Origin of the sequence: Vibrio sp. Isolate23 (assembly GCF_022398095.1) — a bacterium.
Lineage (GTDB): Bacteria > Pseudomonadota > Gammaproteobacteria > Enterobacterales > Vibrionaceae > Vibrio > Vibrio coralliilyticus_A.
The window spans coordinates 1-51,572 of sequence record NZ_JAKEUV010000015.1; the positions used below are offsets into that span (position 1 = coordinate 1).

Consider the following 51,572-nt stretch of genomic DNA (forward strand, 5'->3'; position numbering starts at 1 on the left):
TCTAACCAGTGCGGAGCGGTAGTTCAGTTGGTTAGAATACCGGCCTGTCACGCCGGGGGTCGCGGGTTCGAGTCCCGTCCGCTCCGCCACTTATTCCAGACCTCAGCAGCAATGCTGGGGTCTTTTTGTATCTGCCGTATTATTGTTGGTCTTGAGGCCAACGACTCCCAGATGCCCATAACCTTTAACTAACTCTCTCCACTACTGTTAACCACTTATTGATAAACCCAGCCCGCAGGCTGGGTTTTTGTTGTTTAGAGACAATGGTGTCGATTATTCGAAAAGTGGCAGAGGCTCCCACAATAAATCTCCGGCCTTTGAGTCTTAATACTTTGTCATTCTAAGGCGAATAACCTTAGTGATGAAGCCTTTGTTTATCATGGTTTGTCGTGAGGAACAAACTTAGTTTGATGACTAGGTGTAGCCACGAATATTACTTATACGCACAAAAAAGCCGACCATCAGGTCGGCTGAAGATGATATCGCTAGGGTGCTAAGCTTGGACTAACGTCAATGCTTTCTTTGATACTTCATGAGCAGCCTTCGTCATGTTTTGTTTTTCTAACGCATCAGCTAAAGATGAATAATCCGCTACGCTTGAGCGAACAGAAAGCGCTTTTTCTAAATGCTGTTGTGCCTCAGACCAGTTTTGATTTCTTAAATGGAACTGAGCAAGGGCACTGTGTGCGTGGGCGTTGTTACCATCTTTTTTGAGAGCCTCTTCTAGGAAGACTATAGCTGGATGTTCATCGGCCAAATTCATATCGGGTAATAAAGTGTATAGGTTGGAAGCTGGGTGTTTCTTAAGACTCTCTTTTATCAACGTGAAGGCCTCATTGTCTGCTTTACGAGCCATTAGCTGTTTTGCAAAACATTCGACTAAATGAGTATCGTTTTTTTGTTTACGGGCAAGACTGTTCCAATGGGTGATCAGCCCTTCACTGCCTTTTTGTTCAGCGACTTGCTCTAACAGACCGCACTGAGCACGTTTGTTCAATTGCTCCTGCTCATCTTTCGCAATGATTTTATTTTTTGCTAGGCTAGGCAAAGTGTCCAGCAGTGGCTGCCACATTTTTAGCTCGACATAGACACTCTTAAGTAGGTTAAGAACAATGCGGTTTTCTGGGTAGTCGGATTTTAGTTTGGTTAGGGTGTCTAAGGCATGTGTGTATTGCGCTTCTCTTACCTGCTGTTTTGCTCTGGTCAATTCAACGGCCAGTTGAGCATTTTCCTGCTCAGATGCCAGTTTAAGGTAGTGGTCACGTTTTTTCTTATCGCCCATTCCTTGCGCTGCTTCTGAAGCGACTAGGTAACACAGCAGCGGCATGTCGTGATGGTTAGCCCAGCGAGTGGCTTTCTTCTCTGCCGACTTGAAGTCACCTTCAAGTAATTTGATGATCCCTTCATTGGTATAGCGGCGAGAACGGCGCATCTTACGCACACTGAAATAGTTCCAAGTTGCTGAGCTGGCCGAGAACGTTTTCTTGATTAAAAATTCCAAGCCAAAAAGTGAGGCTAAAGTTGCAATAATGAAAATTACTAGCGTTGTGACACTCATCTCGATGGTTTTATCGGCCATCGAGATCAGTACATAGCCCTGCTGACCCGCATATTGGGTTCCGGCAAACAGCCCAGCCCCTAAGACAACGAAGAGAAAAATGATTCTGAACATTATTTTTCCTCCGTAACCAGAGTGGTGACTTCACGGCGCAGGCGATCACGAATCACGTCGGACAGAATTTGCTGTGTTTCAAGTTTCACCGGGTAGTCGACTTGTACATTCTGCTTGCTTAGCATTTCCAGAGTTTTATTGAACTCGATAACGGTGTTGGCGTCTTGGTTGAAGAATGCACTCGACCATTTGTCGGCAGTGGTTAATGCTGCTTGATAAATATCTTGCTGCTCAACGTACACCGCTTTAATCGCTGTTTCTAATTTGGCCTTAATGTTTTCTTTAAGATAGAAATGTTGTTCAGGCGATAACAGAGGAATGACATTGCCATCTCGAGTGCGGAAGGTAATGAAATTCTCCGAGAAGTCTTTGAGTGAAGTCATCAGGTTATCTTTCCAATCATAGATGTCTTCTGAGACCTGTTGCTCTTTCTGCTCTTGTGCTTCAGGAAGAATGGCATTGGCTAACGGCAGGCTGTCAACTTGCTGTTGTAGTGCTGTTAATCTGAGAACAAGGCCCTCGCGGTCGATAATGGGCACAGACTTAAGCTTCGTAATGTCATTGGCCATTGATTTACGTAACGGCACCAAGCTTGGGTCATTCAGTGCTGCGATACGCTGATCGGCATTTTCCATCAATTTAGTGGCACTGACTGCATCATGTTCTAGAAATAACTTACGGCCTGCCAGTTTGACTAGGTAGTCTGCCTCGGCAAGTAGCCAATCGTTGGGGCGACGGCCTTTGACATCAGCAATTGCAAGTTGCAAGCTTTCAATACTTTTCTGCTGTTGCGATAAAGCGGTTTCGGTTTTATGAGTGATTTCCGTTGCTTTTTCTAAGGTTACTTTCTGAGTAGCAACGAGGTCTTGCTTAACGGAGGCTGTGGTTTGCTCTAGTTGTGTTTTAAGTGATTCAATTTGGGATTGATATTGAGCGCTTTGTTGCTCCATCTGAATGGTTAAGCCGCCACCAAATATCAGTGAAATCACGATGGCGACAGCACCGAGTTTGATCCCGCGCTTTGCATTTTTTTCTTGTTTGGTAGTGTCTGTTGACGCTGTAGGCTCAGACTTTTTATCGGAAGACGTAGAGGGAGATTCAGACGCATTGGAAGTATCATTGGAAGACTGTTGAGTCTCAGCAGGTGACGCTGTTTCTTGGTCTTTCTCAGGTTCAATGTGGTCGTTTTTATTTTTACTTGTCATTGGTCTTGTCCTGTTCACTTTGGCCGGAGAGTAGCCAGTAAATCTTTATTGGAAGCGCTGCCGGTATTATTTACATGGAGAAACCCCAGCTGTTGCGCTTCATTTGCGATACGTTCACTCGGTACATAGAGTTGCAACCCGAATGCCCAGTTCAATTGCGCTGGTGTCAGCTGAGATACAAAGTAACTTAGCTGACCTGAACTGGTGATGACTAATTGTTGAATGTCTTTATCCTGCCATAGAGGTACCAACAAATCTGAGTCAAAAGCGAGGTTTTCTCGTTTGTATACCTCAAAGTAGCGGATTTGAGCTCCTCTGGATTTGAGCGATTCATAGATGAGTTCTCGACCACCATTGCCTCGTAGGATAACCACCTTTTTGTCTTTGACGTTTTTAAGTATGTCCAGCTTGAGTAGGTGCTCGCTGTCACCAACGTCAGGGTAGTGTACTTTTTGCTGGCTAAGTTTGCTTAAAACATGTGCGGTTTTTTGACCGACGGCAATGTAGGACGCTGCTTTCGGCCATTTTTGTTGAGGTAGGAAAGCCTTTTGTGTGAGCGTTACCGCATGTTGACTGACAGCAATAATGAGGTCGAATTGTGCGAGCTGAGATGAAATGCCGGGGAGATCTTCCCCAGGTCGAATTTCAATAAGACAATGGTGTAACGCGCAGACTCCTGCGCGATTGAGTTGATGGCAGAGTGCGCGGCCTTGTTCACCGGGCCGAGTGACCAACACTGCCATCGGCTTACTCGTGATCCGCGTACAGTCTGGTCAATATATCACGCGCCCCATCGTCAAGTAATTGATTAGCTAAAGTGACACCCAGCTTTTCGGCTTCGGTACGTGGACCTTTGATCTCACCACGCACAATCTTTGAACCATCGGGCTCACCGACTAGAGCTCGAAGCCAAATATAATCACCATCTAGAAGAGAATAACTACCAATAGGCACCTGACAGCCACCTTCTAGTGTGAGGTTCATGGCGCGTTCGCACAGAACGCGATCGGCGGTATCTTTGTGGTTGAGTGGCTCAAGTAGTTTAATCAGACGCTCGTCATTAAGGCGACATTCAATGCCAACAGCCCCTTGTCCTACAGCAGGCAGAGATTGCTCCGGTTCGATAAAGCTGCGGATTCGTTCTTCAAGTTCGAGGCGTTTTAGGCCTGCTGCGGCAAGGATGATGGCATCATATTCTCCGGCATCAAGTTTACCCAAACGCGTTCCAACGTTGCCGCGAAGCTCTTTGATCACTAGGTCAGGACGGTATTCCTTAATCTGGCATTGACGACGCAGGCTGCAAGTACCCACTACAGCACCTTGTGGTAATTCATCAATGTTGTTGTAGGTATTGGATACGAAAGCATCACGCGGGTCTTCACGTTCGCAAATCGTGACCAGCCCTAAGCCCTCTGGAAAATCAACGGGCACGTCTTTCATTGAGTGGACCGCCAAATCTGCGAGTCCTTCTAACATGGCGACTTCAAGCTCTTTTACGAATAAACCTTTACCTCCAACTTTCGCCAGAGGAGTGTCGAGAATAACGTCACCTTTGGTGACCATGGTGACAAGTTCAACTTGTAAGCCGGGGTGTGCAGCTTGAAGTGCATCTCGTACATAATAGGCTTGCCAAAGGGCGAGAGGGCTTTTGCGTGTGGCAATTCGAATTGGAGTCGATTGTGTCATGATGGTCTTTGGATAACAGTTTAGATGGGCTAATCCTACCATTCTCTAAGAAAAAGTCTTCCTGCTAGATCGTCTCGTTGAAAGTGAGTTATTGGGCTAGCAGAAAATATTCAAAATAGTGTGATGAGTATCTCGTTTGCAAAATGGGCTATTATTACAAAAGGTAGATACGTACCACACTATGTCGCGTGAATATTGATGAACAAAACAGTGTCGAACCGATCGTACATTTCTTTACCAAACGAAATAAAAGTGTTAAATTGATCACGTTTTGTTAGTGCTTTAGAGCAATTTATCGCCAGAGCACAGTTAGGAATTAACCAAGGAATCACCCTTGCAGGCTTATACAAAGACGCTTATTCAAAGACTTGATAATCTAAACCAGCAGCGTATTGAGCGCGCGCTGGCTCTTATGGATATGCAAAGTCAGCGTGTATTCCATCTTATTCCTACTCTTCTTCATTTCAATCATCCAGTCATCCCAGGTTATTACGACTCCCAAGTCCCTTTTGGTGTATACGGTCTCGAATTTAATGAGGTGCAACAGCAGTTTGTTGAAGACACAGAATTGACGATTGGTCAGTCACTTCGAACCAGCGTTGAGCCCGCTATTCTTGGCTTGTATACCATGGGAAGTACTTCTTCCATTGGGCAGAGCACTTCAAGCGATCTCGATATCTGGGTATGTGTATCTCCCTCAATGAGCTGTGAAGAAAGAGAATGCCTGACCAACAAATGTTTGCTGATCACCGATTGGGCTCAGAGCCAAGGGGTTGAGGCGAACTTCTTCCTGATGGATGAAGAACGTTTTCGCACCAATCGTTCTGAAGAAATGACAGGGGACAACTGTGGCTCATCCCAGCACCTACTATTGTTGGATGAATTCTATCGTTCCGCGGTTCGTCTTGCGGGCCAGCGTTTATTGTGGCAAATCGTGCCACCAGAGATGGAAGAGTGCTACGACGAATACGTGCGTGATCTGTGCAGCCAAGGTTACATTGATTGCTCACAGTGGATTGATTTTGGTCAGTTGAACCGCATTCCGGCTGAAGAGTATTTTGGCTCGAACTTATGGCAGTTGTATAAGAGCATCGACTCTCCATATAAGTCCGTGCTAAAAGCCATCCTGCTTGAAGCGTATTCATGGGAATACCCTCATACGCAACTTCTCAGTCTTGATACCAAACGTCGCTTCTTTGCTCATGAGCCAGATCTCTACGGTATGGATGCTTACTACTTGATGCTTGAAAAGGTGACCCGCTATCTTGAACGCATTGGGGACTACAATCGTCTTGATCTAGTACGTCGCTGTTTTTATCTCAAAACGCACGAGAAGTTGTCTCGCGAACCTGGAATGGGTTCCGTTGCTTGGCGCCGTGAAGCGATGAGCGACATGATCAAAACATGGAATTGGGACCACTCCGTACTTGTTGAGTTGGACGATCGCCGTAACTGGAAAGTAGAGCAAGTTAAAGTGGTTCACCATGCTTTGCTTGATGCTTTGATGTTGAGCTACCGCAACCTGATTCAATTTGCTCGTCGTAATGACATCACTTCTGCCATCAGTCCACAAGATATCAGTATCCTGGCGCGTAAGCTCTATGCGGCGTTTGAGGTTTTACCGGGTAAGGTAACTTTGCTGAACCCGCAAATTTCCCCTGACTTACACGAGCCAGACTTGAGCTTTATTGAAGTCAGACCGGGTCGTACAAACCGAGCGGGTTGGTATCTCTATAAGCAACCCCTTCAGCCCGATCGTATCCTTGGTCAACCATTCCTTGAGCACAATGAATATCTCAGTAAGTTGGTTGCTTGGTCATTCTTTAATGGTTTGATTACAGAATCGACGCGTCTGCACTCAGTGGTTCGCGATGCTCATCTGGATATTGATAAGTTTTATCAGATGGTCAGTGACTTGCGTAATACCTTCTCATTACGTAAACGCCGCCCAACGATGCAGGCCTTGGCGAGTCCTTGTGAAATTAGCCAACTGGCGATGTTCATCAACTTTGAGGATGACCCAACAGCGGAGCTGAGTGGCCGTGCTCTGAAGGTAGATCTGAAAACGACCGATATTTTTAGCTTCGGCTCAAAGCAGACTTGTCTGGTCGGTAGTGTCGATCTGGTGTATCGCAACTCTTGGCATGAAGTCCGTACGCTGCATTTCAAAGGTGAAACGGCCATGCTCGATGCGCTGAAAACCATTCTGGGTAAAATGCACCAAGATGCGTTGCCTCCTGAGTCAGTTGATGTGTTCTGCTACAGTAAAAATCTACGTGGGGTGATGCGCAACATGGTGTATCAACTACTGGCGGAGTGTATAGATTTGCGTCTCAAGCCGATTGAACAAGAGAAGCGTCGCCGCTTTAAAGCGCTGCGTATTGCTCAGCAAACCTATGGTTTGTTTTTTGAGCGTCGGGGCGTGTCTGTGCAGATGTTGGAAAACTCTATTGATTTCTATCGCAGCATCTCGACCAGCAAGTTAAAAGGACCACCGTTGCTGGTCTTGGATAAAGAGCAGGACTACCAGTTGCCGGAGATCGTTGACAGTTTTGCCAGTGAGGGGCTGATTCAGTTCTTCTTTGAAGATTCTGAACAGGGCTTCAATATTTACGTGCTGGATGAAGCGAATCGCGTTGAGGTATACCATCAGTTCAGCGGTATGAAAGATGAGATGATTGCCAGTGTGAATAGTTTTTACACGTCAGTCAAAGATGACAATCAGTTGTCGACCCAGTTTATTAACTTTAATTTACCGCAGTACTATCAAATTGTTCACCCTGAAGAAGGGGATTCTTATATCGTGCCATATCGTAATGATGGCGCGAACTATTCCAAGCCAAGTCGGGCGGTGAATGCGTAATTCGAATCGATGAAAAAGAGCACGTTATGTGCTCTTTTTTGTATCGGAGTTTTACAGGGAATTAAACCCACTCGATCTCTTCATCTGAATGCTTTTCACATTCCTGCTTAACCATCGCAATCAGCTCTAGGCCTGTTTTGGAACAAACCCATTGCTCGTTGACCATCGCGAAGTGGAAGCCACCAGATTTGGATGCCAGCCAGATTTCTTTCATTGGTTCTTGGCGATTAATAATGATTTGGCTGCGATCCTCAAACTCTAGAGTCATTACATTGCCAGACGTTTCGTAATCAATGTCCGCGCCTGAATCATCAATCATTTCTTCGATGATTTGCATTTGAACATCTGCCTGCTGATGAAATTCAGTCTCGTTCATCTTTTTATCCTATTGCTTTTCCTGAGTGTGGTGCGATTATAGGGGGCATTGAAAGATTAATCACGACACAACCCATGAAAAAATCACTCATCGCTCTGTTTCTTTTATCTGTTCTGGGTTTGGCCGGCTGTGGTCAGACAGGTCCTCTTTATATGCCCGAAGATGCCTCCCAGAATAAGCAGCCTTCACAACAATAAATAACAACATAAGGGATAGCATTTTGGATTACTTCAACTATCAGGATGATGGCCAACTTTGGGCCGAAGATGTTCCACTGACAGACTTAGCAGAGCAATTTGGAACGCCACTATACGTATATTCCCGCGCGACGTTTGAGCGTCACTGGAATGCATTTGATAAATCCGTGGGTGAGCACCCACACCTAGTGTGTTATGCGGTCAAAGCGAATTCGAATTTAGGTGTGCTCAATACGCTGGCTCGTCTAGGTTCCGGTTTTGATATCGTTTCAGGTGGTGAACTGGAACGTGTTATTGCTGCAGGTGGTCAAGCAAGTAAAGTGGTTTTCTCCGGTGTGGGTAAGACGGCGGCTGAAATGAAACGCGCCCTAGAATTGGGTATCAAATGTTTCAATGTTGAATCTGAACCGGAACTAGAGCGCCTTAACAAGGTGGCGGGTGAACTAGGGGTGAAAGCGCCCATTTCACTACGCATTAACCCAGATGTTGATGCCAATACGCACCCTTATATTTCAACGGGTCTGCGTGATAATAAGTTTGGCATTGCCTTTGATCGCGCGCCTGCGGTATATCAGTTTGCACAAAGTCTCGAGAATTTGGAAATCAAAGGTATCGACTGCCACATTGGTTCTCAGCTTACAGATATTGAACCGTTTATTGATGCCACTGATCGCTTGTTGGCGCTTATTGATGATTTAAAAGCGCAAGGTGTGAATATTGAACACCTTGATGTGGGTGGCGGTCTAGGTGTGATTTATCGCGATGAATTACCACCTGAGCCTTCTGAGTATGCCAAAGCACTTCTAGGCAGACTGAAGAATCACCAAGATCTAGAACTTATTTTTGAACCGGGCCGTGCTATCGCTGCTAACGCTGGGGTGTTGCTGACCAAGGTTGAATTCCTAAAACATACCGAACATAAAAATTTCGCCATTATCGATGCTGCGATGAATGACCTGATGCGTCCGGCTTTATATCAAGCATGGCAGGACATCGTCCCTGTCATTCCTCGTCAAGGGGAACCTGTGACATACGATCTGGTTGGCCCTATTTGTGAGACAGGCGATTTCCTTGGTAAAGATCGCGCTTTGGTGTTGCAAGAGAATGACCTGCTTGCGGTTCGTTCAGCTGGTGCGTATGGCTTTGTGATGTCATCGAACTACAATACACGTACCCGGGTCGCTGAAGTGATGGTGGATGGCAATAAAGCTCACCTAGTACGTCAGCGTGAAGAGCTGTCGAGCCTTTGGGCCCTAGAAAACATTCTTCCGGAGTAATTGGCGTCTTATGCATTTCCACTTTTCTAAAATGCATGGTTTGGGTAATGACTTTATGGTCGTTGACTGCATTACTCAGAACATCTTCTTTTCTCCTGATTTGATCCGCCGCTTGGCGGATCGTCATACAGGAGTCGGCTTCGACCAGCTTTTGGTGGTGGAAGCCCCTTATGATCCCGAAACCGATTTCCACTACCGCATCTTCAATGCCGATGGCAGCGAAGTGGAGCAGTGTGGCAACGGTGCGCGCTGTTTTGCCCGCTTTGTGCGTATGAAAGGTTTGACCAATAAATACAGCATCAGTGTCAGCACTAAAAAAGGCAAGATGGTTCTCAATATCGAGGAAGACGATCAGGTGACGGTTAACATGGGTGTACCGGAATTTGAGCCAAGTAAGATCCCATTCAAAGCCAAACAGACCGAAAAAACGTACATCTTACGAGCTGAAGACAAAACTTTGTTCTGCGGTGCGGTGAGCATGGGTAATCCTCATGTTGTGACCGTGGTTGATGACACTCAAACCGCCGATGTGGATACTTTAGGGCCACTGCTGGAATCTCACGAACGCTTTCCTGAAAGAGTCAATGCGGGTTTTATGCAGGTGTTAAGTCGCAATGAAGTCAATCTCAGAGTCTATGAGCGCGGTGCCGGAGAAACTCAGGCGTGTGGTAGTGGTGCTTGTGGTGCGGTTGCAGTGGGCATTGTGCAGGAACTGTTGGATGAGAAGGTCACAGTCAATCTGCCCGGTGGATCGCTAAAAATTAGCTGGCAAGGACCAGATAAACCACTTTACATGACTGGCCCAGCCACACATGTATTCGATGGTCAGCTAAGCTGTTAATAAGAAAATAATTAAAGGAACGAACGTGTCGCAGATTGAAGCGGATGCGCTGACCGCAGAGGTTGTTGCTGAATATTTACGTGACAACCCAGATTTTTTTAGTACCCGACGTGACTTAGTTGATCGCCTTGCTTTACCCAATCAGGAGCAGGGCGCCGTTTCGTTGGTCCACGTCCAAATGACTAGGCAGCGCCAACGTATTGAAGAGTTGGAAGAAGAGATCACGACTCTGATGTCGCTGGCGAAAAATAATGATCGTACTTTTCATGAATTTATGAGCCTACAGGAGCACGTTCTGACTTGTGATGCGCTGCTTCCTGCGATAAAAGCCGTGGAAGAAATGGCGAAATCTCTAGGCTTAGTCGCCTATGTACGTTTGCTAGACAATGAATCATCGTATTATTCGCTCGATAAAGACAATTATCACCGATTCGCGACCAATCATCTCAATGGTAAAAGCGCTTATTTGGGAAGAATGCGTAAAGCGGATCGAGAGTTGTTATTTGGTGAAACAACGCGTGCGCCAGAGATGGGGTCTTACGTTGTGTTGCCACTGAACAAGAAAACACTACAAGGTATTTTAGCCTTTTCCAGCAGTGATGGGGGGCATTTCCAGCCGCACATGGACACCTTATTCTTGCGCCATCTTGCTCTGGTGCTTTCTCACTTGATTGAAACCCTTCCATGGCAAAGCGATGACCATGAGCGACTCAGTAATACCTCTGCCTAACGGACTCCAAAGCCCTCTCAATCGCTTCTACGAGTATTTGAGAAGTGAGAAAGGACTGAGTCTTCATACCCAGCGTAACTATAAGCAACAACTGGAAACCATGGCCCATCACCTAGTCTCTATGGGATTGAAAGATTGGTCTCAGGTCGATGCGGCTTGGGTGCGTCAACTGGCAAGTAAAGGCATGCGTGATGGCATGAAAGCGAGCAGCTTAGCGACCCGATTGTCGGCGCTGCGTAGTTTTTTTGATTTCCTAATCCTGCGTGGTGAGTTGACTGCAAACCCTGCTAAAGGGGTGTCGGCTCCACGTAAGAAAAGGCCTTTACCCAAGAATCTTGATGTGGATGAAGTGGGTCAGCTACTCGAAGTTAACGAAGATGACCCGTTGGCGATACGTGACCGCGCCATGATGGAACTCATGTATGGGGCTGGTTTACGACTGGCGGAAATGGTCAGTGTTGATGTTCGCGATGTGAGTCTATCGTCGGGTGAGATACGCGTTGTAGGTAAAGGCGATAAAGAGCGCAAAGTGCCTTTTGCTGGTATGGCGGAGGAGTGGGTTGCAAAGTGGCTCAAGGTTCGTAGTGCATTGGCTAATGCCGATGAAACTGCCCTGTTCGTGTCTAAACTGGGTGTACGGATTTCGCATCGCAATGTGCAGAAACGTATGGCGGAATGGGGACAAAAGCAGTCTGTTGCAAGCCATATTAGTCCGCATAAACTTCGTCACTCATTTGCTACTCACATGTTGGAGTCAAGTAATAACCTCAGAGCCGTTCAGGAATTGCTAGGACACGAGAATATTTCTACTACTCAGATCTATACGCATTTGGATTTCCAACACCTCGCTGATGTTTACGACCAAGCTCATCCAAGAGCTAAAAAGAAAGAGAGCGAGTAATGCATTTCTATCGTCAGCTGCCGGTCATTGAAGCGATGACGTTTGACCTTGATGACACCTTGTATGACAACCGCCCAGTGATACGTCGAGTCGAGACACAGGTGACGACTTGGCTGCACAAGCATCATCCGTTGTCTGCCAGTAAGCCTTCAAGCTGGTGGTGTGAATTGAAGATGGAGTTAGCAAAGGCCGATAGCTGGCTGATGAATGATATGACGCTATGGCGTCAGACTCAGATTGAACAAGGCCTCTATCGCCTTGGTTATGAGCAAGCCGAGGCTAAGCATGCTGCTGAGCAAGCGATTGAAGAAGTCCTCCGTCTACGCAGTGATTTTTCAGTCCCAGAGCAAACGCATCAAGTGATGCAGCAACTGGCGAAACGTATACCTTTAGTCGCAATCACCAATGGTAATGTGGATGCTGAGCGAATCGGTCTTTCCCCATACTTTTCTTTAATCCTCAAAGCGGGCCCCGACGGATTTGCTAAACCTCATCCACAGATGTTTAATAAAGCAGCCCAGCATCTTCAATGCCCTGCTCATCGCATTTTGCATGTAGGTGACCATTTGGTGAGTGATGTCCAAGGCGCCAAGCGTAGCGGTTTGTCGGCATGTTGGTTTAACGATCAGAATGCCAGCCTTATGCAGCATCGTAGGGCTCGGAGCCTACCTGATGTTGAGATTGCCAGTTTGTCAGAGTTACTGTTGTTGATTGAGAGCTAAGTGACGCCTTGATAAACAAGGCGTTTGGCTATTTTAATCGGTGGCCGCTTTTGTCAGCTTGGAATGCTTGCATGTAGTGGCGGAGAAATGCACGCAGTTGCTCAGCTTGATGTTGTTGCCCTAAAGTGCGGATGATTTCCGCTCCTACTTCCAGTGTACAGAGGTTTCCCGCCTCCTGATTCCGTCTGAGCTGGTAGCAGGACTCACTCTCAGGAGCGAGGTGAACGGTTGTCAATTCTCTGAGCCATGGGCTTTTGCGCAGCATCTTTTTGGCTTCCTGCCAAGTCCCATCCAAAATAATGAACAGTGGTATTCTTCCTTGCTGGCTGGCGTTCTCAGCCTTAGCCTTCAGAGGCTGACTTTCCTCACTGGGAAATACCAACAATGGTTGGTATTGTTCATCTGAGATGAGTCTGCTCAGTTCAGGGCAGGGCAGTGTACGTTGCCAAACGTGTTGGCTGCTTGGTTGAACGGCTTTGAGTAGCCAGCGTCCGGTATTGGTTACGCGGTGTTGCTCATTTTCGTGTATGAGTGTTGCAATATAAAAAGAAGCACTCACGGAGGGTAAGTGCTCACATACACAATTATAGTTCAGTAAACAGCCTGGGCATGGAGTGAGGGCTTCCATATTAAAGTGTGACTCCACCCTGATGCGGCGTCAGTCCATCGGAAAAAAGTTGAACTGGGCTGATGTCATCATAATTTGCCACTGGAGCCATGCTTGGATTGAGTGGGTATTGGTTACCGTCAAATTGCAACGTATGTTGATTCGGGACGGCACCTCCGCCACTGACAAACATCACCAAGTCACGCCAATGATGATGCTCTTGTGTCCCCAGGTTTAATGGGGTTTGAACCAGCGTGATGCGACTGTTGAATTGCCACTTCTGATTAACATGGTTAAAAATCAATAAAGTGCAACCACCTGAGCCACACCAGTCTAACTGAGCCAGTAGCTCTTTTTGGCCATCACCATTGAGATCATAGGTGAGCCAGCGGTAACGTGTTCCCGTTGGATCTTGTTTTTCGCTTTTGAAGTAGTCACGTAATGCTCTATCAACCTGGGGATTGAATTCGGCACTGGATGGAATTTTATTACCGCTTTCACTGGTGGTAGGGGGCAAGTGGACGTCGTTCGCCTTAAAAAGTGTCAGTCCACCATCGGCAATATCGTAGATAACGTCACCTACTTTTTCCTGTGCAGCATTCAACTGATTGTTCTTTTTGGTGTAGATACGCTCTGACTTTAATTTCTGTCCTTGTAGGTGAGTACTTACAACCTGGACTTGATGGCGGTTTAACTGTTGCCAGAAACCTTTCTCTACGGTATCTGCACCGCCATTTTGATAATGATAAGTGGTACTCGCGGTGTGATCTGAGTTCATAGACAAAGTAACGCTAAATGGAGAGCTTTGACTGGCTTGCGCTTGGTACGTGTCGGCCCATTGCTGAGTGGCGTCTTGATTAGACAGTGTGGCGCAGCCGCGATAGGTTTTCTCTCCTACCTTTAACGAAGCGCGCCAACCATACAGACTGTCACTCATGCCATCATTGCAACTGCGTTGATTTAGCTCTAATTGACCCTGTTGGAATGTATAACGGCGGCGATCAGCTTCAAGTTTGGTTGAGGTCAGTTCAAATTGTTGTGCTTCCTCACCCATCACAGTGAATTTCAAAGCATTACCCACAAATTGTACCGACCAAAACGGTTCATTACCGAATGCTTTGGTGGGTTGAGTTGGTTGAGTGCAGCGATGAGGGTTTTCAGCTGTGAGTAAGTTGATTTTGTCGACTACAAAGCGTGCTGCATAGTCAGCAGCGAAACCCTCTTTCCCTGGGGCTTCAAGATGACCAATCACTTCACCATACAAGGGTGCATAAGGCGAGCGTACGAGCTTCATTCCTTGCTGGAAACGGTCTGCAGGTAGATCCAACCAATATTGCTGTTGGCTACCACAGGGGACAATGGAGCGGACTTCATGGCCAAGGACGACTTCGCCACGCATAACAAAAGTCTGAGGTTTGATTGAGGAAGGGTTATTCAGTGACGCTTGTGGAGCCTGTAACTTTTCTGCATCGGATTGAAAACCGGAACAGGCCTGAAGGGCCAGTAAGATCGTGAGTGCGACTGGGTTTCTTAACGCCTTCATGCTATATCTTCCTCATCATAAAATCATTCGGACGTCATTATGGCATATTGGCTATTCAAAACAGAACCTGACACTTTCTCTATTGACACACTTCGAACACAAAATATCTCTTGCTGGGAAGGCGTGCGTAATTATCAGGCGCGCAACATGATGCGAGATGAGGTGAAAGAAGGTGATTTGGTATTGATTTATCACTCCTCTTGTAAAAAGGTTGGCGTGGCTGGGATCGCAAAAGTCGTCAAAGAGGCTTATCCGGATCATTTTGCCTTTGATCCTGAGAGTGATTACTTTGACCCTAAGTCGTCATCAGACAAACCTCGCTGGGTCATGGTCGACGTTGAATTCGTTCGTAAGACCAAGCGATTGATTCCTTTGTCGGTCATGAAAGCGATGCCAGAACTAGAGAACATGCCGCTAGTGAAGCGAGGCAATCGCCTGTCGATCATGCCGGTGACTGAGCAGGAATGGCAGGCGATCCTAGAGAAGGAAGTGCTCTGACTAGAACAAGTGAGTATGTAGGTAGTGAGCGACCGCATCGTCTGCATTGCTACCTATGACTTCATTCTCTGGTAAAGCCTGTTTTACTTTAATGTGGGACGTTTCCATCACTAAGCCTTTCCCTGCCATTGACAACATTTCGACATCGTTCATGCCATCGCCAAAAGCAATGCAGTTTTCCAGTGTTAGATTGAGAGACTCAGCGACAACTTTAAGGGCTTCTCCTTTCGATACCTCAGCGGCCATTACCTCAAGACACCAAGGTGTGGAGAAAGCGATGTTGAGCTGGTCACCAAACTTGTCATTTAACTGCTGCTCAAACTTAACCAAGTGCTCGTGATCTTTGGCTGGATGAGTGAAGAAGATTTTTGCAATCCCGTCTGTGGGTGCGGCCTTTGCTTCAAAGAGTTGATAGGCAAAACCGGAGTCGCTATGAAATTTCGCTAGCATGTCGTCTTCACGGTCCAGCAGCCAGCTTTCGTTTTGGTACATGTGGATAAAAATGTCTGGATCTTGCCTGATCACATCGATCACTGGCTGCACAAGTTCTGATGGGACATTATGGCTGTACATCAGGTTGTCATGCTGATCATGAACCCGAGCCCCATTGGAAGTGATCATGTAGGCTGGGATCGCCGTTTGCTTTCGGATGCCCGCTACATCGACGTGGTGACGACCAGTCGCAAAGATAAAGGTGTAGCCTTTCTGATGCAGTTCACTCAGCGTTTGTTTCGAGAATTCACTGAGCTGGTGGTTAGGGGCCAGTAAAGTACCATCAAGGTCGGAAGCAACCAATTGGAAAGGCGTCTCTTTGTGTGTGTCTGTCATATCACCCTCATGCGTAATGCGTTAATAGCCCCCGGAAAGGCAGAGCCGTCATTCTACTGGAACTGAAAGGGGAAAAAGAGGGTAAAGTTCACTCTCCATTGTTTCCTGTTTTATCAATGCTGATGGAAGAAAGTTAGGATAGCGTCCAAGGCTTGATCGCGATATTCATCTTTCTCAAACAATACTTCATGACGAGCGTTGTAGATGATTTTGAGCGCACATTGATAATTGGTTTTAGCTAACTTCTTGATGAATTTGATCTGGGCTGGATTAGAAACGATTTGATCACCGCTGGCTTGAAGTAACAACAATGGAATCTTGATATGGCGAGTCATCAAGTGACACTTTTTGGCAGCCATCAACCCTTGCCATACCCACCGTGTACTGGCGCCACCAATTTTCAGTTCTGGCTTTTGCTCATAGAGATCATGGAACCAGTGATAGCGAACATGACTGTGAGTCAGGTTGTTGCCTTCAAAGATTCCTGAGCAATAGGGTGTTTGACCCGGAGCAAAGCTGGGTTTCGCTGACAGTGCTGTCATTATCTGACCAAGTGGAATTGCGATTGGCCTAAGGTGCCATGGCAGGTGGACACCAAACATGGGTGCGCTGAGAGATACTGCAGAGAAAGTGTGGTCAGGGTAGGTCTGAAGATAGCGTGTGGCAACATTCCCCCCCATTGAGTGGCCGAGCAGATAACGTTTTTTATATCCCGTCAAATCGAAATGCGCTATTAGTTGGTGCAAGTCCTGAATATAATCTTCGAACTCTTCGACATAGCCCATTTGTTTATCTTCGATAAGTCGATCTGAAAACCCTTGGCCTCTGTGGTCGAAGGAGTAGATATCATAGCCTTGCTGAAACAAGTCATAGAATAATTCCTGATATTTCCAGACGCACTCTTTACGGCCATTAACCACCACGATCGCTTTGGAGTGCTCAGGAGAGGTAAGTTTCACCCAGAACAGCCGGGTGTTATCAAATGATTTAATAAACCCTTCTTCACGAGAGTGCCAGAATTGAGCAATATTGCTATTGATTGCTTGCTCAAAATTCGACTCTTGAGTATAAGGTGACTTAATGCTGGTGCTCGATTCATTCATGATATCGGGGGCCTGCTTTCAATACAGATAAGTGAACACGTCTAAATTATGTGTGGCTAAAGTATTTTAGTCGAGAGGAAAACACGATGGATATGCATGTTTGGTTAGCCTATGTCGTTACCGCAGTGGTATTCAGCCTTGCACCAGGTTCAGGCACCGTCAATTCAATCAGTAATGGTTTGAGTTACGGAACTCGTAAATCTTTATCAGCAATAGCGGGGCTTCAGATTGGTCTGGCGTTGCACATTGTGTTGGTTGGGGCCGGGATTGGTGCCTTGGTAGCTCAATCGGCAACAGCCTTTACAGTGATTAAATGGGTGGGTGCGGCGTACTTAGTATGGCTAGGTATTCAGAAGTGGCGTGATACGTCGGGGCTGGCTACCGCTACTGAAGGGCAGAGCCTGTCGGGTAAAACCTTAATGCGCAACGCCGTACTGATTAACCTGACCAACCCTAAATCGATCGTGTTCTTGGTTGCATTATTCCCGCAATTTATTGACCCAGCCAAAGATCAACTGACGCAATTGGTAGTGCTGGGAGTGACGACGGTCGTGATTGATTCGATTGTGATGCTAGGATACACCTCGTTAGCCTCCCAATTGGGGCGTTTCATCCGCTCTGATAAGATTATGAGTAAGATCAACAAGGTATTTGGTTCCATGTTTGTCGGTTGTGGGGCATTATTAGCGGCTGCCAAAGCATAGTATTTGGGGATGTAATAGCGAATGCGCGATACCTATGTGGCTCGTCAGCCCATTTTTAACGCCAAAAGACAAACTCTCGGCTATGAGTTGTTGTTCCGTGACGGAGAAAACAATGCATACCCAGCTCATGTCGATTCCAACCGTGCAACGTATCGTTTAATTGTTGAGAACTTTCTATCTCTGGGTATGAATCCCGCCTTGCCGCAATCACGCAGTTTTATTAACTTCCCTTATAAGAGCCTGATCCGCCGTTTACCACTTGTGCTGCCTAAAGAGCAGATTGTTGTGGAAGTGTTGGAAACCTGCCCGCCAACGGATGAGTTGTATGAGGCAATCAAGGAGCTCAATTCCTCAGGGTACATCATTGCTTTAGATGACTTTGTATATAGCCCTGAATGGGAGCGCTTTCTGCCGTTCGTGCAGATCATTAAACTTGATATCATGGCGATGGGTTTAGAGGCGGCTTGCGAATTTGTCAAAGAACGGCGCTCCCGGGGTATTCGACGTAAATTTCTTGCGGAGCGGGTGGAAACCGAAGAAGAGTTCTTAACCACACGCTCTGCTGGCTTTTCGTTTTTTCAAGGCTTCTTCTTCAGTAAACCTGAAATCATTCGTCAGCAGTACATCAGCCCAGAGCAAGTGATCGCAATGGAGCTGCTCAGTGAGGTGTGCAAGACCAACGTCGATTTTGAAAAGGTCGAAGCGATTGTTGCCAAAGATGTCGCCTTATCTTACAAATTACTTCGCTTTGTCAATACGATGTCGGAGAGGCTTGAAGTCACCATCTCATCGTTTAGGCAAGCTTTGGTGTACCTTGGCGAAGATAAGCTACGTATTTTTGTCTCACTGGCGGTGGCGTCGTTTATCTCCGCTAAAAAGCCTAAAGAGCTGTATAACCTTTCCTTACAACGAGCTCAGTTTTGCCAGTTGATGGCGAACGAAAACCCTTTCAGCCAGTTCCGTGAACAGGCGTTTTTGATAGGTCTATTCTCTACTCTAGACGCTTTACTGGATTTATCGCTTGAAGAGTTAGTTCAGCAATTACCTCTTAATCAGGCGATTAAGGTCGCTTTACTTGAGCGCCAAGGGCCTTATGGCATCTTGCTTGGATTGGAAGAGTGCTATGAACGAGCAGACTGGCAGGGTATGCAGGATGCGTGTCAACAGCTCAACCTTTCCGTTGATGATGTCATGCCACGCATTTCAGAGGCGCAGCGCTGGAGTCAGGATATCAACCGCCTCGTGTAAAGCAGCTTCTCCATTGTGTGAATATTTTATGACAATCTGACAGGGACATTGATCTTCACTTTTATTTAAATAAATATATACGCATATCCGTATATGAGTATGTATAAATGTTGCCACATCAGTTTTTCAAATTATTATCCGACGAAACCCGAGTTCGCTGCCTGATGTTGATAGAACGTGAAGAATGTTTATCGGTCGGGGAGCTGACAGAAGCCCTTCAAGAAAGCCAACCGAAAATTTCTCGTCATCTTGCTCAGTTACGCTCGAGTGGAATTCTGGTTGACGTTCGTCAGGGCCAATGGGTGTTTTATCGTTTATCCGCAGATTTACCGGGTTGGATGAAAAAACTGATTGATGATCTTGTCGCGTCTAACTGCCTGAAAACAGAGTACCAACAAGATATAGAAAGACTTCATGCCATTCAGGCTCGTCCTGTTTGCTGCCAGTAATTTGAAATAAGAGGGATGGAAAGATGACAGTTAAAGTCGGAATTAACGGTTTTGGTCGTATTGGACGTTTAGCGCTACGGGCGGCGTTTGATTGGGAAGAGCTGGAGTTTGTCCAGATCAATGATGTGGCGGGTGATGCCGCAACACTCGCACACCTGCTGGAGTTTGATTCAGTTCAAGGACGTTGGAGTTACGAAGTCAAAGCGGAAGGCGATAACATTTTGATTAACGGTCAGGTTATCAAAACGACGCAAGAGAAAGACATCGATGCTATCGACTGGTCTGGTTGTGACGTCGTGATCGAAGCGACCGGCAAACACCGTAAAACCTCGCTTCTTAACAAGTATCTAGCTCAAGGTGTGAAAAGAGTTGTGGTTTCTGCGCCGGTTAAAGAAGAAGGCGTGGCGAACATTGTGGTGGGTGTGAATGATCATATCTTTGACCCAGCAGTGCATCAGATTGTTACGGCAGCGTCTTGTACGACTAACTGTATTGCGCCAGTGGTTAAAGTGATTCATGAGAAATTAGGTATCGCGCAGTCTTCTTTTACCACTATCCATGACCTGACCAACACGCAAACTATTCTTGATGCGCCACATAAAGATTTGCGCCGTGCCCGTGCGTGTGGCATGAGCCTTATCCCGACAACGACCGGCAGTGCAACAGCGATTGTGGAGATCTTCCCAGATCTGAAAGGCAAGATTAACGGCCATGCGGTGCGCGTTCCTCTGGCTAACGCGTCACTCACAGACATCATCTTTGATGTGAAACGTGATACCACAGCGGAAGAAGTGAATGCGTTGCTTAAAGAAGCATCGCAAGGTGAACTGAGCGGTATTCTTGGTTTTGAAGAGCGTCCGCTGGTATCGATTGATTACAAAGGCGACCAACGTTCAACCATCGTTGATGCGCAGTCAACTATGGTGGTAGGTAGCCGCATGGTGAAGATCTATGCTTGGTACGATAATGAAATGGGCTACGCGACACGTACTGCAGAGTTGGTACGTAAAGTGGGCTTGGCATAAGGAGTAATTGAGATGACACATCCGACTTGGCAATTGGACCTTGAGCAAGGTGCGTTAGTACTTACTCCTTGCCCGGGTACTAAAGGTGTTGATCTGGAAGCTTCGCTTGTGCAACTAAAAGAGCAAGGTGTTGAAGCGATAGTGACGGCGCTGGATAACACAGAGTTAGAGAACAAAGGCGTTGCTCAGCTTGGTGAAGTGACAGAAAAACTAGGTATGCGGTGGTTTCAGCTTGAAATTGAAGATGACTGCGCACCGGGTGATGACTTTGCCGTGAAATGGCAGCAAGCCAGCTCTGCTCTGCATCAGGTTGTCGATAATGGCGGTAAAGTTGCGATGCATTGCATGGGCGGGTCAGGTCGTACTGGCCTGTTGGCCGCGCATCTGCTGCTAGAAAAACAGTGGCCGTTGAGCGACATTGTTAAAGAGGTACAGGCGCTACGTCCAGGTGCCTTTACCAAACCTGTTCAGGTCGATTACATCAACGCAGTCGCGGCGAAATAATCCTTTGAGGAGCTTTTGGATCATAGGTGTCCAAAAGCTCCCATAGCTGTACATAAAAGAAAATTGGGTACTCTATGATCGCAAATCTGAGTAAGAGTGTGCGTCAATATATGCTGGTGACGTTCAATTACTGGAATTTCACCATTACTGACGGCGCGTTGAGAATGCTGGTGGTGCTGTATTTCCATGATCTGGGTTACAGCACGTTAGAAATCGCATCCCTGTTTTTGTTCTACGAGTTCTTTGGTGTGGTAACCAACTTGATTGGTGGTTGGCTTGGCGCTAGGCTAGGCTTAAACAAAACCATGAACCTTGGACTGGCGATGCAGATAGTGGCACTGGCGATGCTGGCAGTTCCCAATGTCTGGCTGACCATACCTTGGGTGATGCTGGCTCAGGCGTTGTCTGGTATTGCCAAAGATCTCAATAAGATGAGTGCCAAAAGTTCCATCAAGGCACTGGTGCCTGATGAGCAGCAAGGCGCTTTGTATAAGTGGGTCGCGATTCTGACGGGGTCTAAAAATGCCCTTAAAGGTGTTGGCTTCTTCATCGGTGGTTTACTGCTGTCTCTGATAGGCTTTAAGTATGCGGTGCTGCTAATGGCGGGTGTGTTGACACTGGTTCTGATCGGCAGCTTAATCGGCCTTGAAAGTGATTTGGGTAAAGCCAAAAACAAGCCTAAGTTCAGCCAGATTTTTTCTAAGTCGAGTTCAATCAATATCTTGTCTGCAGCACGTATGTTCCTGTTTGGGGCACGAGATGTTTGGTTTGTTGTCGCCCTACCTATCTATCTGGGCAGTGTGTTTGGCTGGGATCACTTTTGGGTTGGCGGCTTCTTAGCGACTTGGGTGATTGCTTACGGTTTTGTCCAAGGCTTTGCCCCTAAGATCACGGGGAAAGCACAAGGTAAAGTCCCTGACGGCAGTGCAGCACTGATGTGGGCTGGCTTGCTGGCGGTGATCACCGCGGGCGTTGCTTATGCAGTGCAAATTGGCTGGCAACCTCAGTTGGTCATCGTAGTTGGACTTTTGATTTTTGGTGCTGTATTTGCGGTTAACTCTTCCTTGCATTCCTATCTGATCGTCAGCTATGCCAAAGGGGATGGCGTATCACTGGATGTCGGCTTCTACTATATGGCGAATGCCATGGGGCGCTTAATTGGTACAGTGCTGTCAGGTTGGATATTTCAGGTTGCGGGTTTGGCCGCGTGCTTATGGGTTTCCTTTGCATTTCTTGCGCTGACTACCCTGATTTCCATCAAGCTGCCTAAGGTGAGCAATCCCGCAACTGCTTAAATTAAGAACAATTTCATGACTAAAAGTTGACCAAGGTTACACCGTGGTCAACTTTTTTATTGCTATCTTCAATAAGTTAATCAATGAAGGTGGCTATATGAGAAATAGGGTACTGTTCTTCGATTTGCTGCGATGTGTCGCTGCTGTGGCGGTTATCGCAATTCATGTTCTTGCCCCCTATCGACAGGAATTAGGCAGTATTCCTTTCTCTGAATGGGCCACCGCAATCGGTATAAATAGCATAAGTCGTTGGGCTGTCCCTGTGTTTATTTTGATCACCGGAGCGTTGATGCTCAGTGATACCCGGCCATTTGATGCCAAATACTACGTCAAACGTCGATTAGGCAAAGTTTTGGTGCCGTTTATTGTTTGGTCGCTGTTCTATGCGTATCTTTCGGGGTGGAGCTTGAACGGTTTTAATCCTGAAGAAACCAAGCAAGTGCTTGCCAATAGTGCTTCTCACGCCACTTATTATCATCTCGGTTTCTTCTACTACTTCATTCCTTTGTATTTCGTCATTCCGTTTTTTCAATATGTGATCAGGCATTATGGTGATAGCTCGTTGTATTCCTATGTAGTGATTTGGTTGGTGACGACCTTACTGTTTTTAATCGGTATTGATGGGCCTTGGAGTAATCAAATGTGGCTCTACAGCGGCTATTTACCTCTAGGGTACTTGCTGTATAAAAGAGTGCCTCTGACTTCGCCTTATGTCGCCATGTTCGCGGTCGTGGGAATAGGGGCTCTTATCATGACGGGATACGCGGTCATCACCAACAGTGTTGAAGCACAAGAATATACCGTAGGGCGATGGCTGTCGTATAAGACACTCAATGTGGTACTGGCTGCGAGCATGATTTTCATGTTATGTCGTTATGTTGGTGAAAACTTGCCTGATAAGGCCAACAAAGTGATCGGCTTCATTAGCCAACACAGTCTTGGCATTTACATTCTCCATCCGATCTTTCTCTGGCCAATGAAAGAGTATGGCTGGTACCAAGGCCACCCCGCTTGGGTGATTCCTGTGTGGATTGTCTTGAGCGGTTCTGGTGCGCTAGTGATGAGTTTGATAGTGTCTAAATCCCGACGTACTCGCTGGTTGTTGCCTTAGTATTGCTGTCAGCTAGTCGCCATTGATTGGTGCTTGTCTGTGTTTCCAAACCGTAACCGATTAAATTAAAAAGGTTTATGCCGAAAACATGGCATGAATCTGCCTGAATTATCAGGTTAATTGTTATATTGAATACTTAATCGCAGTGAGGTGAACGGTAATACTCGTTCAGGAAGGGAATATGAACAGAAAATGGTTAGCGGGCTTAATGTTGTCATTAGCCCCATTCGCCAACGGGTATGACGGCGGTTTTAATGATGCCGAGATCCATTATGTTGATTTTTTTCAGCGTACCGATGGCATCAAATATCTGGTGCATAAGATGGATCAAAGCAACATTGAACATGCGTTTGTGATGGGCCTGCCGATTATGAAAAAGTGGAATGCTCACGATCCCGTCGCACCACGTTATGAATTTGGCGATGACTCACCTGTCTATTACTACTCACGTACTGATGAGATTCTCTACCGAGCAGTGAAAGACTCGCCGCATCAAGATCGACTGTTTCCTTTTATTACCGGCTTTAACCCCACGGATATGTTCGCGGCGGAACAAGTCGAGCAGATGATTGAAAGCGACCCTGGCTTCTGGAAAGGAATTGGTGAGATTCTGACCCGTCATGATGGCTTGTCTGCGCTGACATTAGGCGAACAAGCAAGAGCCAATCATCCTGCTTTGATGAAGGTGTATCAGGTTGCGGCGAAGCACAAAATGCCGGTGATTCTGCATACCAACATCACGTCTGAGCGAGAAACGCACCCGTTGTACAAGCATGAGCTGGTGGAGGCGTTAGAAGAAAACAGCAAAACTAACTTTATCTGGGCGCACGCGGGGACGAGTTCGACATTGCTACGACGTCAGAATTTGTCTTTTCTCATCGATGAAGTCAGCGAGCTGCTGGATGATTACGATAATCTCTACATCTTGGCATCTTGGAGCTTACGTGATGTGATACTGGCGAGTCCTGAATCGAAGAAAGAATGGGTAGCGTTGATCAAAGAATATCCCGACCGCTTTATGATTGGCTCTGATGTTGTGGGGCGTTTTAAAATTACAGGTGAAGTGTTATCTCGTTGGGATGAAGTATTGGAAGCGCTGCCGGATGACGTGGCCGAAAGCATGGCGAAAAACAATATGCTCAAGATGGTGAAGCGCTAGGTTAGCGCTTCATGGCAAAATGGATAAATTTATCACCTTGGTAGGTCAGTGTGCCTTTATCACCAGGGTTTAAAGCGTGGAAATAATGAATGCCAACCTGAAACTCACGCTTTGGCCCTAAACGCCCTTTCTGTACGTAGATCCAATACTCCTGATCCTCTTGTCCTGGTTGAGTATCCTGAATATCTATCGACTGTTTATCCAGTACAGTCACATCTGCGGTTTGTTCTGGCGCATCTTCTCCTTGAATATGTCGACGATAGAATCGACTAAACGCCCAGCCGCTGGCTATAACAAACACGATAATAGCGATAAATAACGTTAATGGCATTGTCGCTCTCCCCAAAAAGCCGATGGGTTATTTTAGTGCTAATTTGGACTCAGGTTGGGGCTTTGAACACAACTGTGAGCCTCTGTTGTTGTCCTTTGTATCATTCTTCGAGACACATCACACGCTAGTAGTAATTTTGTCATTATGCTGATAAGGCTAGTCGTTGATTCCTTTACATTAATTTACTTGCAAAGGACAGTGAAAATGGGGCTATATAGTAGGTAATGAGACAGATTGTTATTGACTAAACTACTGGTTGGAAGAAGCCAGTTTCACCCCTTAGACTTACTAGTGATGGAGGGAAGCCATGTCTGATATCGAACAAGTGGTGACAAGGACACGTAAAATTGAAAAGCTGCTTCGCACGCAATATCACGCTGAAGGAAAGGGATTGCATCAGTTGATCACCAGCTGTGAAGAGCGATTACCGCATGATGTGATCGATAAGCTGCGCTATATCGCTACCATCCGAAATAAAATTGTACATGAAGAAGATTATAAATTAGAAAGCAGTCATGACTTTCTCTCTGTGTGTGATCAGTGTGAAAAAGAGCTCACGCCACGTAGTAGTCGCTTTATCTGGCGAGCTGCGATTACACTCATGACGCTGATTACCTTGGCTGCGCTATTTTTCTATTATGCGCACTGGGATATTTTGTCTAAGCACTTATAACAAAAGCCTTAAAAGATAAGGTTTTAGCTAAATAGTTAAACTTAGAAATCCGTTGGATTTATAAGCGGGTTTTGTGTGAAAAATCTGCTGGATAACAAAAAGGGACGCTAAAGCGTCCCTTTTTGTTTTTGTATGTATGACTTAGTACATCATCGGCAGTGTCATGAGGCCAACAACAACCGCGATCATTACAAGTCCTTGTTTTTGTGAAGAAGTAATCATAACTCTGCTCCTATTTAGTGATGCTTAACTGTATGTAATTTAGAATAGCAGTATTTTTGTGCTTTGATCAAGTTTTTATTTTTCTAAGCCTTGAAAGTTCATTTTCTAAATCGATAAAATGGTGGTTTTTGATGGTTTTTTCACTGTGATTTCTATGATTTTTACTCTGATTTAAAAGTGTTCTATTCGTTGTGTTTTTGTTTTAAGTAATTGATTTTAAATTGGTTAATTATTGTTTGTTGTTTGTTGATTTAAATAGATTGTTGTTTTTACAATAATATTGGACTGTAAGTGTCATTGTCGGGTTAAATTGATAGTTATAGGCTTGGTATTTCTTAAGATGAGAGTGATTCTCTATTGTTCTAATTCTTAGTCTCCTTTTATAGACTAAAACTTTTAAAATTAAAGTGGTTAACTTTACTGGTCTTATTTTATCTTATTGATTTTTTTGTGTTTTTTTGTCTTAATTTAAAGTGTTATGTTGGTTTTTTTAGGTTTGTTGTTGGCTAGGTGTTCAGTTTGCTAAAAAGTCGGATTTCTATAGCCTGAATGAGCAGCGAAGGCATAGAAGAATGGAGTGGTATGTTTAAACCGCTAGTTTAATACTGGCAAAGTCAGTATTTCAGAAGCCAATCAAGATCCAAGTTTTGCTTTCCATTTCTGGACATCTTTATCTGCCTGCCTACACTGGCGACTCAGTTTAAAAGAGGTGGACCCATGTGGAGCTGGCTTTCAGTCGCGCTATCAGGATTTATTAGTATTTCTGCTAATGAAAGCAACCAGAACAAACAAGCGGTCGTGTTTAAAACATTGTCGTTAGCTATGCTCGTCGTCATGCTCTGGAGTCAGAGTGATGCGATTGGTATATCGGTTTGGTGGGTGACCCTGGGGTTGTTGGTATCCATGTTGGCTGATGGCCTTTATATCTATAAGCGACATCAAAAGCTGTGCTTTGCTGCGTTTGTCGGGGCTCAGCTTTGCTATAGCACCTCTTTTTGGCTCCAATTATCCGGTGAGATAGTCTGGTGGCTTCCTGCTATGCTGCTGGCGATTGGTATAGTGGTATTTTTCCTAATGCTACCTAAAATTGATCGTCTGATCTTTCCGGTTGTGATAATGGGTATGATGCTGTTGCAGCTCAACTGGGCTGCGGGTGAAGTCTGGTTATTGACTGGTACCTTGGCTAGTTTATTAGGTTTCTTTGGAACTCTGACACTTACTTTATCAGCAGGGCTTCTTGCCGTGCATGATTACAAACACTCCATTCGCTATGGTCGGTATCTTAGTTCGGGTAGCTATCTGTTGGCGCACTCACTGGTTACCGCTTCGTTGATTATTTGAAATCAAAGTTGACTTGATAGTCTCAGGTTATGCTCATTCCACTGATCATAAATGGAGAAAGTTATGTCTAATGAAATACACGCACATCAAGTTCTAAACTTACTGCATGAACGACCAATGGCAATTCAGGAATTGCGCGAGGCTGCTTGCGCTGCATTTGGTGAGCAAGCAAAGTTCCATACTTGTAAGCTGAATGGGTTGGATCTGGACGCATTGATGGCATTTTTTATCGAGCGAGAGAAAATTGTTGCGGTGGGTGATAAGTGGGCGTTGAACTTAGAGCGTGTTTGTAGCCATTAAAAACTCTACTTTTGGCCTCCAAATTGTCAAACGGTGTTGATATACTTCGCCGACTTTTTGCTCTGCTGTTGAGAATCTTTGGCTTTGGAGGCTAAATCATGGAAATTCTTTCTGCCGCAACCATGTTGTTCCTTATCATGGATCCGCTTGGCAACCTTCCTATCGTCCTTTCTATTCTCAAGCATCTTGACCCAAAACGCAGACGCAAGGTGCTTGTTCGTGAGCTGTGTTTTGCGTTGTTCATTCTCATGCTATTCCTATTTGCAGGTAAGACGATTCTGAGCTTCCTTCATGTTGAACCAGAAACGCTGAGTATCTCTGGTGGCATCATTCTGTTCATCATTGCGATTAAGATGATCTTCCCAAGTGCGGGCAGCATTACAGGCCTTGCGGCGGGTGAAGAGCCATTTATTGTCCCTATGGCCATTCCTATGATCGCTGGACCATCGGTGATTGCTGCATTGCTACTTCTGTCGACCCAGCACCCGGACAAATTGCTTGAGCTGTCTGGCGCTGTCTTGCTGGCGTGGGGAGCGACCTTCTTTATTTTGATGTTTTATAACTTTTTCCACCGTATTTTAGGTGAGCGTGGTCTGAAGGCGATAGAACGCTTGATGGGGCTGCTGCTAGTGATGATTTCCACCCAGATGTTCCTAAATGGAGTTAAGGGGTACCTGAGTTAAAACAAGAACGCCGCTTATCATGAGCGGCGTTCTTATATTAGATATGGTGATCTTACATCATGTACTTGCGACGAATATCGAGCAGGGCGAAAATGCCGAAAATTAGAATCGACCATTTTTCCCAATTGGTCATCTTAATCTTGTCACCAAACGCGCCGATAAAGATGGCTGATTGCAGGCCATGCATGATGAACAGGAAAGCCGTCATGATGTAAAGCGCAATCGCCGCTTTGCCCGGAAAGGGCATAAAGAAGTTCAGGATCAGGATGAACCACACAAAGCCAATCGCGGCTTTGGCCAGTAAAAGTAGAGCTTTCATGAGACTTCCTTTTTAGTCTTGTTGTCTTTCAAATAATCGGTAACTGACTTGGCCTGCCGTTTTTTCTCGGTGTAGGTGCCAGTTGGCTGGAATGCCTTCCAACTCAAGTTCTTTCTCAGTTTCAATGTAAATCATGGCATCGTTGGCCAACCAGCCATTACTTTCCAGCAAAGTGACGGTTTGTTCCAGCAAGCCTTTACGAAATGGTGGATCGATAAATACCACATGATGCGGTGTCCCTGCTTGTTGAAGAAAACTCAACGCGTCGCTGTTAATCGCGGTCAGGTTATCTGAATTAAGAGCCGCAATGTTTTTTTCTAACTGCTTGAATGCATTTGGGTTGAGCTCAATCATGGTGACACTATCAGCCTGACGCGAAGCCGCTTCAAAGCCTAATCCGCCGGAGCCGGCAAACAAGTCGAGGCATTTTGCTTGAGGCACATCCTGAGCCAACCAGTTGAAAAGGGTTTCTTTTACACGATCGGTTGTCGGGCGCAGCCCTTCTGCATCATGAACAGGCAGTTTTCTCCCTCTCCATAAGCCGCTAATAATTCGAACAAAGCCCGTTGAAGGCTTTTTTTGTGATGTGTTTTGCTGGCGACGCCGTACCATAGATTTTTTGACCGCTAATAAAGTGATACTATACCCAGTCGCTCAGTGAGTTCATCCTGAGTACAGCCCAAATTTTGTTGATGACAAAGTGTATACCATCGTTATAACGCTGGAAACTTTTCACTCTGTTGTCATGTTTCTTTTCTTAACCGGGGCAATACCTCGGCGAAAAGTGTCAGAATAAATTAAGACAATCTAGGATATCCCCAGATGACGGAAAAAAAGAAGCGCGGATTACTTTCTTGGCTTGGCTTCGGTGACGAGGAACAACAGGCTAAGCAAGCTGCTGAAGAAACCCAATCGGACATTGTTGAGGAAGTCGCAGCAGAGGCGCAAACCGTTGACGAAGCTCAGTCAGAACCTCAGGCTGACCTAGCAGAAGCAGAAGCAGAAGCAGAAGCAGAAGCAGAAGCAGAAGCAGAAGCAGAAGCAGAAGCAGAAGCAGAAGCAGAAGCAGAAGCAGAAGCAGAAGCAGAAGCAGAAGCAGAACCGCCACAAGAACCTCGTGTGAGTGAGCAAGACAAGCCAAGCGAAAGCTTTTTTGCTCGTTTAAAGCGCAGCTTGGCACGCACCAAAGCGAATATTGGGGCGGGCTTCTTTGGTCTATTCAAAGGCAAGCAAATTGATGATGAGCTGTTCGAAGAACTGGAAGAGCAGTTGTTGATAGCGGATGTCGGTATGGATACCACGATGAAAATCATCGACAGCCTGACTGAAAAAGCTTCGCGTCAGGATTTGAAAGACGGTGAAGCACTGTATGGCCTGTTAAAAGAAGAGATGGCAGGCATTCTCTCGACCGTTGAAAAACCGCTTGAAATTGATACCAATAAAACCCCTTACGTTATCCTGATGGTTGGCGTGAATGGTGTCGGTAAAACGACAACAATCGGTAAGCTGGCTAAGCAATTCCAATCACAAGGTAAAAAAGTCATGCTGGCTGCAGGTGACACCTTCCGTGCTGCGGCTGTCGAACAGCTTCAAGTATGGGGCGATCGCAATCAGGTACCTGTTGTGGCGCAGCATACAGGTGCAGACAGTGCATCGGTTATTTATGACGCCATTGAGTCTGCAAAAGCCAAAGGTGTTGATGTGGTGATTGCCGATACTGCGGGGCGCCTACAAAACAAAGCCAACCTGATGGAAGAGCTGCGCAAGATTGTCCGTGTCATGAAGAAAGTGGATGACTCAGCACCGCATGAAATCATGCTGACACTGGATGCGGGCACGGGCCAAAATGCGATTAGTCAGGCAAAACTGTTCAGTGACGTAGCACCATTGACTGGCATTACCTTAACCAAGCTTGATGGTACCGCAAAAGGTGGCGTTATCTTTGCCTTGGCCGATCAGTTCCAGATCCCAATCCGTTATATTGGGGTGGGTGAAGGTATTGACGATCTGCGCCCATTTGAAACTCAGGAATTTATTGACGCATTATTCAGCCGCGAAGACTAATCAGTAGCTCAGGTAAGAGGAACGACGAGTGATAAAGTTTCAGCAAGTAAGTAAAGCGTATCGCGGAGGCAGACAAGCGCTGCAAAAGGTAGACTTTCACCTACGCCGCGGAGAAATGGCTTTTCTCGGTGGCCACTCCGGCGCTGGGAAAAGTACTTTGCTCAAGTTGATTTGTGCCATTGAGCGCCCAACGGATGGCAAAATCAGCTTCAACGATCACGATATTACTCGTATTCCCAATAAAGACATCCCGTTCTTGCGTCGAAACATCGGCATTGTCTTTCAGGACCACCGCTTACTGATGGATCGCTCGGTGTTTGATAACGTCGCATTGCCGATGCGTATCGAATCTATCTCAGAGAGTGAGATTAAACGTCGAGTTTCTGCCGCGCTGGATAAGACTGACTTACTGGATAAAGCAAAGTGTTTACCGAGTCAGCTATCTGGTGGTGAGCAGCAACGTGTTGGCATTGCTCGAGCCGTAGTGAACCGGCCAACGCTGCTGTTGGCGGATGAACCCACGGGTAACTTGGATCCGGATCTATCAAACCGAGTGATTAAATTATTTGAAGAGTTTAACCGAGCGGGTGTCACCATTTTACTGGCAACGCACGATATTGGGTTGGTTAATACTCGCCCGCAATATCGTCATCTAGAGCTGAACCAAGGCTTCCTGAGTGAGGTAGAAGATTATGGCTGCTAACGTGCGTAATAAGAAGGCGACTAAAAGTCGTCCCCAGAATCGAGTGAAGCGCGATAGTTTTTTTACCGTGCATTTCAAACAGGCGAAAGCTTCGTTCTCGATGATGTGGTCTCGTCCTTTAGGGAATATTCTTACTTTAGCAGTGATCTCCATGGCATTAGCTATGCCAGCGGTCATGTATTTGCTGGGAAAAAATTTGGCCGTGGCTTCTACTAATGTTACCAGCCCATCAAAAGTGAGTGGCTATATTGAGGAGCAAACGCCGGAAGCACGCGTTATGGTGCTCAAAGACCAGCTAGAAAGTATGGATGAGGTGGCCAAGGTGGAATACATTTCTCCTCAGCAAGGTCTGGAAGATTTAAGCCAATACTCAGGATTTAACCATGCCCTTTCACTCTTAGACGACTATGCGCTACCGGGTGTGTTGATCATCACGCCAAGTGTTGAAGATAACGAGAAGATCAAGCAATTGGCGGCGACGATTGCCAAGGAAGAAGAAGTGACGGACGTTCGTCTTGATGAAGATTGGTTAACCCGCTTAGATGCGATCAAGAATTTAGTCAGTGGTATTGTGATCACTCTGTCTGTACTGATGCTGGGATCGGTATTTCTCATTGTGGGCAACACGTTGCGCTTTAACGTGCTTGCGAATAAAGAAGAAATTCAGACCATGAAACTGATCGGTGCGACTAACCGCTTTATTTTACGCCCTTATCTTTATTCTGGGATGTGGTTTGGCTTATTGGGCGCATTCACAGCTTGGGTCATGACCGCTATTATTACCGTAGTTCTGAACAGTAGCGTCGAACAACTGGCTCTGCTGTACGATAGTCGTTTCCGTCTGATTGGACTAAGCTGGGATGAAAGTTTGTTGCTATTGATGCTTGGTACATTCCTTGGATGCTTGGCTGCGAAAGTGTCAGCGCAGCGCCACTTGAAAGAAATTGAACCTGTCTAAATAGCAAATGTCTTACTCTTACTTGAAAAAGTACACGCTACCGTGTACTTTTTTACTTGTATAGCCGAAAGGTTTATGCATAATAACTTTCCCTGCTTGAATCTTGTTCATTTTAGGTTCAAGATTGTTGGGTTAAAACTTACTCCAGATCAGATATTGATGAGGAATTGAATGACTAACCAAGCGTATCCAATGGCTGTAGTGACACAAGATAGCTTAGATAGCTATATCCGCACAGTGAATGGTTATCCAATGCTAACCGCTGAAGAGGAACGTGAACTGGCTGAGCGACTACACTATGATGGCGAAATTGAAGCGGCAAAAGGCCTGATTCTTTCGCATTTACGTTTTGTAGTGCACGTAGCTCGTGGTTACTCTGGCTATGGTCTGCCCATGGCGGATCTGGTACAGGAAGGTAATATCGGCTTGATGAAAGCAGTAAAACGCTTTAATCCAGAAGTCGGCGTACGTTTGGTCTCATTTGCAGTGCACTGGATTAAGGCTGAAATTCATGAATACGTACTGCGTAACTGGCGTATTGTGAAAATAGCGACCACCAAAGCGCAACGTAAATTGTTCTTCAATCTACGTAAGTCTAAAAAGCGTCTTGGTTGGTTCAATAACGGTGAAGTGGAAACTGTTGCAAAAGAGCTGGGTGTGGAGCCATCTGAAGTGCGCGAGATGGAATCTCGTCTAGCCGCTCAAGATGCCGCTTTCGAAATGCAGAACGATGATGATGATTCAGGCGTATCTTACTCGGCACCTATGCTATACCTCGAAGATAAAGCCTCGGATGTGGCTGACAATGTTGAGGCAGCTAACTGGGAAGCTCATACCAATAACCGTTTAAGCTTAGCATTATCTAGCCTTGACGAACGCAGCCAGCATATTGTTCGTTCTCGTTGGCTGGAAGATAACAAGTCTACGTTACAGGAGTTGGCAGAAACCTACAGTGTGTCAGCAGAACGTATCCGCCAGTTAGAAAAGAATGCCATGAAAAAACTCAAAGCGGCAGTCGGCGACTTCTAACTTTTAGTTAAAGCAAAAATTCAAAAAAGCCGAGATCGAATGATCTCGGTTTTTTCAGTCTCTGGGATCCAGAAATTATCTATTTCTCTCTTTTTATGGATCGAATTTTGCCGTGTTGCCTGTGGGTAACTCTGTGATAAATTTCTTTGCTATATGTCAGAAAGGCGGGTGAATAAAGGTGTCAGGAGTAATGAGCCTATGGGGATACTTTTACTTTTACACACAAAAAAATAAGGATCATCACTACATATTGTGGATCCAGAATTGTAAAACTACTTTATCAACGTAATTCACAGCTTTATCCACAAACGGTGAATAAATGATCGCAAGTGGATAACCCTACAGCTGCGGTGTACTTGTTAACCACTGGATAGGTTACAATGACAATCAACAATGATTCTTTTCAAGAGACAGCAAATGGACCAGTTTCAACACATTGATGTCGCAGGGGCGCAGGCATTGCTGGAGCAAGGTGACGCTCGCCTTGTCGACATTCGCGATCCGCAGTCTTTCGCTGTGGCTCACCCACAGGCTGCATACCATCTAACGAATGACACGATTGTTCAACTTATGGATGAAGTGGAGTTTGAGCAACCTATTCTAGTGATGTGCTACCACGGCATTAGCAGCCAAGGCGCAGCACAATATTTGGTTAACCAAGGCTTTGAGCAGGTGTATAGTGTGGATGGAGGCTTTGAAGCTTGGCAACGCGCTGATTTGCCTATTGAATCTCACATGCCATAGGAACCGCTATGATAAGACTGATTTCGATTTCCAATCTGCGCATGGCACAAGCGTTCATTGATTATATGGCCTCTCGCCGTATTGATGTGAAAATGATGCCGGAAGGAAGTGGTCAGTTTGCACTGTGGCTCAGCGACTCTCAACATCAGGTGGAAGTCGAGGCTGAGCTACAGCACTTCCTCGATAATCCAAGTGATAGCAAATATCAAGCTGCTTCGTGGGAGATGGCAGAGACGCGCACCAGCCAATTTAGCTACCAGTCACCGAGTATGTTGTCGATGGTCAAAGCCAAAGCAGGTCCGATAACATTAGCGGTTATGTTGATCAGTGTTGTGATTTTTACCTTGCAGCAGTTTGGCGCAGGGCAATCAGTGTTTTCAGCGTTGCACTTTCCTGCACTCGCTGGACAAGAATGGCAGTTATGGCGCTGGGTCAGTCATGCGGTTTTGCATTTCTCTGTCGTACACATAGCGTTTAACTTGTTATGGTGGTGGCAGCTTGGCGGTGATATTGAACAGCGCCTAGGAGCGAAAAAGCTTTTACAGCTATTTTGGGTGTCGGCAGCGCTTTCTGGAGCAGGGCAATACTGGGTTGAAGGTGCAAACTTTGGTGGATTGTCAGGTGTCGTGTATGCCTTGGTTGGGTATTTATGGATGCTCGGATACAAAGCCCCTCAGCTTGGCTTGAACATACCTAAACCGGTTATTGGTTTCATGTTAGTGTGGCTGGTGTTGGGGTTTGTTCAGCCGTTTATGGCAATTGCTAATACCGCTCACCTGGTGGGGTTACTTTCTGGAGTTGTATTGGGCTTGGTTGATGCCAGCCGAGCCAGAACATAAAAAAAGCGGCTTCGGCCGCTTTTTTGTTCGTCAGGTTATTGATAGAGGTACTTGGTAAACAACAAGTCAGCAATAATGGTGCGCCCTGTTTCGGGTAGTAGAATCGAGTTCAATTGCTCGACTAAGTTTTTACGCAAGTCTTCACGACCAGCTAAAGAGGTGATCGTATCTGAAGACTGCTTGCCAAGTAGCTCGATCACCGCATCTCGAATCAAAGGCTGGTGAAGCTCGATGATGGCTAAGTCACTTTCGTTGGCCACCATGATATCAATCCGAACCTGAATGTAGCCCAGCTTTTTGCCTTGGGTATAGAAATTAGTGGTGAGATCTGGCTCAAGAGTAAAGTACGCCAGTTTCGGCTCTCCGCTTTCTTCTGCCATGGATGGAAAACTGGCCAAGACGCACAAGGCGACAAATATTTGGACTAAGTAACGTTTAATCATATTTCTGTCTTTTCTTTCTTCTAATCACGATACTCGAATCGCCTGAGTCTTGTTACAATAGAGCATCTATTTGTAATAATTATGCGTTAAACACTCGATGAGTGGTTAACAACAAAGATCAAAGCTTTATTGTACGATGATAAGGCTACTTATTGAATACTAGTATGAATCAATCTACTTCGCTTTATTTATCTGCCCTTCGTCAGGTTGAATGGCAAGATCCTGATAAGTTTAGCTTTCCTACACAGAGTGCGGAAAATTGGTTGTTAGAACAGGGCTCATTGTCACGTTTATTGGAGTCCCACTGCCAAACGCTAAGTGTCGACTTATTGCACAACAAAGTGGTTAAAGCTGAGAAGCTCACGTCACAGGAGATTCAGTTACTGGCAAAAGAAGAATGTTTGCTGCGTAAAGTGGTCTTGAAAGGCGATAAGCAACCTTGGGTGTTGGGCAGAACCTTGATCCCACAGTCATCAATGGATGGTCAACAGTATGATCTGACCCGTCAGGGAGAGATCCCTCTGGGGCTCACGGTGTTTAATGCCGAAAATGTCCAACGTGATGCACTCCAAGTGGGCTGGGCAAAAACGCCCGATGGTGAGTTTCTTGCTCGTCGCTCTCGTTTATGGATGAACCACAAACCTATGTTAGTGGCAGAGCTGTTTTTGCCTACCGCACCAATGTACTCAAAGGAGAGCGTGTAAATGACGACGGCCACTAAAGCTCAGGCGTATTGGCAGTTGATGCGCATGGATAAGCCAATTGGCACCTTGCTGCTACTTTGGCCAACCATGTGGTCGTTAGTGATCGCGGCACAAGGCTTGCCTGATCCCATCGTGCTGGTTGTGTTTGCCCTTGGCGTGTTGTTTATGCGTTCAGCGGGGTGTGTGATCAATGACTTTGCGGATCGTAAAGTGGATGGCCACGTTAAGCGTACCAGTGCGCGACCTCTGCCTTCTGGGCGTGTAACATCAAAAGAGGCTCTCGGCTTGTTTTTAGTGTTATCGGTGGCGTCGTTCTTATTAGTGCTGACGATGAACGCGTTGACCATTCAGCTCTCTTTTGTTGGGTTATTTCTCGCCTTTATTTATCCTTTTATGAAGCGTTATACGCACTTACCTCAGTTGTTCTTGGGGGTAGCTTTTAGTTGGTCGATTCCGATGGCTTGGGCTGCTCAAGCGAATGAACTACCTACGATGGTGTGGTTTATCTTCGCGATAAATGCGTTGTGGACGATAGCCTATGACACGCAATATGCGATGGTTGATCGAGATGATGATTTGAAAATTGGTGTTAAATCGACAGCGATTCTATTTGGCCGCTACGACAAAATGATCATAGGTGCATTGCAGCTGCTGACGATGGCGATGTTAATTACGTTGGGTAATTGGTATCAACTGGGAGCGAGTTACTACTGGAGTCTATTGGTTGCGGGTGCTTTGTTTGTTTTTCAGCAGCACCTTATCCGTCATCGTCAGCGAGATTTGTGCTTCCAGGCATTTCTCAACAATAACTACGTTGGGATGGTTATTACTATCGGATTGTTGACGGCATTCTGGTAAGCAAAAAGGAAGGGCATCCAATGAGGATGCCCTTTTTATGTGTCTTACTCAGTGATCACACGGCTTCACTTACCTGACAAATACTTTCTTTTATTGTCAACCGCACTTCGGGATAAAGCATCGAATAAAGAAGATCGGCAAGTATCTGACTTTTATCCTGATCGCAGTTGCCTTCATTGTCCAAATACGCTTGCTGTTTGAGAGTGGTAAACATGGACGAGAAGACACCTTTATCAAAAAACTCAGGTGCGTTGATACCATGCAAACGTCCCAAACGTTGTGCGATTTCTTGGCTCTTTTGCTCTAGATCCGCTTTACCCAACTCAGGGTTGGCTGTCAGCAAGTTGAGAGTGATTGAGTAACGTTGCAAAGTTTCTGTGATCGTGCGGCCTAGCAGCATCAGCACCTGAGTATTCCCCTGCTTAAGTGACACGTTTTGCTCCGTATCAATCACCACCAAACCAAGACGAGCAATCTCTTCGATGTAGGCTTCGGTAACATCGCCAAGCTGCTCTTCTTCAATACTCAGGAACAACTCTTGTTTTAAGAATGGGTAAACCAAGGCCACATTGGCTTTGATTTTTTCCAGGTTCAGCTGCTGATGACGGATCAGCATTTGTGCGATGAGAGATGGAATTGCGAACAAATGAATAATGTTGTTGCGATAGTAAGTCATCAGAATGGACTGATTGCGATCAAGAGAGACAATGTCGCCCATGGTATCTGACTCAATCACAAACTTATCGAGTGACTCAGCATGTTTGACTAGCGCTTCTGCATCCTCACTTGGCACTGTATACGTGGATGAATATGGTACGTTCTTAAGTAAAGAGAGGTAACATTCGATTTGTTTCACTAAGCTGTCGCGAGACAACGCGCGTTGACGTGAAGCCAGCAGCGCGGTAGCACACAAAGTTAATGCGTTAGTTGCAGCGGCATCATTGATGTGCGTCATCATCTTAATCGCAAGGTCATTGACCACAGGGTTTAGCCATTGTGGCTTGGTTGTGCCCATTGGGTCTATGTCTTGTGTCCATTCTGGGGCGTTCTCATTGAGATATTGGTTCAGAGGGATAGGTTCACCAAAGTTCACGTAGCCCTGGCCGAAGTTACGTAGCTTACGAATTGTTCGTAGGACCAGCCCAGCGTTTTCTTTTTCTTTACGCTTGCCACGCAGTTCCTTGGCGTAGGTGCTGACTTCCATTACGTGTTCATAACCAATGTATACTGGCACCAGTGTCACTGGGCGGTTGAGACCACGTAACATGGCTTGAATAGTCATCGCCAGCATGCCAGTTTTTGCCTGCAGCAGTCGGCCAGTACGTGAGCGTCCGCCTTCACTGAAGTACTCTACCGAGTAACCTTTTGAGAACAGTTCTGCGAGGTATTCACGGAAAATGGTCGAATAGAGTTTATTGCCTTTAAAGCTACGGCGAATAAAGAACGCACCACCGCGACGGAATAGTGGTCCGGCTGGGAAGAAATTGAGGTTAATACCTGCTGCGATATGCGGAGGTACCATGCCTTCATGGTACAAGACGTAAGACAGCAGTAAGTAATCCATATGACTGCGATGACATGGAACATAAACAATCTCGTGGCCGTCTTGAGCTAGCTTACGCACGGTTGAGGCATTGTTTATGTTTAAGCCCTGATAGATACGGTTCCACAGCCAGCTTAGTAGTCGATCGCCATTTCTGACCAAAGAGTAGGAAAAATCAGCAGCAATTTCATCCATGATGTTGTGAGCTTCTTGGCGCGCTTTATCAAGAGATATTCCCTTCGCTTTCGCCTCATCTTCAATTACTTTCTCAATCGCTTTGGACTTCATAAGACGATTAAATAGCGCTTGACGATTGGGTAAGTTAGGGCCAGAGGCCGCAAGCTTTTGCCGCGAGAAATGGATACGTGCGACGCGGGCTAACTTGTGCGCTATCGCCGTGTCGGTGCCGTGTGAGTCTGCCATATAACGTAAAGAAACTACGGGGCTGATACGTACCAAGCAATCTCGACCAGATCTTAATACAGCTAACGCTTTTTCGGGGCCATTGAGTGACTGCAAGTAAGGCGTTTGCTGTGACTCTTTTCCTGGTTTCCGACCCCATAATACGGTGGCAGGAAGGACTTGAACGTCCAGTTCACGGTCAAATTTGTGCTGTTCTAGTAAATCAGAGAAGAGCGCAATGGATTCGTTAGGAACGCCTTGGTCGCTATTCATCACAGTTTGACGTGAAGAGGTAAAGACATAACGCTGGAACGACTTACCATTGATCTCGACGGGTTCAAGTGGATCTGGTAAGCCTAAGCGAATAACCTGCATTTGTAGCGTGATTAAATCGACACTTGAGCGATAAGGCAGGGCATAGATAATGGGTTTGTTTACATCAATGCTATGATCTTCAATAGGATTTGAAGGAATCGCGGTTCCTTTGACCATCACCGACAAAGGCAGCTTTAGTAAGGAACTCGATAGTGGTTGTCCGGAAGACATAAGGTTCTTGGCCTCAAAAAAACAGATAAATCGCAAAAGCCGTGTTCCATCTTCTTTATTGTAGAAGCAGACGCTGTACTTAAGCTGATATTTTCAAGGCTGCAAGGATATCAGAAACTGGTCGAACCTTTTACTGTAAATTGAACACGAAAACGCCAATTTCACCAAACTCAAATCATCTACTTAATAATTCAAGAGAAAATGCTGTGCCGCAAAAAACACTTCATGGTTTTAAACGTATTAAAAATGCCACCCGTTACTCATGCCAAGGCTTAAAGGCCGCCTTTCAAAATGAACCTGCATTTCGAGAGGAAGTGGTACTTGCCGCGTTGATGATTCCCACGGCATTTTGGCTAGATGTCTCTCAAAGTGAACGCATATTGCTGATTGCGACTGTGATGCTGGTTTTGATTGCTGAGTTATTTAATAGTGCGATTGAAGCCGTTGTTGATCGTATAGGTCAAGAGCAGCATGAGTTGGCTGGTAGAGCGAAAGATATTGGATCAGCTGCGGTTATGATCACTATGCTATTGACTGGTTACGTGTGGGTGGAAGTATTGTTTTTCTAGTCAAAAGTTTAACTCTATCAAAAAACCAGCAATTGGCTTTTCATTTAAACCATTACTGGATATACTCACAGTTAACTGTATAAAAAGACAGGTGACTTATGAAGCCGCTAACGCCACGCCAGCAACAAGTATTTGATCTGATAAAGAGTAAAATTGATGACACAGGCATGCCTCCAACGCGTGCCGAAATTGCCCGCGAGTTGGGTTTCCGCTCTGCGAATGCTGCTGAAGAGCACCTGAAAGCTCTCGCGCGTAAGCAAGCCATTGAGATTATCCCTGGTGCCTCCCGTGGGATTCGTATATTGCTAGAAGAGGCGGCTAATGATGGCTTGCCTTTGATTGGTCAGGTTGCCGCAGGTGAACCCATTTTGGCTCAGGAACATGTCGAGGCGCACTATCAGGTTGACCCGGCTATGTTCAAACCACAAGCAGACTTTCTACTGCGTGTGAACGGCGAAAGTATGAAAGATATTGGCATTATGGACGGGGACTTGCTTGCCGTGCATAAAACACAAGATGTTCATGATGGACAGGTTGTGGTCGCTCGGGTAGATGAAGATGTGACAGTGAAGCGATTGGAGCGTAAAGGTTCAACCGTGTTGCTACATGCTGAAAATGAAGAGTTTGAGCCGATTAAAGTTGACCTAACTTGTCAGCACCTTGCAATTGAGGGCTTGGCGGTAGGTATTATCCGCAATACAGATTGGATGTAATACCCGTTAGTTATTGGCCGTAACGGTAGTTGTTTTCAACGTTAGTAATTAGAGTTACTGACGTTGAACGACTGATGACAGAAAAATATCACAGTGACTCAGCCTTTTAGACTGAATTGAGATCTATTCTCAATATCTTGCCTTTGTAATTGATATTCATTATCATCTTCATTCTGGTATGGAAGGAAGATGATAATGACTGCTAAGCAAAAAGCATCAACTCATCGCTATCAAATCCCGGCTAATCTGCTGCAGCCTCTCTGGTTTCGCAGCAGAGAAAGCTTGGTAGATGATGGCTTAGTATACGACCCGATCGCGGCAAGTGCATGTCAGCGCTGTCAGCTTGCGCCGGAATGTTTATCCGGTGACGTCGATCAGAAACAACTCCTTCACGCTACCCTGACTCAAATTTGTGATGAGCAGGTCAACCATTTTATCTCTCGTAATCCTGATGGTTGGATAATTAACGTTGGTGCTGGATTGGATACACGCTTTTACCGTGTTGATAACGGACGCTGCCACTGGCTTGAACTGGACGTGACGGAGAATTTACTCTGGCGGCAAAAACTCTTCCATAAAAGTGAGCGTTACCAGCATATGTGTGGCAACGTTGACGACTTATCTTGGCTAGATAATTTACCTGTCCCAGAAAAATCCCCTGTCTTGATCGTTTGTGAGCATGCTTTGCTTGATTGCACCGAAAAGCAGGTAGGCAAATTCATACAGGCGTTGGGTTGCCACTTCGATTCAGCCAGAGCGTGTGTAGTGCTTGCTGGTGATTTAACGGCCAGTAAGTTAGGCCAAAAGACGGGAGCAGGCCGTTACAACCATGGCTACGTTTCTCCCGGAGATGCAACACTGAATTATCTGCCTTGGGCTCGCTGGGCGAAAACCTTCTCACCGCTTGATAAACACTGTGGGCGCTGGAAATTGTGGCAACGCTGGCTGACTAAATTCACTTCTCTGAAGCACAGACTCACTCCCGTAGTAGTTCAGCTTCGTTGGTAATCCGGTTACACTTTGCACTCTTCTTTTATGACGAGTGCAAATGTGCTATTACTTCAAACTCTTTCCGATAAAGCACTGCATAAGCAGGTTCTTCTGCTGGCGATTCCTATGGTGCTCTCCAACATTACCGTCCCTTTACTTGGGCTTGTTGACGCCGCGGTGATAGGGCACCTCGAACATTCTTGGTACTTGGGTGGCGTTGCCCTTGGCAGTACCATGATCAGCGTGACTTTTTGGGTGCTTGGTTTTTTGCGAATGTCGACAACAGGTTTGGCGGCGCAGTCCTACGGTGCTAAGGACGACAAGCAGCTCGGCTTAGTATTTGCTCAAGGCGTTGTGATGGCGCTAGGTTTTGCCTTAGTTTTTCTTATTTTTCACAAACCGATTGCTGATATGGTATTTGGGTTAAGTCATGCCAGTGATGAAGTTAAGCATTATGGAGATCTGTACTTTTCTGTCAGAGCGTGGAGTGCCCCTGCCGCGCTGGTGAATTTTGTTTTACTCGGATGGTTGTTGGGTACACAGAATGCACGAGATCCCATGTGGATGGTGATCATTGCTAACGTCACGAACATCTTTCTTGATGTCTTACTAGTGATAGGCCTTGGCTGGAAAGTTGAAGGCGCAGCTTTGGCGTCGGTGATTGCTGATTACAGTGGTATGAGTTTTGGTCTTTGGTGTGTATGGCGTACTTGGCATAAGCGTCAGCTACCGTCACTGGTCTCATTGTTGAAGGAAACTACCCATGGATTAAGTCGTTTTGTCAAACTCAACCGAGACATCTTTCTTCGTTCATTGTGTTTGCAAGCTACCTTTACGTTTATGACCTTTCAGGGGGCAAGCTTTGGTGATGATATTGTTGCGGCTAATGCGGTATTAATGAGCTTTTTGATGATAATTTCCTATGGCATGGATGGTTTTGCTTATGCGATGGAGGCTATGGTTGGCAAAGCCATTGGGGCTAGGGACAAACATCAGCTTAGTGCATCACTGGTAGGGACTTTTTTCTGGAGCTTGATCATTTGTTTGGGATTAACCCTTATATTTGGCTTTGCTGGTTCACCCCTGATCGGCATGATCACTGATATTCCTAGCGTCCATTATACTGCATTGGAGTTTCTGCCGTGGCTGATGGCAATGCCATTGGTCTCGATGTGGTGCTTCTTGTTGGATGGGATATTCATCGGGGCCACTAAGGGCAGGGAAATGCGCAACAGCATGTTTTTCGCCATGTGTGTGTTCTTTGGTGTTTTTTTCGCGCTAGCCAGCTTAGGTAACCATGCATTGTGGTTGGCGATGTTGAGCTTTATGGGGATGAGAGGTTTGACACTGGCGTTAATTTTTTATCAGCAGTGGCGCAGCGAACGTTTCTTTAACGCTTGAGATAAAGCCGCAGCGAAACTGCGGCTTTAGTCATATCTCGAATTAGAACAATCGGTTGAGACCATTCAGTGCTGCGACACGATACGCTTCGGCCATGGTTGGGTAGTTAAAGGTCGTATTAACGAAGTACTCAATTGTATTGGCTTCGCCTTTTTGCTCCATGATCGCTTGCCCGATATGGATGATTTCCGCGGCACGTTCGCCAAAGCAGTGAATACCGAGAATTTCTTTGGTTTCGCGGTGGAAGAGAATTTTTAAGCTGCCGATATCTTTGCCTGCAATCTGCGCACGTGCCAGATGTTTGAAAGAAGAACGACCGACTTCATAAGGGATTTTCGCCGCCGTCAGCTCTTGCTCTGTTTTACCTACTGAACTGATCTCTGGGATGGTATAAATACCCGTTGGAATATCTTCAATCAAACGGCCGTCAGCTTGACCCTTATTGATCGCTTGGGCAACAAATCGACCCTGGTCATAAGCTGCGCTCGCTAAACTAGGGTAACCGATCACATCACCAACCGCGTAGATATGTTCAACTTCTGTTTGGTAATTACTATCGACTTTTAACTGGCCTCGAGAATCCGCATTGAGCCCCACCGCAGATAAGTTGAGCTTGTCGGTGTTACCAGTACGCCCATTGGCGTAAAGAATACAGTCAGCACGCATTTTTTTGCCCGATTCTAGGTGGATGATCACTCCATCTTCAGTGCCTTCAATTTTCTCATAAGTTTCGTCGTTGCGGATCACGACACCACTGTTCCAGAAGTGGTAGGAAAGCGCATCGGATACTTCGTTATCGAGAAAAGACAGCAATCGATCTCGGGTGTTGATAAGGTCAGTTTTCACGCCTAAACCACGGAAAATCGATGCATACTCACAGCCGATAACGCCGGCACCATAAATGATGATATGACGAGGATCGTGCTTCAGGCTCAAGATAGAATCGCTGTCGTAGATGCGTTCATGCATAAAGTCGACATCAGCTGGCTGGTATGGGCGTGAGCCTGTTGCAATCACAAATCGATCAGCGCTGTAAAGTTCTTCGGTGCCATCTGTTTGAGTGACGGCAATGGTGTATTTGTCCGTAAAACGTGCAGTACCGAAAATCAATGAACACTGATTACGGTCATAGAAGCCTTGTCGTAGACGAGTCTGTTTATCAATCACAGACTTTGCGTGGCCAAGTATATTAGAAAAGGTCGAATGTAGGCTGGTGTTGTTATGGCAAAACAGCGGGTTGTTATTGAATTCGATAATCCGACTAACTGCATGACGCAGTGCTTTTGAAGGGATAGTTCCCCAGTGAGTGCATCCGCCACCGACGCTGCTCTCTTTTTCCACTATGGCGACATTGAGTCCCGCTTTGGTTAGCCCCATTGCTGCCCCTTCACCACCAGGGCCACTACCAATAACGATCACGTCAAAGTGGTTATTTTCCGCCATAACTTTTCCTTTGTTATATTGTCTTAACATTGCTTTAGCGAGATTTTAACTGATTTCGCGATAGAGCACACGGTTGGCATACTAGAGAGTGGAAGTGATCACGCAGAAACTTACCGATCTGACTTTGGTACGGTGGTATGTCTCTAAACCAATGTTAAGTGGTTGAAAAAGATAGCAGGCTGAGTTTAATTGTCACGCGGTAGTCAAAGGTGACGATTTTGGCTTATGTCCTTAAGGCAATCGTTGTATATTAACTGCTACAAACAAATAAGTAGAAAACAGATGAAATCCATGGGAATCCGTGCACAGCAAAAAGAAAAAACGCGCCGTTCATTAATTGATGCTGCGTTTAGCCAGCTTAGCGCTGACCGAAGCTTTTCGAATTTAAGCCTGCGAGAAGTGGCTCGGGAAGCAGGGATTGCCCCGACCTCATTCTATCGTCATTTTAAGGACATGGATGAATTAGGGCTGACCATGGTTGACGAGGGAGGTTTACTGCTTCGTCAGTTGATGCGCCAAGCGCGGCAACGAATAGTCAAAGAGGGCAGTGTGATCCGCACGTCTATCGAGACGTTTATGGAGTTCATTGACAACAACCCCAATGTGTTTCGTCTATTATTGCGAGAGCGTTCGGGAACATCGTTTGACTTTCGTACTGCGGTTGCGAGAGAAATTCAGCATTTTGCCGCTGAACTGACCGAGTATTTGATCAGCACCGGAATGTCGCGTGATGAAGCCTATACTCAGGCAGAAGCGTCAGTCACTCTGGTATTTAGCTCGGGCGCTGAAGCATTGGATTTGAATCGACGTGAGCGCGATGAGCTTGCGGAACGATTGATTATGCAATTGCGAATGATAGCCAAAGGGGCTTTATGGTATCGCAAAGAACGTGAACGTAACCGATTAAAAGGTGGGATTGATCAATGTCGAATGAAGTAAACCAAATTAATCGTGGTTCAGAGAAGAAAACCCTAGTATTGGCCTTAGTTGCTGGTATGTGTGGTGACGCTTTATTGTCCTGGCTGACAATGAGCGAAGTGTCTTTCTCTATTTTTCCACTGATTGCGCTTGTGCTGTCTGTGCAGGCGTTGTACCAAGAGTATCTACGTAACCCGGTCTCCGAAGACATTCCGCTGGTTGGCTTAGCATGTTTCTTCGTTGGCGCATTTGGACATTCTGCTTTTGTTAAAGCGCAGCATCCGGATGCTGGGTCTAACTTCTTTGCCATTATAGTATCGCTACTACTGCTGCTATGGATTGGTAAGAAGCTCGGCTTTATGGGCCGTTCCGCTAGCGCTGAGTAGTGTTACTTCTAACACAAAAAAACGAGCCAAATGGCTCGTTTTTTTGTATTCGCTTATCAAGCTACGCTTTGCGTTCCAGTAGCATACCCGCTTCCATATGGTGGGTATAAGGGAACTGATCAAACAGAGCAAAACGCGTGATGTTGTGTGTTTCACTTAAAATATCAAGATTGTCCTTGAGCGTCTCTGGGTTACAGGAGATGTATAGAATGCGCTCATAGCCCTGAACCATCTTACAGGTATCGATATCCATACCTGCGCGAGGAGGGTCGACAAAAATCGTATTACAGTTGTAGCTTTTCAAATCCACCCCCGCGTCTTTTAGACGGCGGAATTCACGTTTACCTTCGATTGCCTGAGTGAATTCTTCCGCGGATAGACGCAGGATTTGCACGTTATCAATGTTATTGGCTGCAATATTGTACTGCGCAGATTCGACAGAAGGTTTGGCTAGTTCGGTCGCTAGCACGCGGTTAAAGTTCTGCGCGAGTGCCAGTGAGAAGTTACCGTTACCACAATAGAGCTCCAGCAGATCACCTTGGCTATCGTTGGTACAGTCGATTGCCCACTCCAGCATTTTTTCAGCCACTTTACCGTTGGGTTGCGTAAAGCTGTTCTCGACTTGTTGATAAACGTATGGCTGGCCATTGACGTCGAGTTTTTCAATCACGTAGTCGCGATCGAGAACAATCTTCATTTTACGTGCACGACCAATCAGGTTCAGGTTGAATCCTTCATCGTTCAGGCGTTGCTTGAGCGCTTTTGCGTTCTTCGTCCACTCATCATCCAATTGACGGTGGTACAAAAGAGACACCAGAATCTCACCGCTCAGTGTTGATAGAAAATCCACTTGGAACAGTTTACGTCGCAGAGAGTCGTTGTCTTTCATTGCATCAATCAGCAATGGCATTAGATCGTTGATCAGACGGCTCGCCGCAGGGAACTGGTCGACACGGTATTTTTCACGCGTTTCCTGGTTGAACATGATGTAGTAAAGGTCTTCCCCTTCATGCCAAACACGGAACTCAGCGCGCATACGATAATGTTGCTCTGGAGACTCAAACACTTCCAGTTCTGGGACGTGGTAGGGCGCAAACATCTGATTGAGACGTTCGACCTTTTCCGCCAGTTGTTCTTGGTAGCGCTGTGGATTTACTTCAAGAGTCGCCATGTTTATTACCTTTCAGGTGCTGAGTGCGTTTGTTTTAGGAGCGCAGATTTTATTCAATATCTGCGACATGTCCAGCTTTGTCACTCTCCTCGGTTCAACATCGTGTGTAAACATGTTTCCATGTGAGAGTGATAAAGCCATTGGTTATATAAAAGCACAATATTGGCTGGACAAAGGAATGATAGCTGAATAACATTTGCGCCTAGCTGGTGCTATCTAGCAGTATAGATGGCTGAAAAGGGAATCTGGTGGAAATCCAGAACTGACGCGCAGCGGTAAAAGAGAACGAAAGCTCAAATGACACTGCATAGAGATTTATGTGGGAAGTCGAGTGATTAGGTGGTGATACTGAGCTCTTGAGTCCGAATACCTGCCAGCAGCTGAGCCAATCAATGGAAGCAAGTGCTCCAAGCTCGGTAGGATTTACGCGATTTAGGATTATAAAAATGAACCGTTCTATTCTGGCGATAGCAGTGGCATCGCTACTTCCGCACGCCTCCCTTTCATATGCCCAAGAAGTATCAGCCGATGAGACTATGGTGGTGACGGCGAACCGTTTTGAGCAGTCAAGTAGCGATGTTATCGCCCCAATCGAGATTGTTACCAAGGAAGAAATTGAAGCAATCCAAGCAAAGTCTTTAACTGAAGTACTCCGCAGACTTCCTGGTGTCCAGATTGCAAGTAATGGTGGTTATGGACAAACAACAAGTGTATTCATTCGTGGTAGTGAGTCAGACCATGTACTGGTTTTGATGAACGGTGTCCGTATCGGTGATGCATACTCTGGTGGTGCCGCTATTAATGCCATTTCTTTAAACGGTGTTGAACGTATCGAATATATCCGTGGACCAAGAACGGCCATATATGGTTCAGATGCTCTAGGAGGCGTCATTAATATCATCACGAGTTACACAGACCCCCAGATTGAGGTTTCGGCAGGCCTTGGTAGTGATAACCTAAATCAGGTTCAACTCTTAGTTGCAGAAGAAATTACAGAAAACACTTGGGGTAAGCTATCTCTAAATCGCTTAGAGACGGATGGTTTTGATGTCACAGTCAGTGATGCTGGTGATCAAGGAGATGATGACGGGTTTAAAAGTGAAGATGCTGCCCTCGAATTAGGTGTTCGCTTCAACGAAAACTGGACGGCAAGACTTAATGGTGATTATGCCGATACATTCGTAGAGTATGATCAAGGTGAAATTGAACAAAGGCTATATAACCTTTCTCTCGTCACGCAGTATCAAACAGAAAGCTTTCATTCAGATCTTGTTTTGGGAACTAATGAAGATAAGAAGTATTACCCAAGCTTTGATAGCAATTATCAAACCAACCGTGACACGATGACTTGGAGTAACTTCTTTGCTTTAGCCAATGATATGTCGGTAAATGCTGGCATTGATTGGTATAAAGATGATGTATCAAGTACATCGAGTGATTTGGATGAAACAAGCCGAACAAACACCGCGGTATATCTAACAGGTTTGTACAACGGAGACGTTCTTCAGCTAGAGGGGAGCGCTCGAACTGATGATAATCAAAGATACGGTCGTAATAATACTTGGCAATTAGGGCTTGGATATAGATTTTCAGAACATTATCGAGTGACAGGTAATACAGGTACGGCATTTAAGGCTCCTACATTTAGTGACTTATATAGTCCTCTAGTTTGTTATCCGACTTGCTACAGTGGCAACCCAAACCTAAAACCAGAAGAGTCTAAAAACTATGAAGTTGCTATAGAGGCTGACTATAGTTACCTAAGTGTTAGGTTAGCGGCTTATCGAAATGATATTGATAACCTTATTTTGGGTGATATTAAAGAGAATGTCGGAGAAGCTCGTATCGAAGGTATTGAGATAAGCTCAACGTTCGAAACTGGGCCTATTAGCCATTCAGCTAGCTTTGACTGGATGGACCCTAAAGATTTAGATAATGATGAACAGCTAGCACGCCGAGCGAAGCATAGTGGTAAATGGAATATGACGTACTTTGGCTCTGACTGGCAAGTGGACCTTAGCTATCTCTACCAAGGAGAGAGACCAGACTTGACGGCTAATGACATTACCTTAGATAGTTATTCATTAGTTGATTTTGCGGGAACTTATTTTGTTAATGATAGCTTTAGTGTGAGAGCTCGCATCTCTAATTTACTTGATGAAGAATATGAAACTGCTGGTGGCTACAACACCCAAGACCGCAGCTATTTTGCATCAGTGAAGTACCAATTTTAGTTTATTTTAAGCCGCCTAATGAGGCGGCTTTTTTCAATGTGATGTACAAACTATGTCAAAACGCACCATTATCAGTTGGTCGAGCGGTAAAGATTCGACTTTGACCTTAGAAAGGTTGATTGAAAGCGAAGAGTATCAAGTGGTCGGTCTATACACGACTTATGTCAAAGATGAAGTCCCATTTCAAGCCACACCTGTTGAAGTGCTCGACATGCAAGCTGCCTTACTTGGTTTGCCCCTAATAAAGATTGAAATGCCGGAAACATTTCCGCCTAATGATGTTTATCAGTCGGCCATTATTGATGCACTAAAGAACAGTGCGCTCGATATTCAAGCTGTGGCTTTTGGTGACATGTTTTGTAATGGGATTGAAGCCTATCGCCGCAGCTATATTGAACCTGCTGGTTGGGAGTGTGTTTTTCCTCTCATTGGACAACACAGCCAAGACCTTGCGGATGAGATATTAGAGCGTGGCATTAAAACCTTGGTGGTAACGACGGATGGTCAGGCTCTTGACCCAACTTATTGCGGGCGATGGTATGACCGAACCTTCATTGATTCTCTACCGCGCGGCGTGGATCCATGCGGTGAGGATGGAGAGTTTCATACGTTAGTGACACAAACCCGTAGCTATCAAGGCAAGATAGAGTTGAGCTTAACTACCCTTGACGTCGGAGAGCGTTTCTCTCATCAACGTTACCAAGCGAAGATATTGCCAAACTAATTTGTGTGAGTATGATTGCCACATCGAAATGCGTGGGTATATCAAGTGTCACAACAACCAAAAGTATTAATTTTTGACTCAGGCGTCGGTGGGCTTTCTGTTTTCCAAGAGATAGAAAAAAAGCTCCCTCAGCTTGATTATATATACCTGTTCGATAACGCTGCCTATCCCTACGGTGAGCTGAATCATGAAACTTTAGTTTCTCGAGTGGAAGCGTTGGTTTCGCAGTATGTCGCTGAGCACCAAGTTGATTTAGTTGTGATTGCATGTAATACCGCAAGCACCATTGTACTACCTTCATTGAGAACGTTGCTCTCCATTCCGGTTGTCGGTGTCGTACCTGCGATTAAGCCAGCTTCCAATTTAGCGAATAAAGCGGTTGGCCTGATAGCAACCCCTGCGACGGTGACACGTCAATACACGCAGGAATTGATTCGCGACTTCTCGCAAAGCAAACCCGTTGAATTGTTGGGCTCTACTCGACTGGTTGATATGGCAGAAGAAAAGCTTCGTGGTATCCCAATCTCGACTCAAGAACTGATGGATGTTTTATCCCCCATGATTGGTAAAGTAGATGTTGCCGTACTCGGGTGTACACACTTTCCGCTTATTAGGGAAGAAATTCAGTCGGTGCTGAGTGAGCAGGTTGTATTGATAGACTCGGGAAAAGCCATTGCACGCCGTGTGCAGGAGCTACTGAATCTTGAAAGGATAAGAGAAGAGAAGGGGAAACGAGAGATTTTCTCAACGGCTCCCCCTTATGAAGAAGGAGCGTTGAATCAAGCGTTACAAGTTTTAGGGTTTAATCCAGTTCAGCTTGAGATTTTGGATCGTTAGCAATACGTACTTTTAACGTACGCTGCATATAATCCTTGTCATTTAATCCTTCTATGGCACCGGCAGCATCGGTCGCTGCCATTACAACAAAACCAAATCCTCTTCTTTTACCTGTGCGTTTGTCTTTCATCAAACGTACAGCGAAAACTTCCCCATGTTTGGCAAATAATTCTTTTACGTGTGACTCATTTGCTTTGTAAGGAAGGTTGCCGACATAAAGAGTTTTGGTCGCGGGTTCATTAACGGTTGCTGGCTCAGTTGCGGTGTTTGAAAATTTAAAAACAAAAGCAGAAGCAAAAACACCGATAACAAAGCTGAGCGCAGGAGAAATAGCAACCTGCGAAAAGATGATTCCACCCAATACCGCTAGGGCGATAATCATTAAGGTCGATTTATTTGAACTCATATTCGAATACAACTTTGTAGTTTAAGAAAAAATGTCTAGATGTTAACAAAATAGACACACGGATCTTACGTATATGGTTGTTGTTTTTCCAACCTATTGATGTGACATGATTCAAATGTTGAAATTTTATTCTATTTCCAGCCCTTTGTTTTCTTTTTAACCAAACAGAAAGTAATTTCTAAAAAACACTTGTCATCTTCTCAGACCTCCCTATAATGCCGCCTCACCGACACGGAGTGAGACGAAAGTCACAAACCAAATCGGAATCTAAAGAGGAAAGAAAGTTAAATAAAACGCTTGACTCTTTAAGTAGGAGGCGTAAGATACGCACCCCTAGCCAAGAGGTATTAAATATCGATTTGGTTAGCACAGCTCTTTAACAATGTAAACCTATCAATCTGTGTGGGCACTCGTTGATGATAATCCAATTAGAAGCTTCGGCTTCAAATTAGGTTTCAATGAAACGAAGTGACCATTGAATCTTCGGATTCAGCACAGTCAATTCAAACATTACGTTATGTAATGTTCAGTATT

General features: G+C 45.7%; 53 protein-coding genes, 1 tRNA gene, 1 pseudogene and 1 riboswitch. Of the genes and pseudogenes, 38 read left to right on the forward strand and 17 right to left on the reverse strand.

The annotated features are described in order from the left end of the window. The first annotated feature begins 12 nt into the window (after positions 1 to 12). A tRNA-Asp gene (locus tag L1D31_RS21210) sits at positions 13 to 89 on the forward strand. Between the two features lie 404 nt (positions 90 to 493). Here the strand turns inward: L1D31_RS21210 and L1D31_RS21215 are convergent. From L1D31_RS21215 to hemC, 4 genes are read right to left on the reverse strand one after another with little or no spacing between them, the layout of a single operon-like run. Next, positions 494 to 1,672: a heme biosynthesis HemY N-terminal domain-containing protein gene (locus tag L1D31_RS21215; RefSeq protein WP_239838967.1), complete on the reverse strand. Its 1,179-nt coding sequence runs from the start codon at positions 1,670 to 1,672 to the stop codon at positions 494 to 496. After that, a complete protein-coding gene (locus L1D31_RS21220) occupies positions 1,672 to 2,877 on the reverse strand; it encodes a uroporphyrinogen-III C-methyltransferase (RefSeq protein ID WP_239838968.1) in 1,206 nt (401 codons plus the stop codon). Before L1D31_RS21220 ends, L1D31_RS21215 begins: the two co-directional genes overlap by 1 nt. A 14-nt stretch (positions 2,878 to 2,891) precedes the next feature. Then, on the reverse strand, positions 2,892 to 3,620 hold the full coding sequence (locus L1D31_RS21225; protein ID WP_239838969.1) for a uroporphyrinogen-III synthase: 729 nt from the start codon (positions 3,618 to 3,620) through the stop codon (positions 2,892 to 2,894). A gap of 4 nt (positions 3,621 to 3,624) precedes the next feature. Next, positions 3,625 to 4,563, reverse strand: coding sequence for a hydroxymethylbilane synthase (gene hemC, locus L1D31_RS21230; protein WP_239838970.1), 939 nt, complete (start codon positions 4,561 to 4,563; stop codon positions 3,625 to 3,627). Between the two features lie 334 nt (positions 4,564 to 4,897). Between hemC and L1D31_RS21235 the strand changes: the two genes are divergently transcribed. Further along, a complete protein-coding gene (locus L1D31_RS21235; protein WP_239838971.1) occupies positions 4,898 to 7,426 on the forward strand; it encodes a class I adenylate cyclase in 2,529 nt (842 codons plus the stop codon). Between the two features lie 61 nt (positions 7,427 to 7,487). Here L1D31_RS21235 and cyaY read toward each other — a convergent pair whose 3' ends face one another. Continuing rightward, on the reverse strand, positions 7,488 to 7,802 hold the full coding sequence (gene cyaY, locus L1D31_RS21240) for an iron donor protein CyaY (RefSeq protein WP_239838972.1): 315 nt from the start codon (positions 7,800 to 7,802) through the stop codon (positions 7,488 to 7,490). Here cyaY and L1D31_RS21245 point away from each other — a divergent pair. The 6 genes and pseudogenes from L1D31_RS21245 to yigB all read left to right on the forward strand — a co-directional run bounded on the left by L1D31_RS21245 (position 7,782) and on the right by yigB (position 12,470). Continuing rightward, a pseudogene (locus L1D31_RS21245) lies at positions 7,782 to 7,999 on the forward strand (lipoprotein). The gene cyaY and the pseudogene L1D31_RS21245 overlap by 21 nt on opposite strands. A 23-nt stretch (positions 8,000 to 8,022) precedes the next feature. Then, positions 8,023 to 9,276, forward strand: coding sequence for a diaminopimelate decarboxylase (lysA, locus tag L1D31_RS21250; RefSeq protein ID WP_239838973.1), 1,254 nt, complete (start codon positions 8,023 to 8,025; stop codon positions 9,274 to 9,276). A gap of 10 nt (positions 9,277 to 9,286) precedes the next feature. Next, positions 9,287 to 10,117: a diaminopimelate epimerase gene (gene dapF, locus L1D31_RS21255; protein ID WP_239838974.1), complete on the forward strand. Its 831-nt coding sequence runs from the start codon at positions 9,287 to 9,289 to the stop codon at positions 10,115 to 10,117. 25 nt (positions 10,118 to 10,142) lie between these two features. Beyond that, a complete protein-coding gene (locus tag L1D31_RS21260; RefSeq protein WP_239838975.1) occupies positions 10,143 to 10,847 on the forward strand; it encodes a DUF484 family protein in 705 nt (234 codons plus the stop codon). Further along, positions 10,819 to 11,748: a tyrosine recombinase XerC gene (gene xerC / locus L1D31_RS21265; RefSeq protein ID WP_239838976.1), complete on the forward strand. Its 930-nt coding sequence runs from the start codon at positions 10,819 to 10,821 to the stop codon at positions 11,746 to 11,748. The genes L1D31_RS21260 and xerC overlap by 29 nt, the downstream gene beginning before the upstream one ends. Continuing rightward, the gene (yigB, locus tag L1D31_RS21270) at positions 11,748 to 12,470 is read left to right on the forward strand and encodes a 5-amino-6-(5-phospho-D-ribitylamino)uracil phosphatase YigB (protein WP_239838977.1); all 723 of its coding nucleotides are present in this window, start codon (positions 11,748 to 11,750) and stop codon (positions 12,468 to 12,470) included. The genes xerC and yigB overlap by 1 nt, the downstream gene beginning before the upstream one ends. Positions 12,471 to 12,498: 28 nt before the next feature. Here yigB and L1D31_RS21275 read toward each other — a convergent pair whose 3' ends face one another. Then, positions 12,499 to 13,098: a DTW domain-containing protein gene (locus L1D31_RS21275; protein WP_239838978.1), complete on the reverse strand. Its 600-nt coding sequence runs from the start codon at positions 13,096 to 13,098 to the stop codon at positions 12,499 to 12,501. 1 nt (position 13,099) lies between these two features. After that, a complete protein-coding gene (locus tag L1D31_RS21280) occupies positions 13,100 to 14,620 on the reverse strand; it encodes a hypothetical protein (protein WP_239838979.1) in 1,521 nt (506 codons plus the stop codon). 39 nt (positions 14,621 to 14,659) lie between these two features. On the opposite strand from L1D31_RS21280, the gene L1D31_RS21285 reads away from it, so the two are divergent. After that, positions 14,660 to 15,118, forward strand: coding sequence for an EVE domain-containing protein (locus tag L1D31_RS21285; protein WP_239838980.1), 459 nt, complete (start codon positions 14,660 to 14,662; stop codon positions 15,116 to 15,118). On the opposite strand, the gene L1D31_RS21290 is transcribed toward L1D31_RS21285, so the two are convergent. Together L1D31_RS21290 and L1D31_RS21295 are read right to left on the reverse strand one after the other, a co-directional pair. Next, a complete protein-coding gene (locus L1D31_RS21290) occupies positions 15,119 to 15,946 on the reverse strand; it encodes a Cof-type HAD-IIB family hydrolase (protein ID WP_239838981.1) in 828 nt (275 codons plus the stop codon). 113 nt (positions 15,947 to 16,059) lie between these two features. Next, a complete protein-coding gene (locus L1D31_RS21295) occupies positions 16,060 to 17,049 on the reverse strand; it encodes an alpha/beta fold hydrolase (protein ID WP_239838982.1) in 990 nt (329 codons plus the stop codon). Positions 17,050 to 17,135: 86 nt separating this feature from the next. On the opposite strand from L1D31_RS21295, the gene rhtB reads away from it, so the two are divergent. The 8 genes from rhtB to L1D31_RS21335 all read left to right on the forward strand — a co-directional run bounded on the left by rhtB (position 17,136) and on the right by L1D31_RS21335 (position 24,544). Continuing rightward, positions 17,136 to 17,753 carry a homoserine/homoserine lactone efflux protein gene (gene rhtB, locus L1D31_RS21300; RefSeq protein WP_239838983.1) on the forward strand — a complete coding sequence of 206 codons (618 nt, stop codon included), beginning with the start codon at positions 17,136 to 17,138 and terminating at the stop codon, positions 17,751 to 17,753. A 21-nt stretch (positions 17,754 to 17,774) separates the two neighbouring features. Continuing rightward, the gene (locus tag L1D31_RS21305) at positions 17,775 to 19,001 is read left to right on the forward strand and encodes an HDOD domain-containing protein (RefSeq protein ID WP_239838984.1); all 1,227 of its coding nucleotides are present in this window, start codon (positions 17,775 to 17,777) and stop codon (positions 18,999 to 19,001) included. Positions 19,002 to 19,108: 107 nt separating this feature from the next. Next, a complete protein-coding gene (locus tag L1D31_RS21310; protein WP_239838985.1) occupies positions 19,109 to 19,450 on the forward strand; it encodes a metalloregulator ArsR/SmtB family transcription factor in 342 nt (113 codons plus the stop codon). 23 nt (positions 19,451 to 19,473) lie between these two features. Further along, positions 19,474 to 20,475, forward strand: coding sequence for an ArsJ-associated glyceraldehyde-3-phosphate dehydrogenase (locus L1D31_RS21315; protein ID WP_239838986.1), 1,002 nt, complete (start codon positions 19,474 to 19,476; stop codon positions 20,473 to 20,475). A 12-nt stretch (positions 20,476 to 20,487) separates the two neighbouring features. After that, the gene (locus L1D31_RS21320; RefSeq protein WP_239838987.1) at positions 20,488 to 20,979 is read left to right on the forward strand and encodes a cyclin-dependent kinase inhibitor 3 family protein; all 492 of its coding nucleotides are present in this window, start codon (positions 20,488 to 20,490) and stop codon (positions 20,977 to 20,979) included. A gap of 74 nt (positions 20,980 to 21,053) precedes the next feature. Next, positions 21,054 to 22,274, forward strand: coding sequence for an organoarsenical effux MFS transporter ArsJ (arsJ, locus tag L1D31_RS21325; protein ID WP_239838988.1), 1,221 nt, complete (start codon positions 21,054 to 21,056; stop codon positions 22,272 to 22,274). A 97-nt stretch (positions 22,275 to 22,371) separates the two neighbouring features. After that, positions 22,372 to 23,385, forward strand: coding sequence for an acyltransferase family protein (locus L1D31_RS21330; RefSeq protein WP_239838989.1), 1,014 nt, complete (start codon positions 22,372 to 22,374; stop codon positions 23,383 to 23,385). Between the two features lie 181 nt (positions 23,386 to 23,566). After that, the gene (locus L1D31_RS21335; RefSeq protein ID WP_239838990.1) at positions 23,567 to 24,544 is read left to right on the forward strand and encodes an amidohydrolase family protein; all 978 of its coding nucleotides are present in this window, start codon (positions 23,567 to 23,569) and stop codon (positions 24,542 to 24,544) included. Position 24,545: 1 nt separating this feature from the next. Here the strand turns inward: L1D31_RS21335 and L1D31_RS21340 are convergent, their stop codons facing one another. Continuing rightward, entirely contained in the window at positions 24,546 to 24,875 is a 330-nt protein-coding gene (locus L1D31_RS21340) for a DUF2500 domain-containing protein (RefSeq protein ID WP_239838991.1), read from the reverse strand. 307 nt (positions 24,876 to 25,182) lie between these two features. On the opposite strand from L1D31_RS21340, the gene L1D31_RS21345 reads away from it, so the two are divergent. From L1D31_RS21345 to L1D31_RS21360, 4 genes are all read left to right on the forward strand, one after another. Then, entirely contained in the window at positions 25,183 to 25,548 is a 366-nt protein-coding gene (locus L1D31_RS21345) for a DUF4145 domain-containing protein (RefSeq protein WP_239838992.1), read from the forward strand. Positions 25,549 to 26,487: 939 nt separating this feature from the next. Further along, a complete protein-coding gene (locus L1D31_RS21350) occupies positions 26,488 to 27,111 on the forward strand; it encodes a lysoplasmalogenase (RefSeq protein ID WP_239838993.1) in 624 nt (207 codons plus the stop codon). Between the two features lie 63 nt (positions 27,112 to 27,174). Further along, positions 27,175 to 27,411 (forward strand): YecH family metal-binding protein, encoded by a 237-nt coding sequence (locus L1D31_RS21355; RefSeq protein ID WP_239838994.1) that lies wholly within the window; start codon positions 27,175 to 27,177, stop codon positions 27,409 to 27,411. A gap of 98 nt (positions 27,412 to 27,509) precedes the next feature. Further along, positions 27,510 to 28,094: a YhgN family NAAT transporter gene (locus L1D31_RS21360; protein ID WP_239838995.1), complete on the forward strand. Its 585-nt coding sequence runs from the start codon at positions 27,510 to 27,512 to the stop codon at positions 28,092 to 28,094. A gap of 52 nt (positions 28,095 to 28,146) precedes the next feature. On the opposite strand, the gene L1D31_RS21365 is transcribed toward L1D31_RS21360, so the two are convergent. Together L1D31_RS21365 and rsmD are read right to left on the reverse strand one after the other, a co-directional pair. Next, positions 28,147 to 28,413, reverse strand: coding sequence for a DUF1145 domain-containing protein (locus L1D31_RS21365; protein WP_239838996.1), 267 nt, complete (start codon positions 28,411 to 28,413; stop codon positions 28,147 to 28,149). Positions 28,414 to 28,425: 12 nt separating this feature from the next. After that, positions 28,426 to 29,025: a 16S rRNA (guanine(966)-N(2))-methyltransferase RsmD gene (gene rsmD / locus L1D31_RS21370; RefSeq protein ID WP_239838997.1), complete on the reverse strand. Its 600-nt coding sequence runs from the start codon at positions 29,023 to 29,025 to the stop codon at positions 28,426 to 28,428. Positions 29,026 to 29,235: 210 nt separating this feature from the next. Here rsmD and ftsY point away from each other — a divergent pair, with 210 nt between their 5' ends. The 6 genes from ftsY to glpG all read left to right on the forward strand — a co-directional run bounded on the left by ftsY (position 29,236) and on the right by glpG (position 34,750). Next, positions 29,236 to 30,477 carry a signal recognition particle-docking protein FtsY gene (gene ftsY, locus L1D31_RS21375; protein WP_239838998.1) on the forward strand — a complete coding sequence of 414 codons (1,242 nt, stop codon included), beginning with the start codon at positions 29,236 to 29,238 and terminating at the stop codon, positions 30,475 to 30,477. A gap of 28 nt (positions 30,478 to 30,505) precedes the next feature. Continuing rightward, positions 30,506 to 31,180 carry a cell division ATP-binding protein FtsE gene (ftsE, locus tag L1D31_RS21380; RefSeq protein ID WP_239838999.1) on the forward strand — a complete coding sequence of 225 codons (675 nt, stop codon included), beginning with the start codon at positions 30,506 to 30,508 and terminating at the stop codon, positions 31,178 to 31,180. Continuing rightward, the gene (ftsX, locus tag L1D31_RS21385) at positions 31,170 to 32,138 is read left to right on the forward strand and encodes a permease-like cell division protein FtsX (protein WP_239839000.1); all 969 of its coding nucleotides are present in this window, start codon (positions 31,170 to 31,172) and stop codon (positions 32,136 to 32,138) included. The genes ftsE and ftsX overlap by 11 nt, the downstream gene beginning before the upstream one ends. A gap of 171 nt (positions 32,139 to 32,309) precedes the next feature. Next, entirely contained in the window at positions 32,310 to 33,167 is an 858-nt protein-coding gene (gene rpoH / locus L1D31_RS21390; protein WP_239839001.1) for an RNA polymerase sigma factor RpoH, read from the forward strand. Positions 33,168 to 33,584: 417 nt separating this feature from the next. Then, positions 33,585 to 33,911 carry a thiosulfate sulfurtransferase GlpE gene (gene glpE, locus L1D31_RS21395; RefSeq protein WP_239839002.1) on the forward strand — a complete coding sequence of 109 codons (327 nt, stop codon included), beginning with the start codon at positions 33,585 to 33,587 and terminating at the stop codon, positions 33,909 to 33,911. A gap of 8 nt (positions 33,912 to 33,919) precedes the next feature. Further along, entirely contained in the window at positions 33,920 to 34,750 is an 831-nt protein-coding gene (gene glpG, locus L1D31_RS21400) for a rhomboid family intramembrane serine protease GlpG (protein WP_239839003.1), read from the forward strand. Positions 34,751 to 34,785: 35 nt separating this feature from the next. Here the strand turns inward: glpG and L1D31_RS21405 are convergent, their stop codons facing one another. Further along, a complete protein-coding gene (locus L1D31_RS21405; protein ID WP_239839004.1) occupies positions 34,786 to 35,193 on the reverse strand; it encodes a flagellar basal body-associated protein FliL in 408 nt (135 codons plus the stop codon). Between the two features lie 164 nt (positions 35,194 to 35,357). On the opposite strand from L1D31_RS21405, the gene L1D31_RS21410 reads away from it, so the two are divergent. Further along, positions 35,358 to 35,897, forward strand: a complete 540-nt coding sequence (locus L1D31_RS21410; RefSeq protein ID WP_239839005.1) for a chorismate lyase — start codon at positions 35,358 to 35,360, stop codon at positions 35,895 to 35,897. Beyond that, positions 35,898 to 36,755, forward strand: coding sequence for a 4-hydroxybenzoate octaprenyltransferase (gene ubiA / locus L1D31_RS21415; RefSeq protein ID WP_239839006.1), 858 nt, complete (start codon positions 35,898 to 35,900; stop codon positions 36,753 to 36,755). It begins immediately after the preceding gene. Positions 36,756 to 36,810: 55 nt separating this feature from the next. Here ubiA and plsB read toward each other — a convergent pair whose 3' ends face one another. Continuing rightward, positions 36,811 to 39,246, reverse strand: a complete 2,436-nt coding sequence (gene plsB, locus L1D31_RS21420) for a glycerol-3-phosphate 1-O-acyltransferase PlsB (protein WP_239839007.1) — start codon at positions 39,244 to 39,246, stop codon at positions 36,811 to 36,813. Between the two features lie 206 nt (positions 39,247 to 39,452). Here plsB and L1D31_RS21425 point away from each other — a divergent pair, with 206 nt between their 5' ends. The 4 genes from L1D31_RS21425 (at position 39,453) to dinF (ending at position 42,919) form a co-directional block, all read left to right on the forward strand. Next, positions 39,453 to 39,815: a diacylglycerol kinase gene (locus L1D31_RS21425; protein ID WP_239839008.1), complete on the forward strand. Its 363-nt coding sequence runs from the start codon at positions 39,453 to 39,455 to the stop codon at positions 39,813 to 39,815. A gap of 98 nt (positions 39,816 to 39,913) precedes the next feature. Further along, complete coding sequence (gene lexA / locus L1D31_RS21430; RefSeq protein ID WP_239839009.1) at positions 39,914 to 40,528, forward strand: transcriptional repressor LexA; 615 nt, start codon at positions 39,914 to 39,916, stop codon at positions 40,526 to 40,528. Positions 40,529 to 40,717: 189 nt separating this feature from the next. After that, on the forward strand, positions 40,718 to 41,536 hold the full coding sequence (locus tag L1D31_RS21435; RefSeq protein WP_239839010.1) for a class I SAM-dependent methyltransferase: 819 nt from the start codon (positions 40,718 to 40,720) through the stop codon (positions 41,534 to 41,536). Positions 41,537 to 41,563: 27 nt separating this feature from the next. Then, complete coding sequence (gene dinF / locus L1D31_RS21440; RefSeq protein WP_239839011.1) at positions 41,564 to 42,919, forward strand: MATE family efflux transporter DinF; 1,356 nt, start codon at positions 41,564 to 41,566, stop codon at positions 42,917 to 42,919. Between the two features lie 42 nt (positions 42,920 to 42,961). On the opposite strand, the gene sthA is transcribed toward dinF, so the two are convergent. Further along, positions 42,962 to 44,392 (reverse strand): Si-specific NAD(P)(+) transhydrogenase, encoded by a 1,431-nt coding sequence (gene sthA, locus L1D31_RS21445; RefSeq protein ID WP_275666197.1) that lies wholly within the window; start codon positions 44,390 to 44,392, stop codon positions 42,962 to 42,964. Between the two features lie 252 nt (positions 44,393 to 44,644). Here sthA and fabR point away from each other — a divergent pair, with 252 nt between their 5' ends. Both fabR and L1D31_RS21455 read left to right on the forward strand, forming a co-directional pair. After that, a complete protein-coding gene (gene fabR, locus L1D31_RS21450; RefSeq protein ID WP_239839013.1) occupies positions 44,645 to 45,301 on the forward strand; it encodes an HTH-type transcriptional repressor FabR in 657 nt (218 codons plus the stop codon). Beyond that, positions 45,286 to 45,666 carry a YijD family membrane protein gene (locus L1D31_RS21455; RefSeq protein WP_239839014.1) on the forward strand — a complete coding sequence of 127 codons (381 nt, stop codon included), beginning with the start codon at positions 45,286 to 45,288 and terminating at the stop codon, positions 45,664 to 45,666. The genes fabR and L1D31_RS21455 overlap by 16 nt, the downstream gene beginning before the upstream one ends. Positions 45,667 to 45,727: 61 nt before the next feature. On the opposite strand, the gene trmA is transcribed toward L1D31_RS21455, so the two are convergent. Then, positions 45,728 to 46,837: a tRNA (uridine(54)-C5)-methyltransferase TrmA gene (gene trmA, locus L1D31_RS21460; RefSeq protein WP_239839015.1), complete on the reverse strand. Its 1,110-nt coding sequence runs from the start codon at positions 46,835 to 46,837 to the stop codon at positions 45,728 to 45,730. Positions 46,838 to 47,027: 190 nt separating this feature from the next. Then, a riboswitch (cobalamin riboswitch) is annotated at positions 47,028 to 47,230 on the forward strand. 53 nt (positions 47,231 to 47,283) lie between these two features. Between trmA and L1D31_RS21465 the strand changes: the two genes are divergently transcribed. The 3 genes from L1D31_RS21465 to murI are packed head-to-tail and all read left to right on the forward strand — an operon-like array spanning position 47,284 to position 50,632. After that, complete coding sequence (locus tag L1D31_RS21465; protein ID WP_239839016.1) at positions 47,284 to 49,071, forward strand: TonB-dependent receptor; 1,788 nt, start codon at positions 47,284 to 47,286, stop codon at positions 49,069 to 49,071. A 52-nt stretch (positions 49,072 to 49,123) separates the two neighbouring features. Then, on the forward strand, positions 49,124 to 49,795 hold the full coding sequence (locus L1D31_RS21470) for an adenine nucleotide alpha hydrolase (protein WP_239839017.1): 672 nt from the start codon (positions 49,124 to 49,126) through the stop codon (positions 49,793 to 49,795). A 45-nt stretch (positions 49,796 to 49,840) separates the two neighbouring features. Continuing rightward, entirely contained in the window at positions 49,841 to 50,632 is a 792-nt protein-coding gene (gene murI / locus L1D31_RS21475; RefSeq protein ID WP_239839018.1) for a glutamate racemase, read from the forward strand. On the opposite strand, the gene L1D31_RS21480 is transcribed toward murI, so the two are convergent. Continuing rightward, entirely contained in the window at positions 50,598 to 51,038 is a 441-nt protein-coding gene (locus tag L1D31_RS21480; protein WP_239839019.1) for an RNA-binding protein, read from the reverse strand. The genes murI and L1D31_RS21480 overlap by 35 nt on opposite strands. Between the last annotated feature and the right edge of the window lie 534 nt (positions 51,039 to 51,572).

Excerpts from the sequence above, each read along its gene's own strand:
- L1D31_RS21355 (WP_239838994.1), top strand. The coding sequence starts at position 27,175 with ATGTCTAATGAAATACACGCACATCAAGTTCTAAACTTACTGCATGAA.
- L1D31_RS21275 (WP_239838978.1), bottom strand. The coding sequence starts at position 13,098 with ATGGAAGCCCTCACTCCATGCCCAGGCTGTTTACTGAACTATAATTGT.
- L1D31_RS21465 (WP_239839016.1), top strand. The coding sequence starts at position 47,284 with ATGAACCGTTCTATTCTGGCGATAGCAGTGGCATCGCTACTTCCGCAC.
- L1D31_RS21470 (WP_239839017.1), top strand. The coding sequence starts at position 49,124 with ATGTCAAAACGCACCATTATCAGTTGGTCGAGCGGTAAAGATTCGACT.
- rsmD (WP_239838997.1), bottom strand. The coding sequence starts at position 29,025 with ATGGTACGGCGTCGCCAGCAAAACACATCACAAAAAAAGCCTTCAACG.
- L1D31_RS21340 (WP_239838991.1), bottom strand. The coding sequence starts at position 24,875 with ATGCCATTAACGTTATTTATCGCTATTATCGTGTTTGTTATAGCCAGC.
- L1D31_RS21295 (WP_239838982.1), bottom strand. The coding sequence starts at position 17,049 with ATGAATGAATCGAGCACCAGCATTAAGTCACCTTATACTCAAGAGTCG.
- trmA (WP_239839015.1), bottom strand. The coding sequence starts at position 46,837 with ATGGCGACTCTTGAAGTAAATCCACAGCGCTACCAAGAACAACTGGCG.
- glpE (WP_239839002.1), top strand. The coding sequence starts at position 33,585 with ATGGACCAGTTTCAACACATTGATGTCGCAGGGGCGCAGGCATTGCTG.
- rpoH (WP_239839001.1), top strand. The coding sequence starts at position 32,310 with ATGACTAACCAAGCGTATCCAATGGCTGTAGTGACACAAGATAGCTTA.
- sthA (WP_275666197.1), bottom strand. The coding sequence starts at position 44,392 with ATGTTAAGACAATATAACAAAGGAAAAGTTATGGCGGAAAATAACCAC.
- dinF (WP_239839011.1), top strand. The coding sequence starts at position 41,564 with ATGACGAGTGCAAATGTGCTATTACTTCAAACTCTTTCCGATAAAGCA.
- L1D31_RS21330 (WP_239838989.1), top strand. The coding sequence starts at position 22,372 with ATGAGAAATAGGGTACTGTTCTTCGATTTGCTGCGATGTGTCGCTGCT.
- L1D31_RS21350 (WP_239838993.1), top strand. The coding sequence starts at position 26,488 with ATGTGGAGCTGGCTTTCAGTCGCGCTATCAGGATTTATTAGTATTTCT.
- rhtB (WP_239838983.1), top strand. The coding sequence starts at position 17,136 with ATGGATATGCATGTTTGGTTAGCCTATGTCGTTACCGCAGTGGTATTC.
- glpG (WP_239839003.1), top strand. The coding sequence starts at position 33,920 with ATGATAAGACTGATTTCGATTTCCAATCTGCGCATGGCACAAGCGTTC.
- L1D31_RS21315 (WP_239838986.1), top strand. The coding sequence starts at position 19,474 with ATGACAGTTAAAGTCGGAATTAACGGTTTTGGTCGTATTGGACGTTTA.
- ftsX (WP_239839000.1), top strand. The coding sequence starts at position 31,170 with ATGGCTGCTAACGTGCGTAATAAGAAGGCGACTAAAAGTCGTCCCCAG.
- L1D31_RS21480 (WP_239839019.1), bottom strand. The coding sequence starts at position 51,038 with ATGAGTTCAAATAAATCGACCTTAATGATTATCGCCCTAGCGGTATTG.
- yigB (WP_239838977.1), top strand. The coding sequence starts at position 11,748 with ATGCATTTCTATCGTCAGCTGCCGGTCATTGAAGCGATGACGTTTGAC.
- cyaY (WP_239838972.1), bottom strand. The coding sequence starts at position 7,802 with ATGAACGAGACTGAATTTCATCAGCAGGCAGATGTTCAAATGCAAATC.
- L1D31_RS21310 (WP_239838985.1), top strand. The coding sequence starts at position 19,109 with ATGTTGCCACATCAGTTTTTCAAATTATTATCCGACGAAACCCGAGTT.
- L1D31_RS21290 (WP_239838981.1), bottom strand. The coding sequence starts at position 15,946 with ATGACAGACACACACAAAGAGACGCCTTTCCAATTGGTTGCTTCCGAC.
- L1D31_RS21215 (WP_239838967.1), bottom strand. The coding sequence starts at position 1,672 with ATGTTCAGAATCATTTTTCTCTTCGTTGTCTTAGGGGCTGGGCTGTTT.
- L1D31_RS21335 (WP_239838990.1), top strand. The coding sequence starts at position 23,567 with ATGAACAGAAAATGGTTAGCGGGCTTAATGTTGTCATTAGCCCCATTC.
- dapF (WP_239838974.1), top strand. The coding sequence starts at position 9,287 with ATGCATTTCCACTTTTCTAAAATGCATGGTTTGGGTAATGACTTTATG.
- hemC (WP_239838970.1), bottom strand. The coding sequence starts at position 4,563 with ATGACACAATCGACTCCAATTCGAATTGCCACACGCAAAAGCCCTCTC.
- L1D31_RS21305 (WP_239838984.1), top strand. The coding sequence starts at position 17,775 with ATGCGCGATACCTATGTGGCTCGTCAGCCCATTTTTAACGCCAAAAGA.
- L1D31_RS21285 (WP_239838980.1), top strand. The coding sequence starts at position 14,660 with ATGGCATATTGGCTATTCAAAACAGAACCTGACACTTTCTCTATTGAC.
- L1D31_RS21455 (WP_239839014.1), top strand. The coding sequence starts at position 45,286 with ATGTCGAATGAAGTAAACCAAATTAATCGTGGTTCAGAGAAGAAAACC.
- L1D31_RS21280 (WP_239838979.1), bottom strand. The coding sequence starts at position 14,620 with ATGAAGGCGTTAAGAAACCCAGTCGCACTCACGATCTTACTGGCCCTT.
- ubiA (WP_239839006.1), top strand. The coding sequence starts at position 35,898 with ATGACGACGGCCACTAAAGCTCAGGCGTATTGGCAGTTGATGCGCATG.
- ftsY (WP_239838998.1), top strand. The coding sequence starts at position 29,236 with ATGACGGAAAAAAAGAAGCGCGGATTACTTTCTTGGCTTGGCTTCGGT.
- L1D31_RS21225 (WP_239838969.1), bottom strand. The coding sequence starts at position 3,620 with ATGGCAGTGTTGGTCACTCGGCCCGGTGAACAAGGCCGCGCACTCTGC.
- xerC (WP_239838976.1), top strand. The coding sequence starts at position 10,819 with ATGAGCGACTCAGTAATACCTCTGCCTAACGGACTCCAAAGCCCTCTC.
- plsB (WP_239839007.1), bottom strand. The coding sequence starts at position 39,246 with ATGTCTTCCGGACAACCACTATCGAGTTCCTTACTAAAGCTGCCTTTG.
- L1D31_RS21365 (WP_239838996.1), bottom strand. The coding sequence starts at position 28,413 with ATGAAAGCTCTACTTTTACTGGCCAAAGCCGCGATTGGCTTTGTGTGG.
- L1D31_RS21345 (WP_239838992.1), top strand. The coding sequence starts at position 25,183 with ATGTCTGATATCGAACAAGTGGTGACAAGGACACGTAAAATTGAAAAG.
- fabR (WP_239839013.1), top strand. The coding sequence starts at position 44,645 with ATGAAATCCATGGGAATCCGTGCACAGCAAAAAGAAAAAACGCGCCGT.
- L1D31_RS21405 (WP_239839004.1), bottom strand. The coding sequence starts at position 35,193 with ATGATTAAACGTTACTTAGTCCAAATATTTGTCGCCTTGTGCGTCTTG.
- L1D31_RS21410 (WP_239839005.1), top strand. The coding sequence starts at position 35,358 with ATGAATCAATCTACTTCGCTTTATTTATCTGCCCTTCGTCAGGTTGAA.
- L1D31_RS21220 (WP_239838968.1), bottom strand. The coding sequence starts at position 2,877 with ATGACAAGTAAAAATAAAAACGACCACATTGAACCTGAGAAAGACCAA.
- arsJ (WP_239838988.1), top strand. The coding sequence starts at position 21,054 with ATGATCGCAAATCTGAGTAAGAGTGTGCGTCAATATATGCTGGTGACG.
- L1D31_RS21320 (WP_239838987.1), top strand. The coding sequence starts at position 20,488 with ATGACACATCCGACTTGGCAATTGGACCTTGAGCAAGGTGCGTTAGTA.
- L1D31_RS21435 (WP_239839010.1), top strand. The coding sequence starts at position 40,718 with ATGATAATGACTGCTAAGCAAAAAGCATCAACTCATCGCTATCAAATC.
- L1D31_RS21360 (WP_239838995.1), top strand. The coding sequence starts at position 27,510 with ATGGAAATTCTTTCTGCCGCAACCATGTTGTTCCTTATCATGGATCCG.
- lexA (WP_239839009.1), top strand. The coding sequence starts at position 39,914 with ATGAAGCCGCTAACGCCACGCCAGCAACAAGTATTTGATCTGATAAAG.